Annotated in this window: 43 protein-coding genes and 2 pseudogenes; 28 read left to right on the top strand and 17 right to left on the bottom strand. The window is 40.4% G+C overall.

All coding sequences use genetic code 11. The annotated features are described in order from the left end of the window. Positions 1 to 47 precede the first annotated feature (47 nt). Complete coding sequence (locus HWQ44_RS10755; RefSeq protein ID WP_292718329.1) at positions 48 to 413, top strand: formylglycine-generating enzyme family protein; 366 nt, start codon at positions 48 to 50, stop codon at positions 411 to 413. A 40-nt stretch (positions 414 to 453) separates the two neighbouring features. On the opposite strand, the gene HWQ44_RS10750 is transcribed toward HWQ44_RS10755, so the two are convergent. The 4 genes from HWQ44_RS10750 to HWQ44_RS10735 all read right to left on the bottom strand — a co-directional run bounded on the left by HWQ44_RS10750 (position 454) and on the right by HWQ44_RS10735 (position 9,776). Next, positions 454 to 1,569, bottom strand: coding sequence for a DUF4041 domain-containing protein (locus tag HWQ44_RS10750; RefSeq protein ID WP_292718327.1), 1,116 nt, complete (start codon positions 1,567 to 1,569; stop codon positions 454 to 456). 443 nt (positions 1,570 to 2,012) lie between these two features. Then, positions 2,013 to 3,758 carry an RluA family pseudouridine synthase gene (locus HWQ44_RS10745; RefSeq protein WP_292718325.1) on the bottom strand — a complete coding sequence of 582 codons (1,746 nt, stop codon included), beginning with the start codon at positions 3,756 to 3,758 and terminating at the stop codon, positions 2,013 to 2,015. Between the two features lie 208 nt (positions 3,759 to 3,966). Continuing rightward, the gene (locus tag HWQ44_RS10740; RefSeq protein WP_292718324.1) at positions 3,967 to 7,983 is read right to left on the bottom strand and encodes a DUF2157 domain-containing protein; all 4,017 of its coding nucleotides are present in this window, start codon (positions 7,981 to 7,983) and stop codon (positions 3,967 to 3,969) included. Between the two features lie 188 nt (positions 7,984 to 8,171). Beyond that, a complete protein-coding gene (locus HWQ44_RS10735) occupies positions 8,172 to 9,776 on the bottom strand; it encodes a glycosyltransferase family 39 protein (RefSeq protein WP_292718323.1) in 1,605 nt (534 codons plus the stop codon). A 1,131-nt stretch (positions 9,777 to 10,907) separates the two neighbouring features. Here HWQ44_RS10735 and HWQ44_RS10730 point away from each other — a divergent pair. After that, positions 10,908 to 11,585 (top strand): bifunctional 2-polyprenyl-6-hydroxyphenol methylase/3-demethylubiquinol 3-O-methyltransferase UbiG, encoded by a 678-nt coding sequence (locus HWQ44_RS10730; protein WP_292718322.1) that lies wholly within the window; start codon positions 10,908 to 10,910, stop codon positions 11,583 to 11,585. 183 nt (positions 11,586 to 11,768) lie between these two features. Further along, complete coding sequence (locus HWQ44_RS10725; protein ID WP_292718320.1) at positions 11,769 to 12,737, top strand: TauD/TfdA family dioxygenase; 969 nt, start codon at positions 11,769 to 11,771, stop codon at positions 12,735 to 12,737. Positions 12,738 to 12,909: 172 nt separating this feature from the next. On the opposite strand, the gene HWQ44_RS10720 is transcribed toward HWQ44_RS10725, so the two are convergent. Then, positions 12,910 to 13,353, bottom strand: a complete 444-nt coding sequence (locus tag HWQ44_RS10720; RefSeq protein ID WP_292718318.1) for a molybdopterin-binding protein — start codon at positions 13,351 to 13,353, stop codon at positions 12,910 to 12,912. Between the two features lie 94 nt (positions 13,354 to 13,447). Here HWQ44_RS10720 and modA point away from each other — a divergent pair, with 94 nt between their 5' ends. The 5 genes from modA to HWQ44_RS10695 all read left to right on the top strand — a co-directional run bounded on the left by modA (position 13,448) and on the right by HWQ44_RS10695 (position 17,793). Then, positions 13,448 to 14,242 carry a molybdate ABC transporter substrate-binding protein gene (gene modA, locus HWQ44_RS10715; RefSeq protein ID WP_292718315.1) on the top strand — a complete coding sequence of 265 codons (795 nt, stop codon included), beginning with the start codon at positions 13,448 to 13,450 and terminating at the stop codon, positions 14,240 to 14,242. A 130-nt stretch (positions 14,243 to 14,372) separates the two neighbouring features. Continuing rightward, positions 14,373 to 14,534 carry a hypothetical protein gene (locus HWQ44_RS10710; protein ID WP_292718313.1) on the top strand — a complete coding sequence of 54 codons (162 nt, stop codon included), beginning with the start codon at positions 14,373 to 14,375 and terminating at the stop codon, positions 14,532 to 14,534. 228 nt (positions 14,535 to 14,762) lie between these two features. Then, positions 14,763 to 15,932, top strand: a complete 1,170-nt coding sequence (locus tag HWQ44_RS10705; protein ID WP_292718311.1) for a pyridoxal phosphate-dependent aminotransferase — start codon at positions 14,763 to 14,765, stop codon at positions 15,930 to 15,932. Positions 15,933 to 16,018: 86 nt separating this feature from the next. Continuing rightward, positions 16,019 to 16,456, top strand: coding sequence for a secondary thiamine-phosphate synthase enzyme YjbQ (locus tag HWQ44_RS10700; protein ID WP_292718309.1), 438 nt, complete (start codon positions 16,019 to 16,021; stop codon positions 16,454 to 16,456). A gap of 284 nt (positions 16,457 to 16,740) precedes the next feature. After that, positions 16,741 to 17,793, top strand: a complete 1,053-nt coding sequence (locus tag HWQ44_RS10695) for an aromatic ring-hydroxylating dioxygenase subunit alpha (RefSeq protein ID WP_292718307.1) — start codon at positions 16,741 to 16,743, stop codon at positions 17,791 to 17,793. A 1-nt stretch (position 17,794) separates the two neighbouring features. Here HWQ44_RS10695 and HWQ44_RS10690 read toward each other — a convergent pair whose 3' ends face one another. Further along, the gene (locus HWQ44_RS10690; protein ID WP_292718305.1) at positions 17,795 to 18,472 is read right to left on the bottom strand and encodes an SDR family oxidoreductase; all 678 of its coding nucleotides are present in this window, start codon (positions 18,470 to 18,472) and stop codon (positions 17,795 to 17,797) included. A 259-nt stretch (positions 18,473 to 18,731) separates the two neighbouring features. Here HWQ44_RS10690 and HWQ44_RS10685 point away from each other — a divergent pair, with 259 nt between their 5' ends. The 3 genes from HWQ44_RS10685 (at position 18,732) to HWQ44_RS10675 (ending at position 21,700) form a co-directional block, all read left to right on the top strand. Further along, on the top strand, positions 18,732 to 19,127 hold the full coding sequence (locus HWQ44_RS10685) for a hypothetical protein (RefSeq protein WP_292718303.1): 396 nt from the start codon (positions 18,732 to 18,734) through the stop codon (positions 19,125 to 19,127). Between the two features lie 505 nt (positions 19,128 to 19,632). Next, complete coding sequence (locus HWQ44_RS10680) at positions 19,633 to 21,402, top strand: WD40 repeat domain-containing protein (RefSeq protein WP_292718301.1); 1,770 nt, start codon at positions 19,633 to 19,635, stop codon at positions 21,400 to 21,402. 58 nt (positions 21,403 to 21,460) lie between these two features. Further along, positions 21,461 to 21,700, top strand: coding sequence for a BREX system Lon protease-like protein BrxL (locus HWQ44_RS10675; RefSeq protein ID WP_292718299.1), 240 nt, complete (start codon positions 21,461 to 21,463; stop codon positions 21,698 to 21,700). Positions 21,701 to 21,814: 114 nt separating this feature from the next. Here the strand turns inward: HWQ44_RS10675 and HWQ44_RS10670 are convergent, their stop codons facing one another. From HWQ44_RS10670 to HWQ44_RS10660, 3 genes are read right to left on the bottom strand one after another with little or no spacing between them, the layout of a single operon-like run. Then, positions 21,815 to 24,805, bottom strand: a complete 2,991-nt coding sequence (locus HWQ44_RS10670; protein WP_292718298.1) for an ABC transporter substrate-binding protein — start codon at positions 24,803 to 24,805, stop codon at positions 21,815 to 21,817. A gap of 22 nt (positions 24,806 to 24,827) precedes the next feature. Then, positions 24,828 to 27,788 (bottom strand): ABC transporter substrate-binding protein, encoded by a 2,961-nt coding sequence (locus HWQ44_RS10665; protein ID WP_292718296.1) that lies wholly within the window; start codon positions 27,786 to 27,788, stop codon positions 24,828 to 24,830. Positions 27,789 to 27,820: 32 nt separating this feature from the next. After that, complete coding sequence (locus HWQ44_RS10660; RefSeq protein ID WP_292718294.1) at positions 27,821 to 29,104, bottom strand: ATP-binding protein; 1,284 nt, start codon at positions 29,102 to 29,104, stop codon at positions 27,821 to 27,823. Between the two features lie 442 nt (positions 29,105 to 29,546). On the opposite strand from HWQ44_RS10660, the gene HWQ44_RS10655 reads away from it, so the two are divergent. The 9 genes from HWQ44_RS10655 (at position 29,547) to HWQ44_RS10615 (ending at position 36,958) form a co-directional block, all read left to right on the top strand. Then, positions 29,547 to 30,032: a hypothetical protein gene (locus HWQ44_RS10655; RefSeq protein WP_292718293.1), complete on the top strand. Its 486-nt coding sequence runs from the start codon at positions 29,547 to 29,549 to the stop codon at positions 30,030 to 30,032. 241 nt (positions 30,033 to 30,273) lie between these two features. Continuing rightward, positions 30,274 to 30,600 carry a DUF6464 family protein gene (locus tag HWQ44_RS10650; RefSeq protein ID WP_292718292.1) on the top strand — a complete coding sequence of 109 codons (327 nt, stop codon included), beginning with the start codon at positions 30,274 to 30,276 and terminating at the stop codon, positions 30,598 to 30,600. A gap of 260 nt (positions 30,601 to 30,860) precedes the next feature. Continuing rightward, the gene (locus HWQ44_RS10645) at positions 30,861 to 32,123 is read left to right on the top strand and encodes an ABC transporter substrate-binding protein (protein ID WP_292718290.1); all 1,263 of its coding nucleotides are present in this window, start codon (positions 30,861 to 30,863) and stop codon (positions 32,121 to 32,123) included. Between the two features lie 7 nt (positions 32,124 to 32,130). Continuing rightward, positions 32,131 to 33,081: a branched-chain amino acid ABC transporter permease gene (locus HWQ44_RS10640; protein ID WP_292718288.1), complete on the top strand. Its 951-nt coding sequence runs from the start codon at positions 32,131 to 32,133 to the stop codon at positions 33,079 to 33,081. A gap of 157 nt (positions 33,082 to 33,238) precedes the next feature. After that, the gene (locus HWQ44_RS10635; protein ID WP_292718286.1) at positions 33,239 to 34,162 is read left to right on the top strand and encodes a branched-chain amino acid ABC transporter permease; all 924 of its coding nucleotides are present in this window, start codon (positions 33,239 to 33,241) and stop codon (positions 34,160 to 34,162) included. A gap of 127 nt (positions 34,163 to 34,289) precedes the next feature. Further along, positions 34,290 to 35,081 (top strand): ABC transporter ATP-binding protein, encoded by a 792-nt coding sequence (locus HWQ44_RS10630; RefSeq protein WP_292718284.1) that lies wholly within the window; start codon positions 34,290 to 34,292, stop codon positions 35,079 to 35,081. Further along, complete coding sequence (locus tag HWQ44_RS10625) at positions 35,078 to 35,254, top strand: hypothetical protein (protein ID WP_292718282.1); 177 nt, start codon at positions 35,078 to 35,080, stop codon at positions 35,252 to 35,254. Before HWQ44_RS10630 ends, HWQ44_RS10625 begins: the two co-directional genes overlap by 4 nt. Before the next feature lie 407 nt (positions 35,255 to 35,661). Continuing rightward, positions 35,662 to 35,907, top strand: coding sequence for a hypothetical protein (locus HWQ44_RS10620; protein WP_292718280.1), 246 nt, complete (start codon positions 35,662 to 35,664; stop codon positions 35,905 to 35,907). A 10-nt stretch (positions 35,908 to 35,917) separates the two neighbouring features. Further along, complete coding sequence (locus HWQ44_RS10615) at positions 35,918 to 36,958, top strand: hypothetical protein (protein ID WP_292718278.1); 1,041 nt, start codon at positions 35,918 to 35,920, stop codon at positions 36,956 to 36,958. 88 nt (positions 36,959 to 37,046) lie between these two features. Here the strand turns inward: HWQ44_RS10615 and ilvA are convergent, their stop codons facing one another. Beyond that, positions 37,047 to 38,558 carry a threonine ammonia-lyase, biosynthetic gene (gene ilvA, locus HWQ44_RS10610; protein ID WP_292718276.1) on the bottom strand — a complete coding sequence of 504 codons (1,512 nt, stop codon included), beginning with the start codon at positions 38,556 to 38,558 and terminating at the stop codon, positions 37,047 to 37,049. 403 nt (positions 38,559 to 38,961) lie between these two features. Between ilvA and HWQ44_RS10605 the strand changes: the two genes are divergently transcribed. The 3 genes and pseudogenes from HWQ44_RS10605 (at position 38,962) to HWQ44_RS10595 (ending at position 40,594) form a co-directional block, all read left to right on the top strand. Beyond that, on the top strand, positions 38,962 to 39,276 hold the full coding sequence (locus HWQ44_RS10605) for an RNA-binding protein (protein WP_292718275.1): 315 nt from the start codon (positions 38,962 to 38,964) through the stop codon (positions 39,274 to 39,276). A 570-nt stretch (positions 39,277 to 39,846) separates the two neighbouring features. After that, positions 39,847 to 40,035, top strand: a pseudogene (gene rpsU / locus HWQ44_RS10600) (30S ribosomal protein S21). Between the two features lie 55 nt (positions 40,036 to 40,090). Continuing rightward, the gene (locus HWQ44_RS10595) at positions 40,091 to 40,594 is read left to right on the top strand and encodes a hypothetical protein (RefSeq protein WP_292718273.1); all 504 of its coding nucleotides are present in this window, start codon (positions 40,091 to 40,093) and stop codon (positions 40,592 to 40,594) included. A 102-nt stretch (positions 40,595 to 40,696) separates the two neighbouring features. Here the strand turns inward: HWQ44_RS10595 and HWQ44_RS10590 are convergent. From HWQ44_RS10590 to HWQ44_RS10575, 4 genes and pseudogenes are all read right to left on the bottom strand, one after another. Then, positions 40,697 to 40,822 (bottom strand): annotated as a pseudogene (locus HWQ44_RS10590) (oleate hydratase); the annotation flags it as partial. Positions 40,823 to 40,836: 14 nt separating this feature from the next. Next, entirely contained in the window at positions 40,837 to 41,574 is a 738-nt protein-coding gene (locus tag HWQ44_RS10585; protein ID WP_292718272.1) for an SDR family oxidoreductase, read from the bottom strand. Positions 41,575 to 42,025: 451 nt separating this feature from the next. Beyond that, entirely contained in the window at positions 42,026 to 42,874 is an 849-nt protein-coding gene (gene fghA / locus HWQ44_RS10580; RefSeq protein ID WP_292718270.1) for an S-formylglutathione hydrolase, read from the bottom strand. Between the two features lie 97 nt (positions 42,875 to 42,971). After that, positions 42,972 to 43,763 carry an ion transporter gene (locus HWQ44_RS10575; RefSeq protein WP_292718268.1) on the bottom strand — a complete coding sequence of 264 codons (792 nt, stop codon included), beginning with the start codon at positions 43,761 to 43,763 and terminating at the stop codon, positions 42,972 to 42,974. Between the two features lie 88 nt (positions 43,764 to 43,851). Here HWQ44_RS10575 and HWQ44_RS10570 point away from each other — a divergent pair, with 88 nt between their 5' ends. Next, positions 43,852 to 44,277, top strand: coding sequence for a nucleoside deaminase (locus HWQ44_RS10570; protein ID WP_292718331.1), 426 nt, complete (start codon positions 43,852 to 43,854; stop codon positions 44,275 to 44,277). Positions 44,278 to 44,343: 66 nt separating this feature from the next. Here HWQ44_RS10570 and HWQ44_RS10565 read toward each other — a convergent pair whose 3' ends face one another. After that, positions 44,344 to 45,006 (bottom strand): response regulator transcription factor, encoded by a 663-nt coding sequence (locus tag HWQ44_RS10565; RefSeq protein WP_292718266.1) that lies wholly within the window; start codon positions 45,004 to 45,006, stop codon positions 44,344 to 44,346. Beyond that, positions 45,006 to 46,271, bottom strand: coding sequence for a sensor histidine kinase (locus HWQ44_RS10560; RefSeq protein WP_292718264.1), 1,266 nt, complete (start codon positions 46,269 to 46,271; stop codon positions 45,006 to 45,008). Before HWQ44_RS10560 ends, HWQ44_RS10565 begins: the two co-directional genes overlap by 1 nt. A 367-nt stretch (positions 46,272 to 46,638) precedes the next feature. Here HWQ44_RS10560 and HWQ44_RS10555 point away from each other — a divergent pair, with 367 nt between their 5' ends. The 4 genes from HWQ44_RS10555 to HWQ44_RS10540 all read left to right on the top strand — a co-directional run bounded on the left by HWQ44_RS10555 (position 46,639) and on the right by HWQ44_RS10540 (position 48,733). Further along, the gene (locus tag HWQ44_RS10555) at positions 46,639 to 47,163 is read left to right on the top strand and encodes a P pilus assembly/Cpx signaling pathway, periplasmic inhibitor/zinc-resistance associated protein (RefSeq protein ID WP_292718262.1); all 525 of its coding nucleotides are present in this window, start codon (positions 46,639 to 46,641) and stop codon (positions 47,161 to 47,163) included. 68 nt (positions 47,164 to 47,231) lie between these two features. Continuing rightward, entirely contained in the window at positions 47,232 to 47,753 is a 522-nt protein-coding gene (locus HWQ44_RS10550; protein ID WP_292718260.1) for a Coq4 family protein, read from the top strand. A 122-nt stretch (positions 47,754 to 47,875) separates the two neighbouring features. Continuing rightward, entirely contained in the window at positions 47,876 to 48,118 is a 243-nt protein-coding gene (sipA, locus tag HWQ44_RS10545; RefSeq protein ID WP_292718258.1) for a regulatory protein SipA, read from the top strand. 57 nt (positions 48,119 to 48,175) lie between these two features. Beyond that, complete coding sequence (locus HWQ44_RS10540) at positions 48,176 to 48,733, top strand: peroxiredoxin (RefSeq protein WP_292718256.1); 558 nt, start codon at positions 48,176 to 48,178, stop codon at positions 48,731 to 48,733. A 140-nt stretch (positions 48,734 to 48,873) separates the two neighbouring features. On the opposite strand, the gene HWQ44_RS10535 is transcribed toward HWQ44_RS10540, so the two are convergent. Then, the coding region (locus tag HWQ44_RS10535) for a hypothetical protein (protein ID WP_292718255.1) at positions 48,874 to 49,076 on the bottom strand (203 nt) is incomplete at its 5' end.

Here is a 49,076-nt window from a genome sequence, read left to right as displayed (position 1 = left end):
GTTCAGCTTTAGAGCCTGTTTAGTTCTTTTGTTCTAACAAAGTTGACATGCTCCCAACTATTACTTCTGATTTAGCTAATTATGATGGTGGTTACTCTTATGGGTCAGAAAGAAAAGGAATTTATCGTGAAATAACTATTCCTGTGGGTAGTTTGCAGATTGCTAATTTTTTTGGACTATTTGATATGCATGGTAATGTTTGGGAGTGGTGTTTAGACCATTGGCATAAAAATTATAATAATGCACCGAATAATGGAGATAGTTGGCGAGACAGTAGTGATAATAAAATTCATGTAATGCGTGGTGGATCATGGCGCAACGACCCGTACCTTTGCCGATCAAGTTCCCGCTTACAAAAAATTGCTAGTGAGATGTCCAACCATGTTGGTTTTAGAATTGTTTGCTCCCTTTAGCTTTGTTTCACGTATAAATATGGACTTTTTATTGTGTTATTTATGCTATTCTATCTTCCTCTAAGTTAGTATCCGTGGAGGTTAAATTTTGAGATTTTTTACGTGCAAATAGAGTTTGATGATACTCATCTGCTTGAGGGGTTGGTTCATATTCAAGAATAGTCAAAATCCCTGTGTTTTTTCTAATTTCTTGTACTGCTTCCTCAATCTCATCTATTGAAACTTTGAAGAACTCTTTATTTTTATTAACGATATTTACTCTTTTAGCAGAAAAACGCCGATGTAATCTTTCTAATGTATCTAAGGCATCTTCCGACAGTATTTTGAAATGAATATCAAATTTAAATAGTGTTGCAGGATTCATATTATTTATATATCTTTCTGGTTCACCACTTTTAGTCATACATATCCTGTAAATATCTGTTCCCAAAGATCCTATGTTTGAAATTATATAAACAACTCCTTGTTTCAGTCTTGTTGATTCAGCATAAGCTTTCTCTTTATCACTTTTATCTTTAGTAAGTTGTTGTTCTAAATTATTAATTTTAAATTCCAATTGTCTTCGCTGCTCACCTTCATACTGTTCTATTTTTTCTCTTTGCTTTTGCAATATTTCAAGCTCATTTTGATGAATTTTTTCTCTTTCTTCTGCTTCCTCAGCTATCTGTCTTGCTTTCTCAATCTTTTTACGTTCTTGATTTTGCTTTTGAAGTTCTTGTATTTGATCTCTTTCTTCCTGCTTTTTCTGTTCTAGCTCATATTTAAGGTCTAATTCTTTTAACTTCAAATCAAGATATGCAGATGAAATATTACAACCTGTTTTTGTTGATAAAATATTGATATTTTCAAAAGTACCGTTTATTTTCCTTTTTAAATTATCTATATTACTATATTTGACATCTCTAATTGCATAATCACACTGAGTTTCAAAGGCTATACCTATCAGCTTAAGAAGGTCTTTCATCATTTTTTCACCTTCTTTTTTATTACCATCTATGGTTACTTCTTTATTGCAAATAAATGCTCGTTTCTTTTTTCGCATTTCTTCTTGTTGTGATTTGATATTTTTCAATTGAATCACGTAGTCTTCAGAAGTTATAAAATCGTATTGTGGCTCGTAGGCATCTTGGGATTGAAGATAAAGTTTTGCATCCACTTTTCTCGATTTATGCTCAAGGCTTTTAATTTGAGTATTTAATAATTACTGTTGCCTTTCAAGATCAGCAAGCTCATTTCGTTTTAAATGAATATTTGAATCTAACTGTTGTTCAAACTCCTCCTTAGAAGTTAGTGTGTCATACTTACGTAGACGCTGTTTAAGTGGAGTCAATTCAAGGTTAACTTGTATCAATGCACCAAATAGTCCCAAGATTATTAGTATGAGGGCTGCTGACAGCATGGAATCTTGCATCTTATGTGGTAAGTTTTTACCTATTTACTTAGCTTATATAATACTTGATAAAGTAAGGTAAGATACTATAAAATTATAAATAATTGGTAATTACACTATTAAAAGTATAAATTTTGATTAAAGAAAACCTGATAAAGCACTTGCATAATCCGAATTAATAAAGTGATCATACTGTTTGTGTAAGATTCTCAAAACGGTGTCTTTACATGTAGATGAACAGTTTCATTTAACTGCGGATGCTCGAAGCGAAGTTCTCTGGCGTGCAGATGTAACCGACTGGTAACTGCACGGCATCCATAAAGGCGATCGCCTAAAATAGTTACCCCAAGTCCTCGCGCATCAGCTGCATGAACTCTCAACTGATGAGTGCGTCCTGTTAGTGGTGTAAACTCTACGCGGGTGTAGTCTCCTGCTCTCGCCATTACCTGGAAGTGTGTCAAGCTGGGTTTGCCGTGCAGCCAATCAACTTTTTGCTCAGGGCGATTTTCCGGATCTCCCCACAGTGGCAAGTCAATTTTACCTTGCTCAACTGTCACAGCACCCGAAAGTATGGCTTCGTAAACTTTGTGAACCTGGCGTTGCTGAAACTGCTGGCTGAGTTGCCGATGGGTTTGGCGATCGCGTGCCAACAACAAAATCCCAGAAGTTTCCTGATCTAGGCGATGCACAGATATAAGCGTCATGCCATCCGGTAACAGATGACGGAAGCGACTCAAAACACTATCTTGGCGATCGCGATAACGACCAGGTACCGAAAGTAATCCAGCTGGTTTGTTTACAGCAATCAGCCATTCATCTTCATAAAGAATGGGGATCTCTTCCTTGATAGGGGAGAAGGCTGGGAAATTACAACATTTTTCATTGGAACTACGCAAATGTGCTAATGTACTTAGCAAGAGTGGGGTCGTTGTGTGAAAATCCCTATTAGAGATCGAAATAGGTCTTAACCCTGAGAGCAAAAACCCCATCAATGGCTGACATCGCTCCGCACATGCGCCATAAAATTCTCCCTGGATTTTGTCTTGATTTACGGAAGACGCACCCCACCAAAATTCTGCCATTGCCAGTGGTTTGAGATTATGTGTTGCCGCATAATGAAGCAGCTTGGGGGCACAACAATCTCCTGTACCAGTGGGCAAACCTCCTGGCATCAATTCCTGTAACGATTGCGATCGCCCGGAGAAATTGGTCAGGCTGTAGCTAGCGTGCATCTGAGCTTGTAATTGACAAGACAGTGCTTTACGCTGTTGTTTCAGTTCGCTAATTCGCGCATCCGTGGCTGCAATTAACTGTTGGAGGGGCTGTAATACCTCATTTTGCTGGCGTTTAAGTTGTCGCCGCTCAATTCCCTGTTGACGACTCTCTTCGTCGAGTTGTTCAAGGGCAATACTCAGTGCTTCTGGAGTCAGTGTATTACAGATTTGCTGACGTTTTTCCTGTCGTTGATGTTTGCAATGGCGATGGCGATTGCTCATTGCTTGCAACTGTTGCTCAAACTGCTCAAACAGGGTTTGGTACTGCTGGCGTTCGGTTAGTTGCTTCAAGGTAATAATTTCCTGCTTAATCGCCTCCAACTCAGCTAAAGTGCGGGCTTCCTCGAAAGCAACTTCGTCTCTTCCGGGAATTGGTGGTACCCAGCCCTCAACGACACTGCAACCATTCAAAAGACCAGAAAAGGCTTTGAGTACTCGTTGTTCGCCATTAGGCAGTTCAACTAATAGTATTCCATACATCTTGCCTTCACGAGAATAACAGTCATTGTTAGCAAATTGTTGCATTAGTCCGTTGGCGATCGCTTCGGACATTGAAGTACGGGGTAATTTCAGGCGATTTCCATTTTGGAGACAACGCCCTTCGTACCAATAACTACAAGATGAGTCGCTGATCGGAAAATCGCAGTCGATGAAATCTGAAAGTGGGTGCAGAACTACCATACAGAGTATGATTGCAAATCTAGCTGATTCTAGCCCATACTAGCAAGTTCGTAGTCAGCACTAAAGTGCTTATGTTCTAAAGACTAAAGTGCTGACTACAAACCCTCAAAACTAGCTTGACACAGTAGTAAGTGCGATCACTTATATTGAGGCGGGTACGCCAACCCAGCTAAAAATTCAAGTCTAGCTACAGCCTCCTAAACTACCCCTATTCCCATGATTGAAATTCATCAATAGCGTTACGAATTAAGGAAGTTATTTGAGCGCGACGGGTTTCAAAGTTGGCGGCGATATAAATTAGTAGGATGCCAACTAGCAAGCCAACAATCCATTTTAAAAAAGAGTACTGCAAACTGAAAATTACCGATTGATAGATAGTAGTAATTAAAAAAGTACCTGTACCAATGTAAAGAAAAGCTCGCACTCGCAAAGCTAATCCGGCAAAAATGGCGATGAGGCTGAAAATTCCAGGTATCCAGGCTGTATCTTGCTCAAATAAAATTGCCCACCCACAAATTAAACCACTACCTAGCACTCTCAGAATATGGCGTGCTACTTTGTACTCTGGTAGCCTCAGTTGGCTATCTACTTGAGCAACATAAAGTAGTGATAACCCAATTGGTGTTATATACCACAAAGCATCAGTTAGGCGTAAGTCATAAAACCAACGGTAAAGTGCCCAATCAATCAATGCTACACTGACATAGGTAAAACGGATGTTTTCACCCACTTTTGCTAGGAAGATGTAGAATCCAGCTGCGAGTAGCAAGGTAATGGGGTAAGTTTGCAGTCTGGTTTCCCATAAAATTATCAGTGGTATGATGTAAGCGGCTTGTTGCCAAGGTCTTTTTGACCAACCCCAACTTTCCCAAGGCAGAATGTAGAGAAAATAGGCTACCACACAAGCGATCGCACCATTCCAAGGAATTAATGGCCCAGCCCAAAATTTTCCTACTGCTGTCTCCCGCCAATAAACCCTCATCCCGGCTACCTCTAATAAGCCAAGGTAAACCCACATCTCGGCTATTGTGATTCCTTTGAAGATGCGGGGGGAAGTGGGCGAATTTCGTCCCTGAAAGATGGCATAACGAATCAAAAATACCCCAGTTGCCAATCCCACTAAACGGTTCACTGCAATGGGAAGAGGAATAGCAGCCATTAATAAGCAGCTACTCCAAACCCAATGAATATGGGCAATTCCTTTCAATTCTTGAGGCGTTAAGCGTAAGTAGCTGACTAGCCTTGGCGACAAAATGCGGTAAGCATACATGATACTGGCACCAAGGGCAGACATGGCAATCAATCCATCACCTAATGCTCCTCCTGAAGTTTGTAACATTTGATAGAACAAAAGTTCATAAGCAGAAATTGATCCGCCAATGATTCCTAAGTACAGCAGGGGTTTAAAGTTTTCGCGCCGTCGCCCCACGCCAATGATAATTAAAGCTACACCCAAGGAACACAAACCTGTCCACTCGGTAAAGGTGTCCAAACGCAGTAATACACTGAATGCACCATAAATTAATGGCAGAATATGAAGGCTGCTAGGAAGCCTTTCTAATTGATGTCTTCGCCGCCACCATTCTCCGACAAGTTGAGCAATTAAACCCAAGGCGATATTTGCGATCGCTATTTTAATAATTGAGCTATTGCCCAACCCTAGCACCTGGGCAATCAATAATTCCAAACACCAACCAATGCCATAAAATGCCCAATTTGTCGGTTCGCGCCAACTGCGATAAACAATGGCTGCCAAAGCGATCGCAGTGGCAATTAAGTACAAAAATCCCGAAGTCGTAAACCCTCGATAAATCAGCACTGAGTGCAGTGTCAAACCCAACAACTCAAAACCACATAAGGCGATCGCCCATCGATCGCTGGCGGCTGCATATATAACCCCTAATTCGTTACCCCGTCGGCTCAAAACAGTCCGTGCTAACCATAGACTGAGGGTTGCGATCGCTCCGACAACAAACCAACCTGCTAGCGTGAGGCGAGGGAAACCAGGCACACCTGTCCATAGCAGCGCCCCAATGAAACTCAGAGCAAATCCTTCTGTAATTAGCGCTGATGTTCGGTTTCGCAAATAGCGCGTATTTGCAAACATCAATCCTGCACCCACAGCCAAACCAATTAATCTGGTTCCTGGTAGCTGTAAAGTAAGTAGCTGGGCAACTCCCACAGCCAAGACACTCAAGTAACGGCTAGGAATCTGACGTTCTATAATTGTGCAATTGGCAACACCTGTGAGAGCTAAAGGCGTAACTAGCCAAATGGCTCCCCAATGAGCTTGGCTATCAGCGATGCCATACCAAGATGATTCTGCATTCATCCACAATAGGAAAAAACTAGCGGCTGCTAGTCCTAAACCAATGTCCCATGCACTACGTCGCCATAAACCTTCCTCTAGGCTAAATCCCCATTCTGCAACCATCAGAGCTAATAAAATACTTGCCCAGGCTTGTTGAGTCAGATTTGCTAACAGCCAATTAATGGTAGAGCAAAATGTCAGCACCCCCATGATGTGAGTTAGATATACCAGGGGAAGAGAAAGGGAGGAATCAATGGAGTGGCGTTTGGTGACGATGGCGAGAGTGGTGGTGGAAAATAGCAGATTTAGCGATCGCAATGTGGGATTTACTAAAGCGATCGTTGTTAAAAAAGTTCCAAATAAGAGGGTGAGGAGTTCGCCAAATTTGGCCAATTCTCGCTTTTGCTGGCGATAGAGGCTATCTGTAAGTGCCACCATCAAAATTACGTAGGGAAATAAAGCTACACTCAGCAACGCCCAAGGTTCATTTTGAGAATTGGTAAGTTGAGTGCCTATTGCGATCGCTAATTTTTGTAAGTTATCAGGTACTAATCGCCAAAAGAGCCAAATCGTCTGTAAGCCAACAACAAAAATCGCTGCCAAGTCTACCTTGAAACTGTACCGCCACAAGCGACTTCCCACAAACCACAAACCCAAACCACTCACAGCGATCGCTTGCCAAGGATAATTAACTACTGAAACCAGCCAACCCAGCAATAGTAAAATGCCACCGAGTCTTTCCCAGAGTAAAAGAAATGAGGAAGATATTAATGTTACTTCCCCTGCCTCCCCTGCCTCCCCTGCCTCCCCTGCCTCCCCTGCCCCCTGCTCCCTGCCCCCTGCTCCCTGCCCCCTGCCCCCTGCCCTCTCCCCTCCCTGCTGTGCTAACCAAGTCACCAACCAGCCGCAAATGCCAATAGCTAACCCCAACTGCGTGACATCTACCCTAGTAACAAAAATTGCCCGCACTAGTAGCACTATCAAAGCATAAATAATTACGGCAGCAGGTAAACTAATACTTAGCCTGCGGCGTAGGCGTAGCCCGTCGTAGACATCGCTTCCATCTTCCTTGCTGACAATATGAGGCTGTTGGTAAAGATTGTGATAAACGGTAATAATAGTTGTGCCGATCATTGCCACATAAACGGCAATCAAGGGAAATCTTGAGAATTGCCAACCCCAATGCAGATAACTCAGCCCCAGAATATTTGCTAGAGGTAATTTGCCAGTATATAAATTGGCAAAAATAGTCCGATTTTTGGAGAGTAAAACAGTTATAGCAGTGAGGGTAGGCCAGGCGATCGCAACTACAATCAAATCCACAGGATTTTGCCACAACAGAAAGCTATCCATTGCCCAAAAGTTCACTGGCACTAACAAAAGGGTGACAATCAGCAATGTCTGAGCCGTCAATCTGAGGTTATTTTGCCTAGTCGCCCAAAAGCTTAACCCCCAAAAACTCAAAGTATAAGCAAATAAAACTCCATACTGTCCAGAAGCGGGAAACCTCTCCCACTGACTGGCAGCCAGTACCCCAGAGGATACCACTACCAAAAATACCCCTAGAAAAAGCAGCCAACGGACACTCAGTTCTGCCCCCAATGATTGCAACATTGTGCTAACAAAGTTGGGTTTAGCTGCTTTTTGTTGCGGTTGTCTACGGCTACTAGATTGTAAAGCTGCTGTGGACAACTGCTGTACGGGGTCGAAAGTTGCAAATACTACCTTTGTTTTTGCTTCAGCCTGGGGTTCCAACACCACCGTACACACCAGAAACTCTTGGCATAGCTGCCTGACTTGGGTATCGGATATCAAACCTAAGCGCAACCATATCTCTAATCCTTCTAATAACTGAGGATGAGAGGATGGCAGTCTGATTTCAATTTTTAGCGGGCGCTCAAGGGGCGATGACATAAGCGGCAGCAGTATAACTATATACTTAATTTTGATTTTAATTAAAGTATATTTTGGCTCTAATTGTGCCACTTATTCGGCTAATTGATATTAATTTTTAACCTCCGAGCGATATTCAAATGCCAACTGTCTGTTCTTAGGTTGCACTTTGTAGTCTCTCAAGGGCTGGATGTGCCCATATCCTTGGTTTAATTCGGTTTTGTTATTTTCCAGAGAAAGGCGTTTACCTGCTGTAACTTTGAGTTATAAACTTTTTCAACTCCAGCTTTTAAGAAGTCAGATGGCTCGAACAAGAACAAAAATATGTCACTAAAGCCATTCGTAATCTTTGGTAACTGATTTTTTTCTACAATTTGAAATCGCACTTTTGGATCAACTAAGTGACCAAGTATTTGTATTGGCGGAAGTAAGTTATTATCATCACTAATTAAAAGTGGTTTATTGCTTTGATTAATAATGTTAGCAATTCTATGATATTCTTGGTATTTTTCAGGGAATTGATTCCACCAAATATCGGCTTGAGAGTGGATCGTACAAGATATAACTTCACTCATAATTACTATAAACATTACAAGTGACCAGAGTGTTTTTTGCCAAGCTTTAGTAGAAATAGGCGCGATCTTAGTGGAAAATAGATAAGCAACAGCTAACTGTATACCTAAAACTGAAGGAAGTGTATATCGACTAGTAGCATATCGCTTGTGAAAGACGAAATCCGTTATCAGTAGGGGAAGCCCTACAGCTGCAATCAAACTTACGACAAATAACCAAACTTCTTTAGAGGTTCTTCGACAGAGAACATAAATTGAGTAGCTTATTAGAGCTAAAATAATTAAAATAAAAGGAATCAAGATAATCTTAAGTTTTCCAGGATCGCTAGGGCTAATCCCTAAATCAATAAAGGTACGACTAAAGATCCCAGCCCACCTTGCGGCTGATGCAAATAAGGTTTGTTTAGCATTCGTCCAAGCTACTGCTTCTACCTGAGGGTGGGTAATAATAATCCAAATCCAAGGGACAAAAGTTATAAACCCCGCAAAGGATGATAGCAGGTAAGAAATCAATGTTTTGCTCAATCGGAAACGTTCGATTACAACTACATAAATTCCCTGTGCAAAAATAACCAAGCTAAAAAATAGATGAGCATAAAATCCTAATGGTAATGTTGCTGCATAAATACACCAACTAACCTTTGTTTTAAGGCGCATGGCTCGTAGCAGTGCTATGCTCGATATTAAGATGGCTAGTATCCCTAAACTGTACGATCGTGCTTCTTGTGAATATACAATATGAATAGGTGAAACGGCCACCAACCCGACGGCTATCCACCCAACTAGTGAAGACTCAAATAATTCTAGACATAGCCAATAAAAACAAGGCAACGAGAGCAGACTAAGAAATACCGATAAACTTCTGATTACTGTTATAGAATTGCCAAACAATTCTACCCAAAATCGGGTTAATAAAATGTATAGCGGCAAAATCTGTGAGTCTTCTAAAAGAATCCCGTTGATTGTATCAATTGCGGTTTTTTCAGAATTAGGATACTGGTATTTTTGCAAATCTTCTATAGTGAGCAAACGACCATTATTTAACTGCTCCTTCATTTCTAACTGCGTATAGCCAGACATGCGTAGTGATGAGAAAACCTCATCACCCCAATAAAGTTTTTTGTCAATATTAACAACCCGAAAAAGTACACCCATTACTAATAGGGTGATGATTAAAAAACGTAACCAAGATTTAGAAATAATCCAGTTAGGTGGCAATTGCTTTTTAACGTAGGTTACCATTTTCTCAAAGCCTTAATAAAAGGTGGTAAAGTTGATTATTGTTGATCGCCAGATTCGATTTTTAAGATAAACTTGAGTTTCAATGCTACTTTCAGACTGATTGAAGTATGCTAAAACTATTTCATTTTCATACTGATACCTCACCAGATTCAGTTTGAGATAAACTCAGAAATTACAAATTATTTTTCCCCACTGTGGAAGCTGTGATCGCTAAATTAAAAAACTTGATATCCACATTTTTAAGAGGCAATTAATAAATTTTTAATCGCCTGTTCGCAAGTAAAAAAATAACCAAATGTCTCTGGGTGTCCATATAAACAAAAACTATGGCTTATCTAACTAATAATCTATCTGCATACAGGAAGTTTTATTAATTACTAGTATGTTGATGAATCCTAAATTAAATTTGGGTAATTACTTGAATTTTAACGAATAACCTTCAGTCATAAAATCAATACTACAATCTGAAAATATTTTTTTATTATTGTCATTTTCCTAACCATTTATGTTTAACATAACAGGTAGTAAATAGCAAGTAAGTATCTGAATATTTCCCCCAAGTTTAACAGTTAACCAATATTAAATTGTCTATAAATGTTTGAAGTAAAAATATTCTATGTCTACAGAATGAGTTTCAAGGATTTTGTAGCTTTTTGTAAAACGATACCATAATAAATCCAATTGTCTATAGTATAAATTAATCAAAAGATGAAATACTTGTGTGAAAAATAAAAAGATTTTATAAAGTTTATATGAAAATACTATAAATATGGCCGCGAGTAGTGAGCATCACAAAGACGCTACTTGTGGAATCATCGCAACTTTCAACAAAAATGCACTCACAGCGAAAATAATCTAGTGCTTGTTTTCTACCTATGTAATTACCGAAGAGAGTAGTTATTAGGCAGGGGAAGAAGAGAAGCAGTGGGAGGAAATACCTCTATGGCTCAAAAGAGGTCTAGAGCAAGTAAATTTATTTATGAAAAAGAAAAAATATTTTCCGAGATCCGTAGTGCTTTGGAAAAGCCGTCCTTATTTGAAGCCTCTAACTTCAGTTATGGGGTTTGTTCAAGAAAGCTCCCCAACCTTCCCTGCTCCCCCAGCCTTCTTTGTTGACGTAGCAATTGACTTATGGACAAAAACGAACAACAAATTCTCTATTCATGGGTAGTAAATGCCAAACCGTGGACACGTATAGTTCGTGACAAGCTTCTTGAAAGCCGTGTTCTGGTCACAGACAGAGCGATTATAGAAGCTGTAGTTGAACTTGAACCGAGAACATTTTTGGATATCGGGTGTGGTGAAGGGTGGTTGTGTCGTGAACTCTGGGATCGCGGGTTTAATGGCTGGGGAGTTGATGCTATTACCAGTCTGATCGAATCAGCCCGGTGCATGGGCGATGTCCGCTTTGTTGTATCTTCATACTCGGATCTTCTGTCACAGAGATTTGGTAATATTAACCAGTTTTCCTGCTTCATCTGCAACTTTTCCATTCTTGGGGAACATGCTCTGGGCGAGATCGCCCAGGCGGGTCAAAGCCTGCTGGAGTCTAAGGGCAAAATAATTATTCAAACACTTCATCCTCATCTTGTTTGTGGTGATTCTCCATATGAGAGTGGGTGGCGCGAAACTTCCTGGACAGGAGTTGCAGATGAGTCATTTCATCCTGCGCCCTGGTACTTCAGAACAGTTGAATCATGGATTGCTGAGTTCCATCTCAGGAATTACCAATTATTAAAGTTACTGGAGCCATGTCACCCCATAACCAAAAAACCAGCCTCAATCATATTTATCTTTGAACGACAGTGAACTTGAAGGGGGCAGGAGGCAGTCTAAAATATGGTAATTTTATACTACGGCAAATCTATCGATTTATAGTATGATAATTTGCAACTGCGATCGCTTCCTTGGTATGTAGCTATTAAGTGCAAGCACCAAAGGAAACGGACGAGTGCGAATACTGCCCTATGGATCAAACTATGGAGAATTCACATGAGCAACAAACACATTGAAGTCAAACAGGTAGCTGGTTTTATTGGTGCCGAAATCAGCGGTGTAGACTTGTCGCGTCCTTTGCACGATGATGCAGTCAAAGAAATTCGTCAAGCATTATTGAAGTGGAAAGTCGTGTTCTTTCGCGGTCAAAACATCGATCATGCTGCACAGGTTGCGTTCACGGCTCGTTTCGGCGAAGTGACTTACGCGCATCCGCACGAGGATGAGCCGATTGAAGGCTTCTCAGAAATCCTGCCCATTGACCGTAGCCGCTACGAACGGCGCAATGGTCTGCGGCGTTCCAGCTACGAGAGCCGCTGGCATACAGATGTGACAGCAGTTGTCAACCCCCCTGCGGCGTCTATTTTGCGTGCGGTTAATGTCCCTAACTTCGGTGGTGACACACAGTGGACTAATTTAGTCGCAGCCTACGAGGGTCTATCAGCACCCCTACGGGCGCTGGCAGATGGATTAAAAGCCGAACATCGTTTCAATGCCCGTTTAAATCTGCCCAGCAAAAGCAAGATAGCCCAGCGGATCGCAGCCAATCCGTTGGTTTCAATCCACCCAGTAGTAAGAGTTCATCCTGAAACTGGTGAACGCGCATTATACGTGAACCCTGGCTTCACCTCGCACATTCTTGACGTATCACGACAAGAGAGTGACCTGCTGCTGGAGTTGTTCTTCAACCAGATCACCAAGCCAGCCTACACCACCCGCTTCCGTTGGAACAACGGTGACATTGCGTTCTGGGACAACCGCGCCACCTCGCATTTGGCCCCTCAGGATCTGGATCATCTGGAAGTCGAGCGCGTCCTCTATCGCACCACCATCACAGGGGATGTTCCAGTCGGGCCCGATGGTTTCCGATCGCAAGTGGTTGAAGGTGAGGCGTTCAGTAGCGAATTACCAACCATTTTGAAGAACAAAGCTGAGAAGTTGGAAGCAGAACCAGTGCTTTCGTAAACTACAGAGTGGTAAAACGGGCTGCGGATATATTTCGCAGCCCGCTTTATCTACTTAAGTATCTAGCAGAAATATAAATTTATTTGCGTAGCATCAAGAAATTTGTACAACAATTCAGAATCATTCGTGAGAAAATTTTGATTCAGTAATTGTTTAGAGAGATCACCACAGCCTATTCTCTGGCAATAACTATATCGTTGGACTTGATAACAGCATAAGCCTCTTTCCCCTCAGACAAATCCAACTCTTCTACCGATACTCTGGTGATAATTGAAGTTAACTCAACTTTGTGAACAATCTCCAACGTCACCTCACTATTAACTGCTCCGGTGATAACTCGCTTAACAACACCCTTCAGAATATTGCGAGAGCTAACTTTTAGTGGTTTCTTTTGAATACTAATTTCTATCTCAGGATTGTGAGAGTAGATATCTTCCTCTTCTGTATTTATGGTTGGTAGCAAGTTTGATGGTGAAGAGTGTTGATTAAGACCACGGACTAATTCTCGGAGAATCTCGGTTTTGGTTCGCTGAGACTGGCCGCAAAACTCTTCCAAAATTTTTCGCTCCTCTTCTGAGGTTTGGAATGTAACCCACCCTTGTTCTTTTCTAGGCATAATTTTACCGATATAGTTGGTTAAACGTTGGTATCTTTGGTACTATTTTACCTAGCATCAATTTTATGGAAGAAACCTCTCAAACGCATTTTTTATGAAAAGAAGACAAATTTTTGGCTTCCTGGGTGTAGCAGTTGCTGGCTTGCTGCTAGCAATTGGTTTACCGTTGGTTACTCCTTCTCCTGTGATAGCACAGTCAAACACCAACATACTCGTGTCCGCAGCCGCCAGCTTAAAAGAGGCGCTGGAAGAAATTAAGCCTTTGTACCAACAAAATAAATCAAATATCAACATTAGTTATAACTTTGGGGCTTCTGGTGCTTTGCAGCAACAGATTGAGCAAGGTGCGCCAGCGGATATCTTTATTTCTGCTGGCAAAAAACAAGTGGATGCCTTAGAAGAAAAAGGATTATTGTTACCAGGTAGCCGTACTAACCTGGCAAATAACCGTCTAGTGTTGATTGTGGCTCAGGATGTTGTTGGCATTAGTAGCTTCTACAATTTAACAGATAGTAAGATTAAAAAAATTGCGATCGGTGAACCCAGAAGTGTACCCGCCGGTCAATATGGGGAGCAAGTCTTAAAGAAATTGAAACTTTACGATCGCGTCAAGTCAAAATTGGTCTTTGCTAACAATGTGCGGCAAGTTTTAGCAGCAGTAGAAAGTGGTAATGCCGAAGCAGGTTTAGTTTATGCCACTGATGCCAAAATTTCTAACAAGGTAAAAGTCGTAGTCGCTGCTGATGATAAATTTCACTCACCGATTGTCTATCCGGTAGCAATAATTAAAAGCAGTAAAAATACTTCTGCTGCCAAGGATTTTGTCCAGTATCTATCTGACAGTCAAGCCCAAAATATACTCAAAAAATATGGGTTTATTGTGCGTTAAAAAAAAATAATGAGATTAATGTCTGTTTAAAAAGCTTGTAAATACTAAAGTTTATAACTTTTGGTTGATGAGCTTGGCAGCCAAGCGGACGAAAATTTTCCTAGACTTTCAAAAATATCGGGGAAAAAACATGTCCAGCATCAAAATTACTGACTTGCAACCTGATAATCAAGTTGAAGAATGGGAACTATCTGAAGCAGATATCACGGCAGTCATGGGAGGAATTGAAGTTAAACTTCTAGGTAATAGCATTTTAGATGCGACATTCGGGGGTTTTAGATTGACGATTTAAATTTGGCAGCCTAAAAACTCTAACCATACATATAGCAATCCTATCTGATTTGTGAAAATTCTCGCTGTCCATATCCCCGGCTTCTTTAAGAAGTCGGGGATCTAACTTTTCATGAATGATTTAGGATTGCTATAGTTGAGTTTACTATAAAACAGGGAGTCAGTACTGCCATTGGCAGCAGTGACTTCTACTTACAAAGATTAAAGCCAGGTCTATAGGCATCGAAACATGGAATCCCTAACCTCTCGTATACACGCGGTACAGTCACCGATTATTCCTGTGGTTGGGGAACTGATTAAAAATTCTCCTGGAACAATCTCTCTCGGACAAGGTGTTGTTTCTTACAACCCACCACCGGAAGCCATAGAATTTTTACCCAAATTCCTGGACGAACCAACCAATAATTTATACAAATCAGTTGAGGGAATTCCCCAGTTACTGACAGCACTTGCAGGAAAATTGCAAGCTTTCAATGGTATTGAAATCAACGAGGAAAACTGCATCATCGTGACAGCAGGGAGCAATATGGGATTTATGAATGCCATTCTTGCTATCACTAACCCAGGCGACGAAATTATTCTGAATACACCCTACTATTTCAACCATGAAATGGCGATCGCAATGGCTGGTTGTCGTCCAGTATTAGTGGCGACAGATGAAAATTACCAACTGCGCCAAGAAGCGATCGCTCAAGCAATTACTCCCAAAACCCGGGCTGTGGTGACAATTTCACCAAATAATCCGACTGGAGTCGTGTATTCAGAAGCAGCATTGCGCCAAGTAAATCAAATTTGTGGCGATCGCAATATTTACCACATCAGCGATGAAGCCTATGAATATTTTACCTATAACGGGGTAAAACACATTTCCCCTGCCGCATTTAGTAATAGTAGCGAGTACACCATTTCTCTCTATAGCCTTTCCAAAGCATACGGTTTTGCTAGTTGGCGCATTGGCTACATGGTGATTCCCAAACACTTGCTTATCGCGGTTAAAAAAGTCCAGGATACAATTTTGATTTGTCCGCCAGTCATTTCTCAATATGCAGCTTTAGGGGCATTGCAGGCGAAAGAGGAGTATTTGAAGAGTCATATAGGAGCTATTGCTCAAGTCCGCCAACTAGTATTAGACTCCCTTAACCGCCTACAAGGCTTATGTAGCATTATCCCTGCCAATGGCGCTTTCTATTTTTTCCTCAAAGTTCATACCCAGATGGATGCTTTTGAGTTAGTCAAAAGACTGATCCAGGAACATAAAGTAGCAGTTATTCCAGGTACAACCTTTGGTATGGATGATGGCTGCTATCTACGCGTTGCCTATGGGGCACTGCAAAAAGAGACGGCAAAAGAAGGTATAGAGAGATTAGTGCAAGGTTTGGAAACTATAGTCAGGAGTTAGGAGTCATCCAATTCCTGTCTCCTTCCAGAAGGCGTTAAGCTGTATTAGCATACCTAATCTGCAATCCCAAAGATAAAATTCAAGAGATGCCAATTATTAATAAGTTAATTGAAATTGAAACTGAACCAAAAATTAATATTCATAATATCACCCTACAAATTCAAGATTTTATTGCCTCAACATCAATTAAAAATGGACAAGTTTTAGTATTTTCTCGACACACGACAACAGCGTTAGCTATCAACGAAAATGAAGTCAGATTATTAGAAGATATAAAAGTATTCTTGCAAAAACTAGCACCGGAATCAGACAGCTATTTGCATAATGATTTGCATTTAAGAGATGTCCCGGAAGATGAGCCGATTAATGCTCACTCTCATTTAATGGCAATGATGCTGACCACTAGTGAGATAATTCCCATTGTGGATGGTAAATTAGCTTTGGGAACCTGGCAATCTGTGTTGTTTTTTGAGTTGGATGGCCCACGTAAAAGAACGGTATTTGTACAAATATCTGGTGAATAATCCAACTTCACACCTGCGAGCCTCCTAGAAAAACTTAAATCTGAGAGAATTACGAACATGACCAAAAAATGTATCAGTTGATTTTACCTCCAGCAATTAAAAACCTGAAATAATGTTTTCCAGCATAACTTTCTTTTCCCCAAACCAGAACTTTCGTTGTGTTAAAGGTAGACGCAGTTATACCAATTTTGGATTTTAGATTTTGGATTTTAGATTAAACATCTTTACCAAAAGTCTGTTCCAGTAATGTCCAACATACTATCTATCTCAATTTGGTATTAGTGATGAAAAATAACGATAATTTTGTATTACGTAATACCTGGTACTATGCTTTGCCTAGCAATCAAATCAAGCCAGGTATGATGATCAGCCGCATTTTCTTAGGAGAACCGGTGCTGTTAGTTCGCGATCAGGATGGCAAAGTGTCTGCGATGACAGACATTTGTCCCCATCGTGGTGTCCCCTTGAGTTGTGGTAGGTTCAATGGGCAGGAAGTTGAATGCTGTTACCACGGTTGGCGCTTTAACTCCGCTGGGCGCTGTACTGCCATACCTTCTCTTGTCGAGGAGCAGCAAATAGATTTGAGTCGCTTTGATGTGCAGTCATATAGTGTTCGTGAAGCCCAAGGGAATATCTGGATATATATGGCCGATCCCGATAACCCTCAACCGGCTTCCGAGATGGAAATTCCGGTAATTCCTGGCTTTGATGAGCGATCGCACCAGTTCGTAGAGGTGGTAAAATTCCCCTGTTTTATAGATCATGCAGTAGTAGGTCTGATGGACCCGGCTCATTCACCCTACGTTCATCGTGCTTGGTGGTGGCGAAATGAGCAATTGCACGAGGAAGTAAAGCAATTTGATGCTTCGCCCTACGGCTTTACAATGCGACGACACCGATTACCAGCGAATGGGGGTCGATTATACTGGCTGATTGGCGGTGGTGTGCCAGAAACGGAGATTTCCTTTCGTTTACCTGGAGTCAGAATCGAAGAAACCACCATTGGTAATCATCGAGTCGTTAATTTGACAGCAGTTACACCGATTTCAGACACAGAAACTGAGGTAACTTTTGCTCTTTACTGGACACTTCCTTGGGTGGGATTTGTTAAGCCACTGTTACATGTGCTGGCGCGGACTTTCATTGGCCAAGACCGAACGGTTGTAGAAAAACAACAGATTGGTTTGAAATATAATCCTGTGCTGCGGCTGATTAAAGACTCAGATATGCAGGCACAGTGGTATTACCAGTTGAAGCGGGAGTATGCTCGATCTGTCGCTGAAAGACGAGAATTTGTGAATCCTGTCAAGGGTCAAATACTCCGCTGGCGGGCTTAAATTACTCCAAAGTAAATTCGGCAAATTCTCTTTGTCCAAACAGCATATTTCGGTCTACGGCTGACAAGATTTTATTATTGGCGCGATCGCTATTTAAACTGCGACCAACTAACTGCGCGACATCTGCACGATTGATGCTACCAATAATGTGCGGATCTTCAGTCAAAACGCCATTACCCGTTGCTGGTTCTGACTTGAGTCCACCAGGACGGATGATTGTATAGGTAAGTCCACTGGCAATTAAGTGTTGTTCAGCTTTGTCTTTCTCAGCTAAAACTTTTCCCAGTACTGCTAAAACTTGGGGTGACGCAGCAACAACACTATTGCCAGCACCAATGGAAGATACAAGAATAAACTTTTGCACACCAGCTTTAACTGCTGCATCGATCAGATTTCTATTACCAGGGTAATCCGGTCTTTCTACATCTGATGGTAAACCGCCAATTGTACTAATAACGGTGTGAATAGGTTCATCTGTCTGGATGGCATGTTCTACATCGCCAACATTTAAGGCATCTCCCAGAACTACCTCAATACCGATTCCTTCTAGTTCAGCAGCAACTGCTGCGGTTCTCAGGAGTGCTTTGACCTTTAGCTGTTGCGCTGTCAGATATTGAGCAATTTCTCGACCAACACCGCGACTTGCCCCAGCCAGAAAAATATAAGATGCACTTGTCATAATAAACTTAACTACTTACGCTCAAAGGATTTTATCAGAGGATTGGCAGCACTTAATAGTTGCTTGAATAACTGAGACGCTTCTGGTTGGTGACGAACATAAGTTTTGATAAACAACAAACAAAATCTAGTGGTCTGAAATATCGGGGTAACTATAATTACAAAAATATGAGTAAGTAATTATATTTAACCCAATTGTAGGAAGTATTTTAATAAGCAATTGTGTCAATCTAGCAAATAACTTTTCAATGGATTTACTTATGGCTAAAAAATCTCAAACAAATCTAGAACAATACCAAGATGTCAGATTATCTGCCACCACAAGAATCTGGGTAATTACAGTAGCCATTCTCGGAGTTTGTGTCCCCCTGTCAGCCGTTACTAGAAGCGGTGCTATTCTTCCTTTAGTTGCTATTGGTGGCGCAGCTGTTGGTACAGTTGCTATTTGGCGTTCTGATGAGCAAAAATCAAAAACTAACTATTTGCAACAGCAGCAAATAGAACTGCTAGAGCAGAGATTAGCGAATTTAGAAACAATTGTTAGCAGTGACGACTTGAACTTGCAAATGAAAATTAAACAGATCGAAGCTAGGGATACTTTTGGCAACTCCTCTGATGTCAGTACTACACCCAGACAACCAAAACGCAAAGGTTAAAATAATTCGTCATGACGCTCTCTACGAGACGCTAAAAGCGTAGCTTGCTTCTCTGTAAAAATACGCCGACTTGCTATTGCTGCGCTAACGTAATTCGTAATTCCTATACTGCAAGGGTTTCATTGATTTGGAATGGGTGATTGACTTTCGCCGTGCTGTACTAGGTTATTTTTGTGTGGGTATTTGTTGACTTAACGTTACCCCATCTTTGAAATCCGTCTCAGATTCAACTTTCCTTTGCAGCTAGAACTGTTTCTCTAGAAACAGTATCTCTTTCTCTATGTTCGTTAGAATTAACAGACATCATTTAACTCTATATACTTCAACTGCATCAGTTCATGAAATGTCTAAGTGCTATCCATCTGTCTCTTGATCGGAAACATCTGCTAATAGCTGTGTTTTATTAGACTGCTAACATTACTGAATTTTTAATTAACTAAGGTTATAAACTTGAGTAATTGCATTGGTATAGCTTACCGTAGGTATGCAATAGTTTGCCGCAGGAATGCAGATGGATTGGATTAGCTTACTGAAAGCTCAACAAACTGATTTCCTTCAACGTGTGAAAAAACCTAAAACTTACGACTTATCTTTGCTGGAAAGTCAAGTAAAAGGTTGTCACACTGAAGTTATGGCCTTTTGGGGTGAGCCTTTGGCAAAACTCCAAGAACTTTCTCGCCAACAAGCAGAAGTTCTCGCCAGAAATCCGCCGCCTACCCCGCCTGAATATCCTGAGCCTCCTGATTGGACGATACCTTTTCCTAAATACTTCCAACAACAAGCCCAAGATTATCTTTTGCGGGAGTATATTGTTGATCGGGTAATGACTGAACGGTTGGGAAAATTAGTAAAAAAGGTGTCACAAGATACCTTACAAAATATGATTTTAGATGATGAGGGAAATTTATGTGGCGAAAGTAAATTTCCTTATATACTCAAAGATCATCCTCAGCTAAGTGTTCAAGTTTATGTAGCTGATGGAGAAAGTTTTAATGGTATTAAGAAAGACAAAATTAGGTGGTCGGTTACTCAAGAAGATTTAAAAAATCACCAAGTATTAATTTTTCTCTGTTTATTTTATCCATCTACAGGTAATTTAGGTTACGAGAGACAAAGCATAATAACAGGCTTTTTACCTACAAATCAACTGGAATTTAGCGAACCAAAACTGTATGTCACTCCCAGTAATTTGTTATATGCAGGGGGGTTGAGTTGGTATTTAGAATCACTTATGGGTAAAAAAGATCCGTCGCCAGTAACTAATGAGAGAGCGATCGCAGATACAATACAGACTCTACCATCAGAGCATTACCTCAAGGATATAGTCGGTGACTGGGAATGCTGGCAGACTTTGCAAGGACACACCAGAGGCATTAATTGCCTAGCTTTCAGTTCTGGGTGTAAAAATGGCAAAGCCTTACCCATATTGGCAAGTGGTAGTCGGGGAGAAACGAAGCTCTGGGATTTGAGCAAGGGTGAATTAATAGAGACATTATCAGAGTATCCTTGGGTGATATCTGGGCTGGTGGATGAAGTGAATTCCCTGGCTTTTAGTTCCGATGGACAGACTTTAGTGAGTTGCGGTGCAGATTCGACAATTAAGCTTTGGCACGTAGGCGCTTTAGACTTGATAGATATTTTGCACAAACATAATGGGGTAGTGCGGTGTGCTGCCTTCACCCCAGATGGCAGAATGTTAGCGACAGGCGGAGATGACAGAAAAATTCTGTTTTGGGATTTGATGCAACGTCAGGTAGCGATCGCACTTTCTTTAGATGATACAGCTGCTCATTCTCTGGTTTTGAGTCGAGACGGCGAAACTCTGGTGACAGGTAGCTATCGCAAAATCAAAGTTTGGCGCACCTCACCCCAGACGGGGATCAAAAGTTTAAAAGATGCACAACCGCTGCATACCCTCATGGGTCATTCCCACATCGTTTGTTCCTTAGCAATCAGTGCAGATGGGAAACTGCTGGTGAGTGGTAGCTGGGATCAAACGATTAAAGTTTGGCAATTGGAGACTGGGGAATTACTTCATACCCTTAAAGGACATAGAGATAGAGTATATGCGATCGCTTTAAGTCCCGATGGACAAATTATCGCCAGCGGTAGTGCTGATAAAACTATCAAGTTGTGGCATCTCCAAACTGGGGAATTACTGGGTACGTTTACAGGTCATGGGAATATCGTCACAGCATTAGCCTTCACAGCTTCCGGCGAGATGTTAGTCAGCGGGAGTTTGGATAAGACAATTAAAATTTGGCAACGCAGTTAATGGTCATTCATAATTCGTAATTGTCTTAATTTGGTCAGCAGGTTTAGAACCTACCACCTTGGAAACAGAGATTAAACGGCATTTACTCGCCCGCCTAGTTCCTCTATGGGAAAATAATTACAATTGCTGCAAACTTGGTTCTCCCTCCACTGGAAAATCCCAGTTTACCAAGAAGTTTCCCCCAATTCGATTTGCTTGCGGAACTGGGTGGCTCAGTACCGCAGCAGTAAGGCGGGAAGCTATGGTTAACAGGATTATAATAAAACTTATCAATGTATGTTGGGTTGAACGGCAGTGAAACCCAACATGAACAAGGATCAAGCGTTGGGTTTCGTTCCTCAACCCAACCTACAAATGTTACAAGTATTTAACCGAACCTGATATTAGGTGTATCGTTGGCAATAACTTTGATCTACTGCAATATCCGAAACTGACCCTTTTCAACTTTAACTAGGATAGGTTGACTCTGACGTTCTCTATTTTGAAACTGGAGTAGATCCCCCGAAGTTTCTCTTGTAGAAAGATTTACCTGTGGTAATTTTTGTAGAATAGTTTCTCTAGAGGGATTAGGAAACGATACTTTAATTGCTTTCAGAATAGCCTGAGTAGCATCATAACTAGTAGCTGTGCGCCAACTAACTGATCCTCCCCATAGTTGCTGTGCAGCCTTGGAAAAATTTTTTGCTTGTCGTGCTTTGCTAAACCAAGGTACTGTTATAACTAAACCTTCAACAGCATTTCTACTATCTTGTAATGTTTTCTGATTGTACAGAGTACTCCCACCTAACAGCTTTAGCCCTAAGTTATAATTTGCATTCACTTTCGCAATTTCGAGTGCTGTAGAAATATGTTCTGCATCTGGGAACAACATAACTGCCTGCACCTGTTGAGATGCACTATCTTTAAGCTCTTGCTTGATATTCAGTGTCGGATCTGTCAAATCTATCTGGCGAATAATTTGACCTTTAAAGTTACTTTTAAACTCTTCCATCAAACTGTTGCTATATTCACTTTTGGGATTATAAAAAATTACAACTTTTTTTAACCCTGAGTTGATAGCATATTTCGCTAATTTCTCACTAGATGCAGCGTTTGAAGGGACTGTTCTAAAGAAAACATTACCCTCTAGGGCATTACTGCCACTGGTAGGAGAGATAACAGGTATATCTGCTCGTTTGTATATATAAAGAGCAGCTTGTGTGGCATCGCTAGTATTATGGCCGATTACTCCTAATACAGATTCATCGTTAACTAGTTGTTGAGCTATTTGTTTAGCTTGCTCTGGGTTATTAGCATCATTAGCAATAGCAACTTCTAATAATTGACCACTGAAGCCCTTATTAATATTAAATTGATTTTGTGCTTGTGCGACTCCACGCAGCATTTCTTGAGCTATGTATTGTGGATTGTCTACGGGTACGACCACTGCCAAAGTTAATGGATTACCTTTTTCACGAGCTTTTGTGTTATTATAGTAAATCAGTACTTCTGGATCGTTGCGATTATACTTTACAGCCTTTTGAAATAACTCAACAGCTTGGGGGTAATTACCTTCTTTAAATGCCTCTATACCTTGGTCGCGGGAAGTGTTGGGGATAGTGAAAAAGAAAGCGCGATCGCCACGACTAATATTACTCTGAATATTATTCGGAATTGATGTAATCGTCGGATTTGAAACACAACTAGCATAGACTTTCTGCTGACCCCCAGAACAGGAAGTGAAAGATTGATAAATACCGATACCACCAACCAAAAGCGCAATAGTTCCTACCGCAATTGCCCCTAATAGAACTTGTTGACTAATAGAAGTTTTTGGTGCGTGTTCTGGTAGGTTTTCTAACTGTTGTTGAGAAATTTCAGCTTTTCTGTCTAGCTGTTGTTGTTGAGAAATTTCAGCTTCAATTTCTCTGAGTTTATATTTTGCTGATACTCTGTCTGGCTCAATTTTTAAAGCTTCTTCAAACTGAGTTCTTGCTTTTGCAAATTCTCTCTGGCTGATCAAATCGTTCCCATAATTTTCTAGCGCTAGTAAAAGTCCTTCTTTATTACGTATAGCATCTAATTGGTAGTCTCGCTGATATAGTTCCAAGGCTTTGTTAAAATTGCCAATCTCCAAATATCTCTGAGCTAAAACAGGTAGAGTACTGAAGTGATTGGGATTGAGTTTTAAAATTTCCTCATAACAGTCGATATTATCCTGTTTTTTTCCATTTTTATCTAGTTTTATTGCTTCTTGTTCAATTATATTAATTGCTTTTTTTTGAAGTTCTTCTAGTTTCCATATTGTTTTTTGTAGTGGGTGAAGTTCAATTAGCCAACGGCGAACTAATTCAATGTTGACTCTGCGCTTTGTATCATCTATAAACCCATCTGCTATTAGCTTTTTAGCAGCTTTAAGCAGATCCTCTGTCGGAATAACTCCATATTTTTGTAGCAGCGTTAATGGGTCTTCTGGAAAAGATTGCTTTTGCTCTATAGCTATTTTTTGAGTCTCTGCTACTGCTGAAAATACTACTTGCTCAGAAATAGATAGTCCATCCCAAAACCATGCTAGTCCACCTGTAGCACTTTCAATTGTCTTATCTATAATGCCTTCGACATCAGAACGAGTAACTATACAATTTTCTGCAATTTTCGCTTGCAGAAAGAGATTAAAGCAGATAGCTTGGGTAAAATAGGGATGACCTGATGAGAGTTCCAAAATTGCCTTGATTGCATCCTCCTGATACTCCAGCATACCTTGCGCTGGTTTAGTAATCAGTTGTCTCGCACTTAGCTCATCAAGGAAACCAACTTCTTGATATGGCGGACGGTTGAATAAATCAAGCAAGTTTTCCAAATCATCTTTAGACCGCCCTACTACTGGAATAATAAATAGTTTTTTTTGTTTGTTTAAAAGGGACTGTAAATATCTAAAAAAATTATTACCTTGATTTAATATGCCATCATCGCTACTGATAATATCAAATTCATCCAGCAATAGCACTAAATTTTTATCACCTAATTCTTGATAAACTTTTGGTAGAAAATCCTGATAAAATATATCAGGATTATTTTTTAATTGTTCATCGTAAGAAGGTGTGACGATATCGGAATCTAGCTCTAGTTGAGATGCGATTTCTTCTGCGAGATTAAACAATACATCGCTCAGAGAAGATTCACTGTGGCCTTGCAAATCAAAAAGAACAAAGACAAATTTCTCTTGAACAACTTTGTGAGGAATCTGCTGAAGCACAGACGATATACCAATACGTCGTTGAGCGTGCAACAGGATAATTTTTGTATCAGCGTTAAGACTATCTTCAATAAACTGGAATAGAGTTTCTCGTCCAAAAAACTTTTCCGGTTCATGGATTGGACGACCGATGATATAAGGATTTTTCCGAGCAGTAAAATTATTCATATAAAAAGCTACCCGTCGTCTTCTAAGGGGAACATTGCAAGCACTGAAAATGACCCTTCTCAACCCTAACAAGGATGGCTTTACTCTGACGTTCCCCTTCTTTATTAAATTTAACTACATCTCCTGATGTTTCTTCGGAGGAAAGTTCTATCATCGGCAGTCCTGCCAAAATACTTTGTCTCGAAGGGTTGAATGAGAGAGATTTAATAAAAGCTTTAGTAGCATCAAAACTAGTCGCTGTAGACCAACTAACACCTCCTTTCCAGTAATCTTCTGCTGATTTAGCAAACTTTTTGGATTGTGGTGCTTTCCTAAACCAAGGTACTGCTAGAATTAAGCCTTCAACAGCTTTATTACCTTCATTTAAGTTTTGTTGATTGTAGAGACTTTCACCACCTAATAACTTTAACCCTAAATTATTATTTGCATTTCTTTTCGCAATTTCGATCGCTCTGGAAGTATGATGTACATCTGGGAACAACATAACTGCCTGCACCTTTTGAGATGCACTTTCTTTAAGTTCTTGCTCGATATTCAGTGTTTGATCTGTCAAATCTATCTTGCGAAAAATCTGACCTTTAAACTTGTTTGTAAATTCCTCCCTCAAACTATTGCTATAAGCGCTTTTGGGATTATAAAAAATTACAACTTTATTTAAAGCTGAGTTTTGAGCATATTGCGCTAATTTTTCACCAGATGCAGCATCAGAAGGGATTGTCCTAAAGAAATTTCTTCCATTTAAGGAGTTGGCAGTGCTGGTAGAAGAGATAATAGGTATACCTGCTTGTTTGTATATAGGAAGAGCTGCTTGTGTGGCTTCGCTAGAATCGTGCCCGATTACTCCCAGTACAGATTTATCATTAACCAGTTGCTGTGCTACTTGTTCGGCTTTTTTGGGGTCGTTACTATCATTAGCAATAGCAATTTCTAATAATCGACCATTTGAGCCACCATTGGCATTAAATTGATTTTGTGCTTGTGCCACTCCCCGCAGAATTTCTTGAGTTGCGTCTTGTGAATTGTCTGCCGGTACAACCACAGCTAAAGTTAATAAATTACCCTTTTCACGAGCTTTAGCATTATTGTAGTAAATCAGTACTTCTGGATCTGGTTTGTTATTTCTATCCCTGACAGCATTTTGAAATAATGCAGCAGCTTGAGGGTAATTACCTTCTTTAAATGCCTCTATACCTTGGTCACGGGAAGTGTTGGGGATAGTGAAAAAGAAAGTGCGATCGCCACGACTAATGTTACTATGAATTGAAACACAACTACTATTAACTTTCTGCTGACCCCCAGAACAGGAAGGGAAAAATCGAGAAACCCCAATACCGCCACCCACAAGGGCAATAACTGCTGCAATTGTACCTAATATAACTCCCTGGCGAATAGGTGTTCTTGAGTAGTTTTTATGATCTTTCATCAATTGTTCCTCAACTTGTCTTAGGGGTGCTTCCTGTTTTACAAGTTCAGCTTTAATTTTTATAAGTTGTTGTTGTGCTGATTTTCTATCAGGTTCAGTTTCTAAAACTCCCTCAAACTGAATTTTTGCCTTGATTAACTCTCGTTGTTCTATCAAATTTTTCCCATAAGCTTCTCGTGCAAGTAAAAGCCCTTCTTTATTGTGCATAGGATTAACCTGATAAGCTCGCGTATAAAGTTCTAAGGTCTTCTCGAAGTTTCCAACCTTCAAGTAACTCTCAGCTAGAACAGATAGAGTACTGAAATGATTTGGATTAAGTTTAAATATTTCTTCATAATGGTCTATTACACCTTGATTTTTATTATTTTGAGACAGTTGCGTTATTTTTTCTAAAATATTATTAATTTCTTCTGTCTCAAATTCCTCCAGTTTATATATCTCTTGATTCAGTGGGTGACATCGAACTAACCAACGGCGAACTAATTCAATTTTTACTCGTCGCTCAGTATCATCTAAATAACCTTTTTGAGCTAGCTTTTTAGTAGCTTCAGTTAATAGTTCTGTCTGAATGACTCCATGTTTTTTTAGCAGCCTTAGCGGGTCTTCTGGAAAAGATTGTTTTTGCTCTATAGCTATTTTCTGAGCCTCTGCTACTGCTGAGAATACTACTTGCTCAGAAATAGACAGTCCATCCCAAAACCATGATAATCCACCTGTAGCGCTTTCAATTGTTTTGTCTACAATACCTTGAACATCAGAACTAGTAACTGTCAGTTTTTCTTCAATTTTAGCTTGTAAAAACAGATTAAAGCAGATAGCTTGGGTAAAATATGGATGCCCTGCCGATAGTTTGAAAATTGCTTTTATTGCATCTTCTTCATACTCCAACATCCCTTGTGCTGGTTTAATGATTAGTCGTTTCGCACTTATCTCATTAAGTAAACCAACTTCCTGGTATGGCGGACTTTTGAATAACTGATACAGATTCTGAAAATCATCCTTAAACCGTCCTACTACTGGAATAAGAAATAATTTTGTCTGTTGCTTTAAAAGCAATTGTAAATATATATAAAAACTATTACCCTGATTTAATATGCCATTATCGCTACTGACAATATCAAATTCATCTAGTAATAGCACTAGATTTTTATCACCTAATTTCTGATACACTTTTGTGAGAAATTTCTGAGAAAATATATCTAGATTGTTTTTTAATTCTTCATCTAAAGAAGAAAGTGTGATGATATCTGAATCTAGCCCTAACTTTTCGGTAATTTCTTCAGCTAAATCATGTAATATATTCCTTACAGAAGAATTACTGTGATTTTGCAAATCAAAGTAAACAAAGACAAACTTTTGTAGATTAATGTTGTGAGCAAACTGTTTGAGTACAGAGGACTTACCAATGCGTCGTTGACCATGCAATAAGAGAAATTTTATATCAGCATTAAGATTATCTTCAATAAAGGTGAACAAATCTTCGCGTCCGAAAAATTCTTCCGGTTTATCGATTTGTTTACCAAGAATGTAAGGATTTATCCCAGTATTTTTGTTCGTCATTTTTTTCTATAAACAGAGTTAATCGATCATGTTTATATTAATCCTTTGGGAAAGGCAGCTACTAATTTACCAAACCATTCAATAGTAGATAGCACCTCATTTCTATGCTGCCATATAGAGTTAATTTGACTGAGTTGTTTATGACTTATTAACTTAATAAATACTTTTTCTCTTTCTTGAATTAACGCATTATTAGTATTCCAAATTTCTTGAACTACCCATCGCTGCATCATTAAGGAAGCAAAAGAATATACTGTTTTTTCTTCATCTTCTTTGCGAATAATCACACCTTGTTCTTCCAGATTTGTTAATTCTCGTCCTCTTTGGGTAAATATTAAATCAATATTACCCAAATCAAAATTTCTCTTTTGATGCAGACGACCATTTAAATCAAACAAAGCTAGCAACATTAAAAGAGTCTGTTCTATTTCATTACACATATTCCAGGTAGTTTGAAAAATATGCCTGGTATCTGTTTCTAAGTTCTTGATAAATGCTTGAACATCAGAAACTTGATTAGCTTCTCTATCAGTTTTTAGCTGTACGTATAATAGAAAACCAGCTATTTGTAGCAGACGTGGATCTCTGCCAGCTATCTCTCTAATTGCTTCTCGTAATGCCAGTGTCATTGGCATTACGCCAAGTAATTGTTCAATTTCCTTGTCATTCAATGGCTTGAGTTGCTGAAACAGATAGTGGTTATACCAGGGGGAAGCGTTGGGATTGAGTTTTGGGCCAAGTTCACTTAGGCGTTTGAATGATGTTACAACCATTGAGAGATATTTACCGCCTGGAGAAGCAACAGCCAAACTACGGCACTCGCTCAAGAATTGTTGCATATTTGCTTCGGTGTATTCCTGATTTTCTTGCAAGGCTACATTGAAGTCATTGACTAGCAGCACCAAAAATTTGTGTTTTTTACCAAGCTTCTGCAATATCTTGTTGAGATTATCTTTGGTTGTTTGCCCTCGTTCCAAGAGTTTCTCAATTTCAGCTTCTAATGCAGGTTCACTCTCTAAATTATCTTTCATAACACTCAACACTTCTCGCCAAAAACTTGAGGGAGTGAAGGGATTGATATTCTCACAACTCAGAAGAGCAATTACAGCCTCTGATGGGTCTAATCCATGTTCTTCCCAAACTGCGGGTGAACCTAGTAACTCTAAGAAAGAGGATCTGCCCATTCCTGGGCCACCCCAAATAGCTAAGTGACCGTGCTGAGATATTTGAGCAAATGAAACTGCTATTTCGTATTTACGTCCTACAAAAAATTCTGGGGAAACTGGCTTTCCTACGACAAAGGGATTGTTTGACATAATGTTTTTCTAACCTGGGATAAATATTTTTAAGGGTCGCTTCTATCTACACATTCTTAATTCATCCAAGACTGATATACTTTACAATCACACTAAAATATCCAGCACATTTTTTGTTTACCAAAACCGAAGAAAACTTTTGATAAGTGCCTCTGTGCGGAGATATTTAATTATCAAATAGGAGATATTTTTTACATTAGTGTAATCATATTATTTGCTGTATGTATAAATTATATTTAATTTGTCTGTTTTTTATAAAAATTATGTAAAGACTATATTTTTTATCAGTATTTTCACATTGATATAATTTTTACGGCGATCGCTAACAGCAGATTAATTGCAGCAATTGCTGGTTTTCCTCATATACATAATTTATATAGTACAAATATACTGCTTTGCTGCTAAAATGCCTTACAAGTCAGCTAGCCTTGCTTGAGGTAGTATGAAAAAAATCCAAAACACGGACAAAAAGCCCATTTTGCTGAAAGTTTCGCTGTTGCAGATGTCGGCTGCAACTACTGCTATAGTGCCACTGCGACCCCAAGATGAAAAAATCATCAGTGAACGGGAACGCTTGATTATACAAGTCGAACGCATCAATCAGATGGCAGGAGAGTTAGAAGCAGCCATATTGGAGTTGAAAGCGATCGCCAACACACTGAATACTCAAAAACGTTACCCACTCTTGAAAAAGGAGCCATACAAAAATATTTGTCAGTATTTCGCAGTTAGCGTCCCTTGGGTGAAACGAAAGCCTGACGAATCATTTATTCTGACAACGCGAAGAGTTGATTTATTTCGAGCCGAAAGGGAAGCCGCACTGCTAGCACAGCAACTTCGTCAGCAAACCAAAAAAAGATTAGCATCGCAACGACACAGAAAAAACAAGAGTGGGGATTACACAAAACGCTTGTTCAAAAGGTATTAGTCAACAAATCTTAAAATTATCAACATTCAACGGCATTTCACCTCTGAGGTTGTAACAGTTATGCTGATTGAAGTGGCAGAAGGAACTTCCATCTTCAAAATTGCTGGATACCACCTGCCATTGCTAATTGCCACCAACTGGGGTGGCAATTAGGGAAAGCTGCCCTCATACTTGCACTTCTGTAAAACCAGAGTGCAACATCAGGGACAATCAATCAGCGAACAAAAGAGGTAAAAAGAAGGTGTTAAGGACACTTTTAGTAATTGCCATTGGTTTTTTACCGTCCCTGATTTCCCTGTGGGTGATCCGCAAAACCCATTTGCGATCGCGCTTACGGCTCAGACAAGCAGCCATGAATTTTCCAACGGTGCAGGGACGGCAAAATGTCAGACCAGTTGAGAGCGATCGCTATTATTTAGAAGGGGTGGGTTATCTGATTGGCGACATCAGCTGCAAATTTAATGCCCGATCTGGTTACATCCGCTGCGCTGTCAATCCCGACGGCCCATGTAACGGTTGCCGTCACTACGAACCGAAGGGATTACCTGGTAGTGAAAAAAGGGCTTAAGAGTCCTTACTTAGGACTCAACTAAACTGATAAAGTGACTTCATCGCACATTCCCAAATAGAACCAGGGAATGATAAAATCATTACTAATTATAATAATTTGTATTTACAAACACTTTGAATATTTCTCTTTGCATGGTGAAATAAGAATGATTTAATAGAATTCGTGCAAAAGTGTAAATCTGCGTCATTTTCTTTGCAGATTATGAACTTTACTATTAACTTTTGCCGAATATCTAATAACTACATGATTATCCAACGATGAACAACGCGATCGCTCGGACTTCAGCATTACTATCAACTTGCGCTTTACTACTAACAGGCTGTGGTGGTGGCACTAGCACTGTGACAAATTCTCCAACTAATAGTCCGAGTATTACCTCAAATAACACTTCAACCAATACCCCAGCGACAACGGGCACATCGTTGGGTGCTATTCCTATCGGTATTGCTGTTGCTCAAACTAGCAATGTGGCATTATTAGGTCAAGAGGAAGTGGCTGGAGCCAAACTTGCCGAGAAGTATTTCAATAGTAAAGGTGGTGTTAATGGCACACCAATTAAATTGGTGTTTCAAGATACTAGCGGTGATGAAGCAGGAGCTATTAACGCTTTTCAAACTTTAATTAACAAAGATAAAGTTGTTGGAATTGTCGGCCCAACTTTGTCACAGCAAGCCTTTAGTGCTGACCCCATTGGTGAACGGTCAAAAGTACCAATTCTTGGCCCATCGAATACTGCTAAAGGCATTCCCGAAATTGGTGATTACGTTGCTCGTGTTTCTGCACCAGTTTCCATCGTCGCACCTAATTCGGTGAAAGCTGCACTTAAGCAAAACCCTCAACTTAAAAAAGTCGCAGTTTTCTATGCTCAAAATGATGCATTTAGCAAGTCAGAAACAGAAATTTTTCAGCAAACAGTTAAGGATCAAGGGCTGGAATTAGTAACAGTACAAAAGTTCCAAACCAGTGATACCGATTTTACAAGCCAAGCTACCAATGCGATTAATCTCAAACCAGATTTGGCGATTATTTCTGGCTTGGCTACTGATGGTGGTAATTTAGTTAGGCAATTGCGGGAACTGGGTTATAAAGGCTTAATTGTCGGTGGAAATGGTCTAAATACATCGAATTTATTGCCAGTTTGTAAGGCCCTTTGTGATGGTGTGTTGATTGCTCAAGCCTACAGTCCAGAACATCCAGGTGAAATTAACGCCGCATTTCGTAAAGCCTATACTGAAGAATACAAAAAAGAACCGCCCCAATTTAGCGCTCAAGCTTTTACAGCAGTGCAGGTTTATGTCGAAGCACTCCAATCTTTAGATAAAAAGAGCAAAGTCAATAAATTACAGCTACCAGAATTGCGAACACAGTTAAACCAACAGATCCTGATTGGAGAATACAATACACCATTGGGTGTAATTGGTTTTACTCCTATAGGTGAAATCGTACAAAAAGATTTCTATGTAGCCCAAATCAAGATGGCAAAAGACGGGAGCCAAGGTAAATTCACATTTTTAAAATAGTTGCTACATGAATATCAATCTATTTTTGCAGCAATTATTAAATGGGTTATCCATCGGCAGTGTCTATGCAATTTTTGCCTTAGGATACACCTTGGTTTATTCCATTTTGGGCATCATTAATTTAGCTCATGGCGCGATTTTTACCTTGGGTGCATATTTCACTTATGCACTCATGGGTGGTAACTTTGGATTTAATGGCTTGTTAGCAAATGCAGCCTTGCCAATAAAGTTACCATTTGCTTTAGCCTTGATTTTAGGAAGTACCTTGGCGGGATTGGTAGGGATAGTGATGGAACGTGTTGCTTTTCAACCTCTGCGGCGTCAAGGATCTGATCCCTTACTGACTGTTGTTTCCAGCTTGGGGGTAGCAGTGGTAATTGTGAATTTAATTCAGTATTTAGTAGGCGCGGAAAGTTACACATACCCGGCAAACACTTACGGAAATTTGCCACCTGCGATTAATTTTGGTAGTCCAGAAAACCCAATTCCGATTCGCAGTGTTCAAGTGGTAATTTTTACTGTATCAGTGGTGATTGTGGCAATACTTACCTATTTTATTAATCGGACTAAATACGGTAAGGCAATGCAGGCGATCGCAGAAGATCCAACTACAGCTAGTTTGTTAGGAATTAATAGCGATCGCTTTATCATCCTAACATTCTTCATCAGCAGTTTTTTAGCAGGATTAGCCGGAACTTTAGTCGCCTCTAGTGTTAGTATTGCAGGGCCATATTTCGGCATTGCTTTTGGTTTGCGGGGTTTAGCAGTAATTGTCTTAGGTGGTTTAGGTAGTATTCCCGGTGCAGTGTTGGGAGGTTTGTTAATTGGATTAGTAGAAGCGTTTGTCCCTGCGGAATTCTCTGGATATAAAGACGCAGTAGCCTTTGGAATTTTGTTTATCATGCTATTAGTTAGACCCCAAGGTTTGCTAGGACGGCGGTTTATTCAGAAAGTTTAAAGAGACGTTGCACTATGAAAACATACACCAAATAAAAATTAAATTTTGAGCAATTTTTGGAACAGTGTCCACAGTCAGGTTTATATGAACTTGTGGATGGAAAATTAAAAGGTGATAAAAGCGATAGTTTGATTAAGTTTAATCAAAATGGATTAAAATGGCTGATTTTTTCGCTACTTATGGTTCTTTAATCGTCTCTATGATCTTGGGGGCGCTACTAGGGTTATCACTTTACTTACCGCTAATGACAGGGCAATTGTCTTTAGCTAGTCCAGGATTTTATGCTTTAGGTGGATATATTGCAGCAATTCTCTCCACAAAAGTTTTGATATCTAGCAGTAGTTTGTTTCCTATTCCATTGTTGTTATTGGAGATGCTAATCGCTGGATTAATTTCTGGTTTATTGGGTGTAGTAGTGGGAATCCCAGCGCTCAGATTACGAGGAATTTATTTAGCGATCGCAACTATCGCTTTTGTGGAAGTTCTGCGCGTTATCTCGCTCAATCTAGATATTACAGGGGGTGCTGTGGGAATTTTCGGCATTCCTCAACCTTTCCAAACACAAATCGAATATTTATGGATTGCCCTCCCCTTACTATTAATTAGTATGGTGCTGCTTTATCGTTTAGAACGTATCCGCGTCGGAAGGGCTTTTATCGCTATTCGCGAAGATGAATTAGCTGCGGGTGCAATGGGAATTAATCCCACTTATTACAAAGTTTTGGCATTTACACTAGGGGCTATGCTTGCAGGGGTTGTAGGGGCAATTAGCGCTCACTTCCTTAATACCTGGAATGCTCGTCAAGGTACTTTTGATGCCAGTATTATATATCTAACTTTTGTTTTAATTGGTGGTTCGAGAACTTTTTTAGGTTCGGTAGTCGGAGGTATGGTATTTACAGCCTTACCAGAGATTCTGCGAAGCCTCGCTGATACTGGTGGTTTACCTAATTGGTTAGCACAATTTTTGCGAGATGGTCGATTAATTATTTTTGGCTTCCTAATAGTAATAGGGACAATCTTTTTTCCTCAAGGGCTAATTACTCCAGATATTTTTAAAAGACGTAAAATTCACAAGTGAACTATTCTTTATGAGGTAGGAGTAACCCACCTAATAATTCTTCTTTCTCAACTGTGTTTTATACTCAAAACTAAAGTTTTCATTCATAATTATTTCCTCCTGCCTTCTCTTATAATAATATGCAAAAATGTCACATAGTATTCCAGTAGCTAACAGCAGTATTATCTTAGAAGCAAGAGCATTGACTCGTCGCTTTGGTGGTCTAGTGGCGGTAAATAATGTATCTTTTAGTGTGAATAAACATGAGATTTTTGGATTGATTGGCCCAAATGGGGCTGGTAAAACAACACTGTTTAATTTGATTACTGCCTTCATTCCACCTTCTAGCGGTCAATTAATTTATCAAGGGGCAGCAATTTCCCAACTGCGTCCTCATCAAATTGCTGCTTTAGGTATCGCCCGTACCTTCCAAAATATCCGCTTGTTTGGAGAATTATCGGCGTTAGAAAATGTGATTATTGCCCGACATTTACACACTAAAAGTAATATGATTACGGGAGTTTTGGGATTACCACCAGCGCCTAATGAAGAATTGAAAACTAAGCAAAAAGCTTTAGATTTATTGGATTTGGTGGGATTGAGCGATCGCGCTGACGAAAAAGCCAAAAACTTTGCCTATGGCGATCAGCGGCGGCTGGAAATTGCCCGCGCTTTAGCTTTACAACCGCAAATCTTACTTCTCGATGAACCAGCAGCGGGGATGAACCCCAACGAAAAGCAACAACTGAGTGAATTTATCCGTAGTCTGCGAGAACAATTTAATTTAACAATTGTCCTAATTGAACATCACGTACCATTAGTAATGGGTTTGTGCGATCGCATTGCTGTGTTAGATTTTGGTCAACTGATTGCTTTAGGTGAACCATCTATAGTCAGAAATAACCCGGCTGTAATTGAAGCTTATTTGGGAAATGAATGAAAAATTCCATCCCCTTGTGGGTGGAGTTTTTGGGAATCGGGAAGAATTACAATGCCTCAAGGGTTGGGGCGGCTATCCCTCTCCAGTCACAAGGAGATAGAGTTTTTCGCCGCTTTCTATCAATGGAAGTGGAAGTGAATAATCCTGCACTTCCCCATCCTCAATTTCTCTAATCAGGGCAATGAAAATCGCCTGCGCCTAAGAGGATGTTTGAACAATCCTCTTATCAGTAGCAAAATCTTCTAGATCCCCCTAAATTCCCCTTAAAAAGGGGAGATTTGATTCCGGTTCCCTCTTTGAAAAGAGGCGTTAGGGGGGATCAATAAGTGCCTAAAATCACAGCTAACCACTTTTCAAACAGCCTTTAAGGATATGGTAGTGGTGTTTGCTCATCACCAATTATATGCTGAGAGGATAGTCAATAGCTAACTATCAAGTTGCTCATCTGCACTTTATGCTAGACATCAAATTCACTGATTTGAGTAAAACTTCTACATAAACACACACTGATGCGGTTTGATTTGCTTGAATAGCTATATTGATAGGACATTGATCCGACGGCAATTCACAATTCCTGATTATGGCAAGTAAATTCATTGATGTTAGGGAATATACTGTCAGGGCGCACAAAAGACAGATTCATACTCGTGTTTTCCAGTTTGTCTGTAAAGAGTGTAACGATCTGACAAAGCGCGAGACTTTCGGCCCTCGACCCTTATATTGTGAGAGATGTCGCCCTCCCCAACCGCCTAAGAAATCCCAGCCAACATCTCACAAAACAAAACCCAGAGCAATGTCTTACAAAAGTGACATCGATTTAAATTGATTGACGCCTTATGACTCAAAATGGACAATTAGAACCACCTCCGGGCACCTTTCTCTCCCCACTGTTGGAATTACGAGACTATTATGCTCGTCTTACAGAAGAGTATGAACGCCTCTTTGTGCAGGCGCGATCGCAGCTCGATCATGTAGAAGCGTTGTTATCTAACTGGTCTTTTTCTGATACCAACAAGCAGATATCAAGACTGACGGCAGCTGATGAAACCTCAAATCTTTCCCAAGAAAGCTCTCTGCGGTTTTTATCACCACTTGATGATATGGACGAAATCAACTTGGTGGAGTCTGTACAGTCAGAACGAAAAGACTCAGATCACGTTGAGATGGATAATTTCTTTTCTGCTGCTGTTGATACAAAAGAAAGTCAACCTACAACTACATCACCAGATCCAAAGATCGCCCTAGAAAACAATGATAGTTCAACGAAGGTGGCAGAAATTCCGATGCTACCTCAATATCAGCACACTATCTCGCGAATGGAAGCCATAAAACAGCTATTGCAAGAGCAGATAGGTACTGTTTGTCATATTGATTTTATCGTGCGATCGCTTTATGGAGAGTTGGATTCCAATGTATTCAGAGTAGTTAAAGGTAGGGTTCAATCTTCCCTTACCCAAGGCAGAGAAAGGAATTATTGGGTAACTATTCCCGATGAGCCAGGTTGTTATACTCTGGATTTAAGTTTGGTAGCCCCAAATAATCGCAATGGTGCTTCTAGGAGTATCAAAAGCAAAAATAAGAAGCCTTTCGTACCCCCGACAAAAACAGTACCGATGCTCAAAGCCTTTGAGGGTCAATTTTTAATTGATGCCCTCACCTCTCTGTTGGAAGAAAATCCAGGTAAAGTTTTCAGCGTCGCTGAAGTCATCGCCGGAATTTATGGAGAATTAGATTCTCAGCAAATTAGAGAGATCAAAAATAAGGTGCTGAATGAATTATCTAGAGGCTATCGGACAGGCAGATTCTCTAGGGTTCCTAACCAAATCGGCTTCTATACTTGGGACTCCAATCTGATATTGAAGGGTAGTTCTCGTTAAATTGGGGATTGGGGAGTAGGGAGTGGGGGATTACATTATTTTCTTCTCTTGCCTCCCCTGCCTCCCCTGCCTCTTCCCCACTCCCCACCTATCCCAAAAACAGCTTGTATGCGGGATTCTTGTTTTCATCCCAATAGCGATAGCCCAGGCGATCGAGAAAAGCTTGCCACTCTTCCATCTCGTGGGGGGGAACTTGGATGCCGACAACGATTCGCCCGTAGTCTGCGCCGTTGTTGCGGTAGTGAAAAAGACTAATATTCCAGTCAGGACTCATGGAAGTAACAAACTTCATCAATGCGCCAGGACGTTCGGGAAACTCAAAACGGTAGAGTAATTCATTGTCAGCTAGAGGAGAGTGTCCACCCACCATGTGCCGCAGATGTAATTTAGTTAGTTCGTCGTCCGTTAAATCAAGGGTTTTAAATCTATGAGCTTCAAAGGTTTCTACCATCTTTGCAGCATCAGCACGGTTTTGAATTTGCACTCCTACAAAAATATGGGCTGTTTTTTCATCGGCAATGCGATAATTAAACTCGGTAAGATTCCGGTTGCCAATACATTCACAAAAATGACGAATACTTCCCCGTTCTTCAGGAATTGTGACTGCAAAGATTGCTTCGCGGCGTTCGCCTAACTCTGCACGTTCTGCCACAAAGCGGAGGCGATCAAAGTTCATGTTTGCACCACAGGCGACAGCAATTAAGGTTTGTCCCTCGATTTGTTCTCGTTCTGCGTAGGCTTTGGCAGCTGCGATCGCCAATGCACCTGCTGGTTCTAAAATGGATCGCGTATCTTCAAACACGTCTTTAATCGCAGCACAAGTATCGTCTGTACCCACCAGAATGATTTCATCTACATACTGCTGACATAAACGGAAGGTTTCTTCACCTACTTCCCGCACCGCCACACCATCAGCAAATAATCCCACTTGGGACAAGCGCACTCGATGTCCGGCTTTGAGCGATTGAGACATCGCATCAGCATCTACTGGTTCAACACCAATAATTTTGATTTCGGGACGCAACCGTTTCACATAAGCCCCAATCCCAGAAATTAATCCACCCCCGCCAATTGCGACAAAAATCGCATGGATGGGTTGCTGATATTGCCGTAAAATTTCCATCCCGATTGTTCCCTGTCCAGCAATTACATGAGGATCGTCAAAGGGATGAATAAAGGTCAATCCTTTTTCTACTTCTAATTCACGGGCATAACTATAAGCATCGTCGTAGGTGTTTCCATGTAACACGACTGCTCCGCCCCTCATTCTCACCGCGTCCACCTTAACTTGGGGTGTGGTTACTGGCATCACGATAATCGCTTTGGTTCCCAAGCGATTGGCTGCAAGGGCGACTCCCTGAGCATGATTTCCCGCAGACGCAGCGATTACACCTAGTGCCAATATATCTGGTGGCAGTTGCACCATTTTGTTATAAGCACCCCGCAGTTTAAAGGAAAATACTGACTGCATATCCTCACGTTTTAGCAGAAGTTGATTATTCAGCCGCGCAGACAAATTTGGGGCATACTCCAGTGGTGTTTCCTGGGCAACATCATACACACGGGCAGTCAGAATTTGGATGAGGTAGTCGCAAAACATGGGCGTCAAGCTGTTAGCAAATGCTGGATGGAGATTAATTTTACGTTACAAGCGATCGCACTGGTTTTATTTAATTGCACTCTCTCGAAATTTTGAGTGAATAAAATTTAAAAATTACTAATATTCTTTGAAGATAAATAAGTTCAGTGATTGAAATTTTTTGGTGAGTTCAAATTTCATGCGATCGCTCGGAGATTAATTTTAAAGGAGTTTTGCCAACTCTCCGAGTATTTAGATCAACAATTAAGTTAAGTATACTGTTGCTTATGAACATAACTTTTCAATTTATGTTAAAATATGCATAGAAGATTAAATTCGGCTGTATAGTTTGTTTTTATATATACTTGTATTACAGACCTCTCCGGATCTAAATCTCTACACCCTCTGATTCTGGAGACATTCTATGTCAATTTACGTCGGTAACCTATCTTATGAGGTTAAAGAAGATGACCTCCGGCAAGTCTTTGCAGAATACGGAACTGTAAAAAATGTTCAATTGCCTATCGACCGAGAAACAGGTCGGGTGAGAGGTTTTGGGTTTGTAGAAATGGAATCAGACGCTGAAGAAACAGCAGCAATTGAGGCCCTTGATAATGCTGAGTGGATGGGTCGGAGCTTAAAAGTTAATAAAGCGAAGCCTAAGACAGATGGAGGTTCCTCTGGTGGTAGACGAGGAAACTATAGTGGTGGTGGCGGTGGTGGCTCTCGCCGCTATTAAGGTCTAAACGAAAACCAAGAATTTAATTCTAAGGTCTTGAAGGCAGACAAGGCGTCTGCCTTTTTTATGTTTCAGTTAACTAGAGTACATGATTAGGGCTGACGCAAAGATCCGGGAACGCAGAGAGTTTTTTTGATAAGCAATTATACAGACATGATATTAGAGTAAAAAAGTAAAATTAGACTGACTAGGTATTAAATCGGTTCCGAGTAATGAGTGCTGAGTGGGAAGATTCGTAAGTACTACTTCTTACTCAGCACTCATATCAAGTCCGGCTAATCACTTATCACCAAAATCTCTTTGCGTCAGCCTAAACGATAAGTCTTGAAGCGCAAATGATATCACTACTCCATTGCGTTCTTAGTTCAATCTCCCGTTTCGCTGTCTTGGTGACTCAGAAATATTGAACACTGTCTAAGAGGTTGTTTGAAAAGTTGTAAAGTATACTCAAAACCCGCTTCCATTCCTCTCCCCGAAAGGTCATGAGGCTTTGAAACCCCCATTCCCTTGTAGAGAAGGGAATGGGGGGTTAGGTTTTCGAGAACTAAGCTAATTTAGTAGAAATATAGTATTACCCAAATGACTGTAGGCGAAAGTGAAGAGATTGAATCAACCTGACGTCGATTTCAGCCAGAAGTATCCAAAACGGGGATTTTTCCAGATATTAGGAAGCACCGTCACTGTGAAACGCCTCAGCAAAAGCTCAAACGCAAAGCAATTGCCAAGCACAAACAGCATCAGAGAAGTTTTCGCAATTGATTATAACTGTCTTTTATGAAGCCATGCCATCATTTTTGTAATAGGTGTAGCAACCATGAACCCTGAAGCTAAACATATTGTTAGCGAACTAAGGCGTGAGTTCTACTCTAACTTTGCTGCTGCTATGAATATGCCGGTGATGATAACTGGTACATCTTATAGTAGTAATTCTCCGATCGCATCTTGGATGGATCATAGAGATAGACTGAACTATATAAATGTATACGCTTATACAGCACCTGATGAGTTTGTCCCATTCCGCCCATTTATTCTTCGACTGGGTATTAACAAGAGTGCTGGTAGAGTGGCGGTGTTAAGAAAAGGACAAGTATGCCGAGGTCTTAATTTGGTGTGGGATTTCCAGTTAACTGTACTACCAAAAGAAATTTTAGACTTTCTTCCCTGGATAGTTAACTTAGTTGAAACCCATGACAAAAATCCCTCCTTATTACTACAATCACCACCTCATTTATTTGAATTAGAAGTACCAGAGGTTGGGTTATTTGATAACGCATGGACTCAGAAAGCTTGGCTCCTGGCAAATTCGACAATATCCTAATGGTTGGTGTACCCGCAAAGCTAGGTGGAAAACCCAGCCAAACACTAAGGTTGAAGCAACGGTGGTAAAGAAAGGAAACGCGATGCCTGGGTTGGGCTGCGCCTACGCAATCATGTGCAATCGGCTGATTAGAATAGCGATCGCGTTTATCCATGCTATTCGCACCGAATATTCAACCGTGAAAACGACATCATCAAGAATTTCCACAAACTGGCTGATGAAAGCGAGATTTTTTGAGCTACCTAAAGTTCTTGACGTGTGGGACGGATGATCATTTCATTCACATCAACATCACCAGGCTGCTCAATAGCGTATGCGATCGCCCGGGCAATAGCGTCTGCATCAATGGCGATCGCATAAAGTTGATTAATTCCCGCTGCTGTGTCCTTATCAGTAATCGTGGTAGTCAACTCAGTGGCAACGGCTCCTGGTGAAATATTAGTCGAACGAATTTCACCGTTTGACTCTAGTCGCAGCCCTTCAGAGATGGCTCGCACTGCGTACTTAGTAGCACAATAGACTGCTGACCCAGCAAACACCTTATGTCCGGCCACTGAGGATAGGTTAATCACATGACCAGACTTTTGCTGACGCATAATCGGCAACACGGCAGCAATTCCATAGAGAACGCCCTTGATGTTGACATCGATCATCTGATCCCACTCCTCTACCTTTAGTTGGTCGAGGGGAGAGAGCGGCATCAAGCCGGCATTATTGATTAGCACATCGATCCGTCCGTATGTATTCAAAGTCTCCTTCGCCAAGACTTCCATTTGGGCACGATCTGCCACATCTGTGACTTGGTAGGTTGCAGTCCCTCCTGATTTAGCGATCGCTGCAACCAGTTCTTTCAGCCGATCTTCACGGCGGGCAGCCAGCATCAGTTTAGCTCCACTAGCAGCAAGTCGCTTTGCAGTCGCCTCACCTAACCCACTGCTGGCTCCGGTGACGATTACTACTTTGTTTTGAATCTCAGACATATTGATTCCTATGGGTTATTGAGTATAGGTGATGAAACATTGGGTGCTGTTTACAGCTATTTTCAGGTAAATAGACCACGCGGTAGGGGCACAGCATTGCTGTGCCCTTACGACAGATGTGGTTCAAATACATAAAAACTGCTGTAAGTTGAACTCAGCATTATTCAACCATATCAACTAGCTTGTAGCTGGATTAAAGTTTTTGTGTCGGCAGCCTCACTAATCTGAACTGCTATCATCACACCATTTTAGCTCTGTGCCGTTCAAACTTCAGTTGATGCGATCGTGTGAGCGTAGGTTACCGGGTTGGGTAAAAATAATCAGGCAGTAACTATAGTAATCTTATAGAAATGCGGGGTCTAAATAGATGAAAACTGCTGTAATTACAGGGTTTTTCAAGTAATTGAACTACACCATTCCCCGCCTCAGTTGTGAGCTAAATACCTGAAAATTACTGTAATAAAGCGATCGCATGGTGGCGGATATGATCTTCAATAAAACTAGCGATGAAATAATAACTGTGGTCATAGCCTGCTTGGTAACGCAAGTTTAGCGGCTGGCTAACATCTGCACAAGCTTTCTCAAACACCTCTGGCAGTAATTGTTCAGCTAAAAATTTATCAGCAGTTCCTTGGTCAATGAGAATTGGACTGTGATATCCTACTTGCTTGACTAAGTCACTAGCATCATAAGCACGCCAACTTTCTTGATTGCTGCCAAGATAACCACTGAAAGCTTTTTGACCCCAAGGACAACGCATAGGTGCAGTGATCGGTGCAAAGGCTGATACTGATTTATAGAGTTCTGGGTTTCTCATTGCACAGATTAGCGCCCCATGTCCTCCCATTGAATGACCGAAAATACCTTGTTTTTCCGATTGAGCGGGGAAGTTTGCAGTAATTAAAGCAGGTAATTCTTGGACAATATAACTATACATTTGGTAGTGCTGATGCCACGGTTCTTCTGTAGCATCAACATAAAAGCCTGCACCAGTGCCAAAGTCCCAGTCATCATCCTCACCTGCAATGCCAGTATTACGCGGACTAGTATCTGGTGTAACCAGCATCAAACCGTACTCAGCTGCAAAACGCTGCACACCCCCCGCCTTCACCATAAAATTCTCTTCTGTGCTACTTAACCCAGAGAGGAAATAGAGAATTGGCACAGGTTTTTGAGTTGCTTGTGGTGGTTGATAGACAGCAAAGCGCATTTCACCGTTACAGGTGGAGGAGTAATGACTGTAAAAGCCGAGTTTGCCACCAAAGCTTTGATATTCTGAAATGAGGTTGAGGTTAGGCATTGGTTATGTTCTCTTTCCTGAGCGGCTGCCGGAGAATGATTATTTTAGCCTAAATTAATATTATGCAGATAGCTACAGTACTATAGTAATCCTATTATCAATCAACCCTGCGACTAGGTAACTTAGTCCCGCACCTTTTACAAAACCCAGCATCTACATCATGGAAAGTCAAACCACAACCTGAACAAACTATTTCTACCTGATTAGCAGTTTTCACCACTTGCTTAATTAAATCTCCCACTTGCCAAGGAATCAACGCAATTCCGGTAAAAATCATTAGTACTGTTAGCAAGCGCCCTAATTCAGAAATTGGAATAACATCGCCAAATCCTACAGTTGTCATTGTGACAACAGAGAAATAAAAAGCATCCAGAAATGTACCGTAATTTTGAGGATTAACTGGATGCTCAACTTGATAAATTAAGCCAGAGTAAATAAAAACAATTGCAAATAATGTAAATAATATTCGCGCAAAAATCATCCCATCTTCGGTGCTAATACTGGCGAATAAAAACTTCCTATCTATAAATCTAATTAATCGTAAAATCCGAAACCATCGGAGTAGGCGGATAAAGCTAATATCCACTATTCCTATAAAAAATGGCAAAATCGCCATTAAGTCAATAATCGAATAAAAGCTAAAAATATACTTAATTTTGTCTTCTGCACTCCACAGACGAAGTGAATATTCCACCGCGAAGATAATGACGATCGCAGTATCAGCTACATGTAACTGAAACCGCATATAATCAGGAATAGTATATGTTTCTGCCACAAAAATTCCTGATGATATTAGCACCAAAGAGGCAAGTGTTAAATTAATCGCTTTACCTATTGGTGTTTCTAGGTCTTCTAAGTAAAATTCTGTTTCTTGTCTGCTCAATAACATATTCGACCATTAATACATCTTAATTCCCAGTTATAACATTAGAAATACGATATTATTAATTATTATCCTTATGGTAACTCCAGCTTATATGAACCCAGAATATTTTATGCGTTTAGCATTGGCAGAAGCAAAAGAAGGTGATGCGCCTTACGGTGCCGTAATTGTTAAAGATAAAGAAGTCGTTGCCGTAGCTCATAATACTGTTAGGAGAGACAACGATCCATCAGCCCATGCAGAAATCAACGTTATTCGTAGTTTAACAGCTAAACTGAAAAACCCCTCTTTAGAAGGTTATAGCATATATACAACTGGCGAACCTTGTCCGATGTGTGCAACTGCTTGTGTTTGGAGTGGTTTATCGGAAATTGTATATGGTGCTTCAATTCAAGATTTAATTTCGGTAAACCAATCACAAATTAGTATATCTTGTGAAGAGGTAATCGCTAAGTCATTTAGGAACATCAAAGTTACAAAAGACGTTTTAAAAAATGAGTGTTTGGAGCTATTTAAATAAGCTAACAAAAAACTTATTTTTAGAAGTAGTCCTACGAGCGTCTGTAGGAACATCATTACAAATTACTTAACTTGGCTCATTCAAATAGGTTAAATATGTATTTGCCCAAATCGCAGCTTGAGTGCGATCGCGTAAATTCAACCTGTTTAAAATATTCGTAACATGATTTTTTACTGTCCCCTCAGAAATGTAGAGTTCCTGAGCAATTTCTCGGTTACTAGCGCCTGTAGCAATTAACCGCAAAACCTCTTTTTCTCTAGGAGTAAGTTCAGCTAAACTAGATGGTACAGGCGGTGATTGGGTTAGTGTACTATTAGAAAACTGAGTCAACAGTTTTTTAACTATACCTGGGCCTAATTGAGTGTATCCTTTATGAACGGCACGAATAGCAACAGCTAATTCTTCTGAGGGTGTATCTTTCAATAAATAACCCATTGCCCCATTTTTTAAAGCTGCTGACACATATTCATCATCATCAAAAGTCGTCAGGACTAAAATTTTAGTTTTGACAAAACGTTTTTGAATTTCTCGCGTGGCTGCAACTCCATCCATAATCGGCATTCTAATATCTAGCAATATTACATCTGGCTGAAATTCTGCAACCAAATTAATCGCCTCTTCACCGTTTTCTGCTTCTCCGACTATCTCCAAATCTGATTCTAGTTCCAATAACGCTCTTAATCCTTGGCGAATTAAACTTTGGTCATCTACCAGCAAGACTTTAATCATTATGTCAACCTTGTTAAGGGAATATTAACTGTAATTTTGCAACCAGAACCAAGAGCGCTATTAATATTCAACTCACCTCCAAGTGCTAAAGTGCGATCGCGCATACTCTGAAGTCCAAAACCAGTAGTATTTTGCCTTAAATCAAAACCTCTACCATTATCCTGAATTATCAATCGTAAATTTCCTTTTGTGGTAGTGAGTTCCAATTTAACCTCGGTTGCATCTGCATATTTAGATATATTAGTCAAAGATTCTTGAGTAATGCGATAAATAGCGGTATTGATTTCAGGTGGCAGAGAATATTCCAGGTTAATTTGACAAATTGGTAAAATGCTATTTGAACGATGAAAATTTTCTAAAAGACTAGCGATCGCCCGTTCTAAAGACTGCTCTTGTAAGGGATTATAACGCATAGTAGAAACAGATTGGCGGACATCTTTTAGCGCCTTTGAACCCAATTCCTTCGCGGTTGCTAGAAATGTTTCAGCCTTACCTGGGTTAGATTGCCAAAGTTTTAAAGCAGTTTCTAATTGTAGATTTAAAGCAGTTAGAGAGTGTCCTAATGAATCATGAATTTCACGAGCAATGCGGTTACGTTCTTCCAAGGTAGCTTGATTTTCAATTTGCATGGCATATTGACGGAGTTTTTCGTTAGCGATCGCTAGCTTTTCTCGACTATGCCGTTCAGATAATACTGCATTCATCATCAATAATACAAAAACTAAACTTAAGCCAAATACCAGCGACGAATTCAAAATCAGGAATCGATATCGTTCTTGTGCTTGTGGTGATGCTTGAAAATTGAATAATTGGTATTTTAATTGTGTAGTGACTAAAAACAAGGTAAATGATAAAGTTGTGACAAATACACGCCCAGGCAACTGAAAAATTAGACAACTGCGAGTAACTAAGATTATGTATAAAAAGGGGAAAAGTCGAGCAAATCTTTCACCAAAAAGCCCAGTTATTAAAATCAATAAAATTTCAATAATTGTATATATTATTTTATTTTTATGGTTCTTAGTAGGTAATCTTAAGCCCATTAACGCAAAAATAATCAGGCTATAAATTGATAGTTCGGGCAATATGTTACAAACTGACAAGTCTGGAAATACACCACAAATCGATAGTTCTGGAGGCTTGGGGCGAAATCGCCGTAACGGAGGAGGTATAACTGCTGTCAATGCAGTAATCGCCAGTAGTGTCCACTCCAGATAAAGCAGAGATGGAAAAGGATGTTTCTTGATTTGGATTGGACTAATCATTAGTCACGTTGCTCCAGTTATAAGTTATGAGATATGAGTTATGAATTAGAAGTTAGAAGTTAGTAGCTCTGAAGATTTTAGCAGTATATTTTGCCACTTAAAATTTTTACTAAATGAGGAATTAAGAGTAAGTGCAAGGGATAAAAGCGTTAGTTACTAAGCTAAACAATGACTGATAAACTCATCATAATCAAAATATTCCTAACTCTTAACTCCTAACTCTTAACTATTTATTGTCAATCATGTTTGTCAAAATTTAATCATGACTAAAGTCATGGGTATAATCATGACTTTCTCCTCATGTAACTGCTGAAGATAAGTTCTTATGATGGTGGCATCCAACCAGGAAAAACCCACCAGATAAGTAATGAAACTCAAAGTATTATCGCTAGTTGCTGGAGCGATCGCCTTAACTTTAACTGCAACCTCCTTTGCTGTTCATGCCCAAACAGCCTCTCTTTCACCTGTGTTACTTGCACAAACTCCACAAAAAGAAAGGGGCCCTTGGAAAGAGTTGAATCTAACAGATGCCCAAAAAAGCCAAATTCAGGCAATTCGCCGCGATAGCCGCACCAAATTTGATGCAGTTTTGACCCCAGAACAAAAGGCAAAGTTAGAGGCGGCGAAACAAGCACGTCAGGCTGAACGGCAAGCACGTAAGGCTCAGGGGCAAACAGGTCAAGGTCAACGGCAACCAGGTCAACATCATGGCGGTCGAAAAGGTAATTTTGCTGACTTAAATCTGACAGAAGCCCAGAAAACCCAAATGCGACAAATCCGCGAGTCTGAAAAACAACAGATTCAAGCAGTCTTCACCCCGGAACAACGGCAAAAATTAGAGCAATTCCGTCAAAATGCTCCTTCACGCCGTCAACAAGGCAATCCCCAATAATCATCTTTCAAAAAATAGTTAATAATTCTGGGGTGGGCAGTACCGCCCATCTCATCCCAAGATAGATTATGATGCAATCCTTTGCCGCTTCCTCAAATCCCGCTCCTTCCCTGCAACAGGTTTTAGATTTACTTGACCGCATTGCTGAAGCACAGGGGCGAGATGTTCCCCAAATTGTGGAAATAGAGAAATTGCGTTTCCTCCCGACTGGCACTTTCGGCAGAACTTGGGCAGACTTCCTCAATGAAAACAATTTAAAACCTTTCACTACAGGTAGCCGCCGTAAACAACTCCATGACGGGGTTCATGTCCTCACAGGTTATGGCACAGACTTCATTGGTGAAGCAGAAGTACAGGCATTTTTATTAGGAACTAAATTTAGCATAACTAACTTGATGCTGGGGTTAGGACTGTTGCGAATTATCTATAAAAATCTAAATTCTCGACAACAATTTACCTGGGACAGACTTTGGCAAGCATACCAACGCGGTTGTCACTCCTACCTTGACCCAGATACTTGGCAACCAGAATTACTCTGGCACTTACCCTTGACTAATGTCCAGACATTGTTTTCCATGATTAAAAATTAATAGACTTCTTGCAGAAGATGGGGAAAGGGGAAAAACTTCATCCCCTTTCCCTTTCCCTATTTAGTAGACTTTCAAGATAGTTATGAGTTATGAGTTAATTCAAAACTCCTAGCTTGATTAAGATGTCCAAAGAATTCGCAATTGGTAGTAAAGTCCGTGTTGTGGCACTACCAGCCTACGTGAAAACTGCTGAACCCATGCCCATGTTGCGCCCTCCCAATGTAATTCACATTGGCGAAGAAGGTATAGTCCTTGACCGTAGACCCGGTGGATATTGGGGTATTCGCTTTGCCAAGGGAGCCTTTCTCCTAGATAGTCAATACATCGAAAGTACAGATACCTCTCCCGAATCTCACTCTAAGTGAGATTTGCAGCAACCAAGAATTGTAAACTTGTGTAAAGTTGTGATTCTGGTTTGCACCATGATTTTCCGCCGCACTTTTTTAAGCATATTATTTGCCAGCTGTATTTCTGTCATCAGCTGGCTGAATTTTACCCCTGTTGCTGATGCTCTTGGTGGTAAACTTCCTGCAATTAATCAACCCGCACCAGAGTTTACTTTGCCAACCAACACAGGCGATGGCAAAATATCTCTCTCTGACTTGCGCGGTAAATGGCTAGTCCTGTACTTTTATCCCAAAGACTTCACCTCTGGTTGTACTATAGAGGCTCGTCGTTTTCAGCAAGACTTACCCCAATACCTCGAAAAAAACGCTCAGATTATTGGCGTCAGTGCTGATGATATTGATTCTCACGCCAAATTTTGTGATTCAGAGGGACTAAAATTCCCCCTGTTGGCTGACACTGATGGTTCAGTGAGTAAAGCTTACGGTTCGTGGATCGGCTTTTTATCTATGCGCCACAGTTTTATCATCGATCCTCAGGGCGTTTTGCGCGAGACTTTTGTCAAAGTCAACCCAACCATTCACAGTTCAGAAGTGCTAGCACGACTAGAAAAATTACAGTCAGCTACTTCTTAGACCTAAATTAACAAGACTTAGGGCTTAAGCCCCAAGCCTTGTGCCACAGTCTACCTTACATCAGTGCCTCGGCTGAAAGTCCCTCGGCAAGCGACTGAAGAGGGCTTACACTGTATGCTTGGCATCAGTGTGGGAGTATGTCAGTCAATCGAAATCTGCTGAGGGCCAGTGGCTTTGCCGTTATGTGCGTCTGTTGTGTTGGTGGTGTAACTATTTGAGCGGATCTGTTTATCTAGCCAGCCTTTAACGGGATCATCTGCAAGATTGAGCCGAAGCACACCAGAGAAGAACCCACCCACAAATGAGACTGGATGCTGAGTAAATTCTCTGAATATAGGTGACA

This window comes from Nostoc sp. JL34, from assembly GCF_017114945.1.
In the GTDB taxonomy this organism is placed as follows: domain Bacteria; phylum Cyanobacteriota; class Cyanobacteriia; order Cyanobacteriales; family Nostocaceae; genus Nostoc.
Note: the sequence above shows the minus strand (reverse complement) of the source record. Positions and strands in the feature narration are given on the sequence as shown.

Excerpts from the sequence above, each read along its gene's own strand:
- HWQ44_RS10755 (WP_292718329.1), top strand. The coding sequence starts at position 48 with ATGCTCCCAACTATTACTTCTGATTTAGCTAATTATGATGGTGGTTAC.
- HWQ44_RS10745 (WP_292718325.1), bottom strand. The coding sequence starts at position 3,758 with ATGGTAGTTCTGCACCCACTTTCAGATTTCATCGACTGCGATTTTCCG.
- HWQ44_RS10740 (WP_292718324.1), bottom strand. The coding sequence starts at position 7,983 with ATGTCATCGCCCCTTGAGCGCCCGCTAAAAATTGAAATCAGACTGCCA.
- HWQ44_RS10735 (WP_292718323.1), bottom strand. The coding sequence starts at position 9,776 with ATGGTAACCTACGTTAAAAAGCAATTGCCACCTAACTGGATTATTTCT.
- HWQ44_RS10730 (WP_292718322.1), top strand. The coding sequence starts at position 10,908 with ATGGACAAAAACGAACAACAAATTCTCTATTCATGGGTAGTAAATGCC.
- HWQ44_RS10725 (WP_292718320.1), top strand. The coding sequence starts at position 11,769 with ATGAGCAACAAACACATTGAAGTCAAACAGGTAGCTGGTTTTATTGGT.
- HWQ44_RS10720 (WP_292718318.1), bottom strand. The coding sequence starts at position 13,353 with ATGCCTAGAAAAGAACAAGGGTGGGTTACATTCCAAACCTCAGAAGAG.
- modA (WP_292718315.1), top strand. The coding sequence starts at position 13,448 with ATGAAAAGAAGACAAATTTTTGGCTTCCTGGGTGTAGCAGTTGCTGGC.
- HWQ44_RS10710 (WP_292718313.1), top strand. The coding sequence starts at position 14,373 with ATGTCCAGCATCAAAATTACTGACTTGCAACCTGATAATCAAGTTGAA.
- HWQ44_RS10705 (WP_292718311.1), top strand. The coding sequence starts at position 14,763 with ATGGAATCCCTAACCTCTCGTATACACGCGGTACAGTCACCGATTATT.
- HWQ44_RS10700 (WP_292718309.1), top strand. The coding sequence starts at position 16,019 with ATGCCAATTATTAATAAGTTAATTGAAATTGAAACTGAACCAAAAATT.
- HWQ44_RS10695 (WP_292718307.1), top strand. The coding sequence starts at position 16,741 with ATGAAAAATAACGATAATTTTGTATTACGTAATACCTGGTACTATGCT.
- HWQ44_RS10690 (WP_292718305.1), bottom strand. The coding sequence starts at position 18,472 with ATGACAAGTGCATCTTATATTTTTCTGGCTGGGGCAAGTCGCGGTGTT.
- HWQ44_RS10685 (WP_292718303.1), top strand. The coding sequence starts at position 18,732 with ATGGCTAAAAAATCTCAAACAAATCTAGAACAATACCAAGATGTCAGA.
- HWQ44_RS10680 (WP_292718301.1), top strand. The coding sequence starts at position 19,633 with ATGCAGATGGATTGGATTAGCTTACTGAAAGCTCAACAAACTGATTTC.
- HWQ44_RS10670 (WP_292718298.1), bottom strand. The coding sequence starts at position 24,805 with ATGAATAATTTTACTGCTCGGAAAAATCCTTATATCATCGGTCGTCCA.
- HWQ44_RS10665 (WP_292718296.1), bottom strand. The coding sequence starts at position 27,788 with ATGACGAACAAAAATACTGGGATAAATCCTTACATTCTTGGTAAACAA.
- HWQ44_RS10660 (WP_292718294.1), bottom strand. The coding sequence starts at position 29,104 with ATGTCAAACAATCCCTTTGTCGTAGGAAAGCCAGTTTCCCCAGAATTT.
- HWQ44_RS10655 (WP_292718293.1), top strand. The coding sequence starts at position 29,547 with ATGAAAAAAATCCAAAACACGGACAAAAAGCCCATTTTGCTGAAAGTT.
- HWQ44_RS10645 (WP_292718290.1), top strand. The coding sequence starts at position 30,861 with ATGAACAACGCGATCGCTCGGACTTCAGCATTACTATCAACTTGCGCT.
- HWQ44_RS10640 (WP_292718288.1), top strand. The coding sequence starts at position 32,131 with ATGAATATCAATCTATTTTTGCAGCAATTATTAAATGGGTTATCCATC.
- HWQ44_RS10635 (WP_292718286.1), top strand. The coding sequence starts at position 33,239 with ATGGCTGATTTTTTCGCTACTTATGGTTCTTTAATCGTCTCTATGATC.
- HWQ44_RS10630 (WP_292718284.1), top strand. The coding sequence starts at position 34,290 with ATGTCACATAGTATTCCAGTAGCTAACAGCAGTATTATCTTAGAAGCA.
- HWQ44_RS10625 (WP_292718282.1), top strand. The coding sequence starts at position 35,078 with ATGAAAAATTCCATCCCCTTGTGGGTGGAGTTTTTGGGAATCGGGAAG.
- HWQ44_RS10620 (WP_292718280.1), top strand. The coding sequence starts at position 35,662 with ATGGCAAGTAAATTCATTGATGTTAGGGAATATACTGTCAGGGCGCAC.
- HWQ44_RS10615 (WP_292718278.1), top strand. The coding sequence starts at position 35,918 with ATGACTCAAAATGGACAATTAGAACCACCTCCGGGCACCTTTCTCTCC.
- ilvA (WP_292718276.1), bottom strand. The coding sequence starts at position 38,558 with ATGTTTTGCGACTACCTCATCCAAATTCTGACTGCCCGTGTGTATGAT.
- HWQ44_RS10605 (WP_292718275.1), top strand. The coding sequence starts at position 38,962 with ATGTCAATTTACGTCGGTAACCTATCTTATGAGGTTAAAGAAGATGAC.
- HWQ44_RS10595 (WP_292718273.1), top strand. The coding sequence starts at position 40,091 with ATGAACCCTGAAGCTAAACATATTGTTAGCGAACTAAGGCGTGAGTTC.
- HWQ44_RS10585 (WP_292718272.1), bottom strand. The coding sequence starts at position 41,574 with ATGTCTGAGATTCAAAACAAAGTAGTAATCGTCACCGGAGCCAGCAGT.
- fghA (WP_292718270.1), bottom strand. The coding sequence starts at position 42,874 with ATGCCTAACCTCAACCTCATTTCAGAATATCAAAGCTTTGGTGGCAAA.
- HWQ44_RS10575 (WP_292718268.1), bottom strand. The coding sequence starts at position 43,763 with ATGTTATTGAGCAGACAAGAAACAGAATTTTACTTAGAAGACCTAGAA.
- HWQ44_RS10570 (WP_292718331.1), top strand. The coding sequence starts at position 43,852 with ATGAACCCAGAATATTTTATGCGTTTAGCATTGGCAGAAGCAAAAGAA.
- HWQ44_RS10565 (WP_292718266.1), bottom strand. The coding sequence starts at position 45,006 with ATGATTAAAGTCTTGCTGGTAGATGACCAAAGTTTAATTCGCCAAGGA.
- HWQ44_RS10560 (WP_292718264.1), bottom strand. The coding sequence starts at position 46,271 with ATGATTAGTCCAATCCAAATCAAGAAACATCCTTTTCCATCTCTGCTT.
- HWQ44_RS10555 (WP_292718262.1), top strand. The coding sequence starts at position 46,639 with ATGAAACTCAAAGTATTATCGCTAGTTGCTGGAGCGATCGCCTTAACT.
- HWQ44_RS10550 (WP_292718260.1), top strand. The coding sequence starts at position 47,232 with ATGATGCAATCCTTTGCCGCTTCCTCAAATCCCGCTCCTTCCCTGCAA.
- sipA (WP_292718258.1), top strand. The coding sequence starts at position 47,876 with ATGTCCAAAGAATTCGCAATTGGTAGTAAAGTCCGTGTTGTGGCACTA.
- HWQ44_RS10540 (WP_292718256.1), top strand. The coding sequence starts at position 48,176 with ATGATTTTCCGCCGCACTTTTTTAAGCATATTATTTGCCAGCTGTATT.